This window comes from Ornithinimicrobium panacihumi (assembly GCF_052073805.1).
Classification (GTDB): Bacteria; Actinomycetota; Actinomycetes; order Actinomycetales; family Dermatophilaceae; genus Ornithinicoccus; species Ornithinicoccus panacihumi.
This window is the reverse complement of the sequence record NZ_JBQGWG010000007.1, coordinates 113158-160205: the sequence shown is the minus strand read 5'-3', so window position 1 is coordinate 160205 and position 47048 is coordinate 113158. Positions and strand designations below refer to the sequence as shown.

51 protein-coding genes, 1 riboswitch and 1 other annotated feature (1 of these 53 running past the window's edge) are annotated in these 47048 nt (G+C 73.1%); of the genes, 20 read left to right on the top strand and 31 right to left on the bottom strand.

Translation table 11 applies throughout. From position 1 onward, the window contains the following. Window positions 1-119 precede the first annotated feature (119 nt). Window positions 120-241: a sequence feature (AL1L pseudoknot), on the top strand. Window positions 242-387: 146 nt separating this feature from the next. Both ACTMMA_RS09150 and ACTMMA_RS09145 read right to left on the bottom strand, forming a co-directional pair. Next, window positions 388-1662 (bottom strand): IS256 family transposase, encoded by a 1275-nt coding sequence (locus ACTMMA_RS09150; protein ID WP_441189820.1) that lies wholly within the window; start codon window positions 1660-1662, stop codon window positions 388-390. A 591-nt stretch (window positions 1663-2253) separates the two neighbouring features. Then, window positions 2254-2376, bottom strand: coding sequence for a hypothetical protein (locus ACTMMA_RS09145; RefSeq protein WP_441189806.1), 123 nt, complete (start codon window positions 2374-2376; stop codon window positions 2254-2256). Between ACTMMA_RS09145 and ACTMMA_RS09140 the strand changes: the two genes are divergently transcribed. Continuing rightward, entirely contained in the window at window positions 2365-2949 is a 585-nt protein-coding gene (locus tag ACTMMA_RS09140; RefSeq protein WP_441189805.1) for a transposase, read from the top strand. The two genes, ACTMMA_RS09145 and ACTMMA_RS09140, sit on opposite strands and share 12 nt — an antisense overlap. Window positions 2950-3198: 249 nt before the next feature. Here ACTMMA_RS09140 and ACTMMA_RS09135 read toward each other — a convergent pair whose 3' ends face one another. From ACTMMA_RS09135 to ACTMMA_RS09105, 7 genes are all read right to left on the bottom strand, one after another. Continuing rightward, entirely contained in the window at window positions 3199-4098 is a 900-nt protein-coding gene (locus ACTMMA_RS09135; protein WP_441189804.1) for a C40 family peptidase, read from the bottom strand. Between the two features lies 1 nt (window position 4099). After that, window positions 4100-4251, bottom strand: a riboswitch (cyclic di-AMP (ydaO/yuaA leader). 302 nt (window positions 4252-4553) lie between these two features. Then, entirely contained in the window at window positions 4554-5231 is a 678-nt protein-coding gene (locus ACTMMA_RS09130) for a metal-dependent transcriptional regulator (RefSeq protein WP_441189803.1), read from the bottom strand. Window positions 5232-5271: 40 nt separating this feature from the next. Next, window positions 5272-5961: a pyridoxamine 5'-phosphate oxidase gene (pdxH, locus tag ACTMMA_RS09125; protein WP_441189802.1), complete on the bottom strand. Its 690-nt coding sequence runs from the start codon at window positions 5959-5961 to the stop codon at window positions 5272-5274. After that, window positions 5958-6356 (bottom strand): hypothetical protein, encoded by a 399-nt coding sequence (locus tag ACTMMA_RS09120; RefSeq protein WP_441189801.1) that lies wholly within the window; start codon window positions 6354-6356, stop codon window positions 5958-5960. The genes pdxH and ACTMMA_RS09120 overlap by 4 nt, the downstream gene beginning before the upstream one ends. A gap of 60 nt (window positions 6357-6416) precedes the next feature. Further along, window positions 6417-8207, bottom strand: a complete 1791-nt coding sequence (locus tag ACTMMA_RS09115) for a gamma-glutamyltransferase family protein (RefSeq protein WP_441189800.1) — start codon at window positions 8205-8207, stop codon at window positions 6417-6419. An 85-nt stretch (window positions 8208-8292) separates the two neighbouring features. Then, entirely contained in the window at window positions 8293-9582 is a 1290-nt protein-coding gene (locus ACTMMA_RS09110; protein WP_441189799.1) for an MFS transporter, read from the bottom strand. Then, the gene (locus ACTMMA_RS09105; protein WP_441189798.1) at window positions 9579-10037 is read right to left on the bottom strand and encodes a MarR family winged helix-turn-helix transcriptional regulator; all 459 of its coding nucleotides are present in this window, start codon (window positions 10035-10037) and stop codon (window positions 9579-9581) included. Before ACTMMA_RS09105 ends, ACTMMA_RS09110 begins: the two co-directional genes overlap by 4 nt. A gap of 384 nt (window positions 10038-10421) precedes the next feature. Here ACTMMA_RS09105 and ACTMMA_RS09100 point away from each other — a divergent pair, with 384 nt between their 5' ends. Continuing rightward, complete coding sequence (locus ACTMMA_RS09100; RefSeq protein ID WP_441189797.1) at window positions 10422-10718, top strand: DUF2530 domain-containing protein; 297 nt, start codon at window positions 10422-10424, stop codon at window positions 10716-10718. 102 nt (window positions 10719-10820) lie between these two features. Here the strand turns inward: ACTMMA_RS09100 and ACTMMA_RS09095 are convergent, their stop codons facing one another. Both ACTMMA_RS09095 and ACTMMA_RS09090 read right to left on the bottom strand, forming a co-directional pair. After that, complete coding sequence (locus tag ACTMMA_RS09095; protein WP_441189796.1) at window positions 10821-11567, bottom strand: DUF3027 domain-containing protein; 747 nt, start codon at window positions 11565-11567, stop codon at window positions 10821-10823. A 2-nt stretch (window positions 11568-11569) separates the two neighbouring features. After that, entirely contained in the window at window positions 11570-11971 is a 402-nt protein-coding gene (locus ACTMMA_RS09090) for a cold-shock protein (protein ID WP_441189795.1), read from the bottom strand. Between the two features lie 207 nt (window positions 11972-12178). Here ACTMMA_RS09090 and ACTMMA_RS09085 point away from each other — a divergent pair, with 207 nt between their 5' ends. Both ACTMMA_RS09085 and ribA read left to right on the top strand, forming a co-directional pair. Then, window positions 12179-12430, top strand: a complete 252-nt coding sequence (locus ACTMMA_RS09085; protein WP_441189794.1) for a hypothetical protein — start codon at window positions 12179-12181, stop codon at window positions 12428-12430. Between the two features lie 98 nt (window positions 12431-12528). Beyond that, window positions 12529-13902 carry a GTP cyclohydrolase II gene (gene ribA / locus ACTMMA_RS09080; RefSeq protein WP_441189793.1) on the top strand — a complete coding sequence of 458 codons (1374 nt, stop codon included), beginning with the start codon at window positions 12529-12531 and terminating at the stop codon, window positions 13900-13902. On the opposite strand, the gene ACTMMA_RS09075 is transcribed toward ribA, so the two are convergent. The 4 genes from ACTMMA_RS09075 to ACTMMA_RS09060 are packed head-to-tail and all read right to left on the bottom strand — an operon-like array spanning window position 13885 to window position 17269. Beyond that, the gene (locus ACTMMA_RS09075; protein ID WP_441189792.1) at window positions 13885-14823 is read right to left on the bottom strand and encodes a class I SAM-dependent methyltransferase; all 939 of its coding nucleotides are present in this window, start codon (window positions 14821-14823) and stop codon (window positions 13885-13887) included. The two genes, ribA and ACTMMA_RS09075, sit on opposite strands and share 18 nt — an antisense overlap. Then, window positions 14820-15857 (bottom strand): glycosyltransferase, encoded by a 1038-nt coding sequence (locus tag ACTMMA_RS09070; protein ID WP_441189791.1) that lies wholly within the window; start codon window positions 15855-15857, stop codon window positions 14820-14822. The genes ACTMMA_RS09075 and ACTMMA_RS09070 overlap by 4 nt, the downstream gene beginning before the upstream one ends. Before the next feature lie 11 nt (window positions 15858-15868). Then, window positions 15869-16249, bottom strand: coding sequence for a 6-pyruvoyl trahydropterin synthase family protein (locus tag ACTMMA_RS09065; RefSeq protein WP_441189790.1), 381 nt, complete (start codon window positions 16247-16249; stop codon window positions 15869-15871). Between the two features lie 36 nt (window positions 16250-16285). Beyond that, the gene (locus ACTMMA_RS09060; RefSeq protein WP_441189789.1) at window positions 16286-17269 is read right to left on the bottom strand and encodes a zinc-dependent alcohol dehydrogenase; all 984 of its coding nucleotides are present in this window, start codon (window positions 17267-17269) and stop codon (window positions 16286-16288) included. Between ACTMMA_RS09060 and ACTMMA_RS09055 the strand changes: the two genes are divergently transcribed. Next, entirely contained in the window at window positions 17268-17933 is a 666-nt protein-coding gene (locus tag ACTMMA_RS09055; protein ID WP_441189788.1) for a CDP-alcohol phosphatidyltransferase family protein, read from the top strand. The two genes, ACTMMA_RS09060 and ACTMMA_RS09055, sit on opposite strands and share 2 nt — an antisense overlap. On the opposite strand, the gene ACTMMA_RS09050 is transcribed toward ACTMMA_RS09055, so the two are convergent. Next, window positions 17884-19770, bottom strand: coding sequence for an ABC transporter ATP-binding protein (locus ACTMMA_RS09050; protein ID WP_441189787.1), 1887 nt, complete (start codon window positions 19768-19770; stop codon window positions 17884-17886). The genes ACTMMA_RS09055 and ACTMMA_RS09050 overlap by 50 nt on opposite strands. Before the next feature lie 113 nt (window positions 19771-19883). Between ACTMMA_RS09050 and ACTMMA_RS09045 the strand changes: the two genes are divergently transcribed. Genes ACTMMA_RS09045 through ACTMMA_RS09030 form a run of 4 tightly spaced genes read left to right on the top strand, consistent with a single transcriptional unit; the run spans window position 19884 to window position 22638 of the window. Continuing rightward, a complete protein-coding gene (locus ACTMMA_RS09045; protein ID WP_441189786.1) occupies window positions 19884-20408 on the top strand; it encodes a MarR family winged helix-turn-helix transcriptional regulator in 525 nt (174 codons plus the stop codon). Continuing rightward, window positions 20405-21106 (top strand): HAD family hydrolase, encoded by a 702-nt coding sequence (locus ACTMMA_RS09040; RefSeq protein WP_441189785.1) that lies wholly within the window; start codon window positions 20405-20407, stop codon window positions 21104-21106. Before ACTMMA_RS09045 ends, ACTMMA_RS09040 begins: the two co-directional genes overlap by 4 nt. Window positions 21107-21137: 31 nt before the next feature. Then, window positions 21138-21653 carry an RNA polymerase sigma factor gene (locus ACTMMA_RS09035; RefSeq protein WP_441189784.1) on the top strand — a complete coding sequence of 172 codons (516 nt, stop codon included), beginning with the start codon at window positions 21138-21140 and terminating at the stop codon, window positions 21651-21653. Further along, window positions 21646-22638 (top strand): hypothetical protein, encoded by a 993-nt coding sequence (locus ACTMMA_RS09030; protein ID WP_441189783.1) that lies wholly within the window; start codon window positions 21646-21648, stop codon window positions 22636-22638. Before ACTMMA_RS09035 ends, ACTMMA_RS09030 begins: the two co-directional genes overlap by 8 nt. A 52-nt stretch (window positions 22639-22690) precedes the next feature. Here ACTMMA_RS09030 and ACTMMA_RS09025 read toward each other — a convergent pair whose 3' ends face one another. Then, window positions 22691-23956, bottom strand: coding sequence for an ammonium transporter (locus ACTMMA_RS09025; protein WP_441189782.1), 1266 nt, complete (start codon window positions 23954-23956; stop codon window positions 22691-22693). A 150-nt stretch (window positions 23957-24106) separates the two neighbouring features. Continuing rightward, the gene (locus ACTMMA_RS09020) at window positions 24107-25120 is read right to left on the bottom strand and encodes an o-succinylbenzoate synthase (RefSeq protein ID WP_441189781.1); all 1014 of its coding nucleotides are present in this window, start codon (window positions 25118-25120) and stop codon (window positions 24107-24109) included. A gap of 100 nt (window positions 25121-25220) precedes the next feature. Here ACTMMA_RS09020 and ACTMMA_RS09015 point away from each other — a divergent pair, with 100 nt between their 5' ends. From ACTMMA_RS09015 to ACTMMA_RS08965, 11 genes are all read left to right on the top strand, one after another. Further along, window positions 25221-25739 (top strand): SigE family RNA polymerase sigma factor, encoded by a 519-nt coding sequence (locus tag ACTMMA_RS09015; protein ID WP_441189780.1) that lies wholly within the window; start codon window positions 25221-25223, stop codon window positions 25737-25739. Further along, complete coding sequence (locus ACTMMA_RS09010) at window positions 25729-27369, top strand: hypothetical protein (protein ID WP_441189779.1); 1641 nt, start codon at window positions 25729-25731, stop codon at window positions 27367-27369. Before ACTMMA_RS09015 ends, ACTMMA_RS09010 begins: the two co-directional genes overlap by 11 nt. A gap of 182 nt (window positions 27370-27551) precedes the next feature. Then, window positions 27552-27971, top strand: a complete 420-nt coding sequence (locus ACTMMA_RS09005; protein ID WP_441189778.1) for a VOC family protein — start codon at window positions 27552-27554, stop codon at window positions 27969-27971. A 46-nt stretch (window positions 27972-28017) separates the two neighbouring features. After that, window positions 28018-28971: a 1,4-dihydroxy-2-naphthoyl-CoA synthase gene (locus tag ACTMMA_RS09000; RefSeq protein ID WP_441189777.1), complete on the top strand. Its 954-nt coding sequence runs from the start codon at window positions 28018-28020 to the stop codon at window positions 28969-28971. Between the two features lie 296 nt (window positions 28972-29267). Continuing rightward, window positions 29268-29963 carry a hypothetical protein gene (locus tag ACTMMA_RS08995; RefSeq protein ID WP_441189776.1) on the top strand — a complete coding sequence of 232 codons (696 nt, stop codon included), beginning with the start codon at window positions 29268-29270 and terminating at the stop codon, window positions 29961-29963. A 15-nt stretch (window positions 29964-29978) separates the two neighbouring features. Then, a complete protein-coding gene (locus ACTMMA_RS08990) occupies window positions 29979-31082 on the top strand; it encodes an AMP-binding protein (RefSeq protein ID WP_441189775.1) in 1104 nt (367 codons plus the stop codon). A 69-nt stretch (window positions 31083-31151) separates the two neighbouring features. Beyond that, window positions 31152-31427, top strand: a complete 276-nt coding sequence (locus tag ACTMMA_RS08985; protein WP_441189774.1) for a PLDc N-terminal domain-containing protein — start codon at window positions 31152-31154, stop codon at window positions 31425-31427. Window positions 31428-31441: 14 nt separating this feature from the next. Beyond that, entirely contained in the window at window positions 31442-32314 is an 873-nt protein-coding gene (locus ACTMMA_RS08980) for a 1,4-dihydroxy-2-naphthoate polyprenyltransferase (protein WP_441189773.1), read from the top strand. 260 nt (window positions 32315-32574) lie between these two features. Further along, window positions 32575-33759 carry a peptidoglycan-binding protein gene (locus ACTMMA_RS08975; protein WP_441189772.1) on the top strand — a complete coding sequence of 395 codons (1185 nt, stop codon included), beginning with the start codon at window positions 32575-32577 and terminating at the stop codon, window positions 33757-33759. 7 nt (window positions 33760-33766) lie between these two features. Next, window positions 33767-34507: an ABC transporter ATP-binding protein gene (locus ACTMMA_RS08970; RefSeq protein ID WP_441189771.1), complete on the top strand. Its 741-nt coding sequence runs from the start codon at window positions 33767-33769 to the stop codon at window positions 34505-34507. After that, window positions 34504-35610 (top strand): FtsX-like permease family protein, encoded by a 1107-nt coding sequence (locus ACTMMA_RS08965; protein WP_441189770.1) that lies wholly within the window; start codon window positions 34504-34506, stop codon window positions 35608-35610. Before ACTMMA_RS08970 ends, ACTMMA_RS08965 begins: the two co-directional genes overlap by 4 nt. 54 nt (window positions 35611-35664) lie before the next feature. Here the strand turns inward: ACTMMA_RS08965 and ACTMMA_RS08960 are convergent, their stop codons facing one another. From ACTMMA_RS08960 to ACTMMA_RS08900, 13 genes are all read right to left on the bottom strand, one after another. Beyond that, window positions 35665-35940 carry a DUF4229 domain-containing protein gene (locus ACTMMA_RS08960; protein WP_441189769.1) on the bottom strand — a complete coding sequence of 92 codons (276 nt, stop codon included), beginning with the start codon at window positions 35938-35940 and terminating at the stop codon, window positions 35665-35667. Beyond that, window positions 35937-36905, bottom strand: a complete 969-nt coding sequence (ccsB, locus tag ACTMMA_RS08955; RefSeq protein WP_441189768.1) for a c-type cytochrome biogenesis protein CcsB — start codon at window positions 36903-36905, stop codon at window positions 35937-35939. The genes ACTMMA_RS08960 and ccsB overlap by 4 nt, the downstream gene beginning before the upstream one ends. Further along, window positions 36902-38662 carry a cytochrome c biogenesis protein ResB gene (resB, locus tag ACTMMA_RS08950; RefSeq protein ID WP_441189767.1) on the bottom strand — a complete coding sequence of 587 codons (1761 nt, stop codon included), beginning with the start codon at window positions 38660-38662 and terminating at the stop codon, window positions 36902-36904. Before resB ends, ccsB begins: the two co-directional genes overlap by 4 nt. 2 nt (window positions 38663-38664) lie before the next feature. After that, a complete protein-coding gene (locus ACTMMA_RS08945; protein WP_441189766.1) occupies window positions 38665-39399 on the bottom strand; it encodes a cytochrome c biogenesis CcdA family protein in 735 nt (244 codons plus the stop codon). Then, window positions 39396-40031, bottom strand: coding sequence for a TlpA family protein disulfide reductase (locus ACTMMA_RS08940; protein ID WP_441189765.1), 636 nt, complete (start codon window positions 40029-40031; stop codon window positions 39396-39398). Before ACTMMA_RS08940 ends, ACTMMA_RS08945 begins: the two co-directional genes overlap by 4 nt. Beyond that, window positions 40028-40756 carry a histidine phosphatase family protein gene (locus tag ACTMMA_RS08935; RefSeq protein ID WP_441189764.1) on the bottom strand — a complete coding sequence of 243 codons (729 nt, stop codon included), beginning with the start codon at window positions 40754-40756 and terminating at the stop codon, window positions 40028-40030. Before ACTMMA_RS08935 ends, ACTMMA_RS08940 begins: the two co-directional genes overlap by 4 nt. Before the next feature lie 83 nt (window positions 40757-40839). Next, complete coding sequence (locus tag ACTMMA_RS08930) at window positions 40840-41247, bottom strand: universal stress protein (protein ID WP_441189763.1); 408 nt, start codon at window positions 41245-41247, stop codon at window positions 40840-40842. Continuing rightward, on the bottom strand, window positions 41244-42605 hold the full coding sequence (gene hemL, locus ACTMMA_RS08925) for a glutamate-1-semialdehyde 2,1-aminomutase (protein ID WP_441189762.1): 1362 nt from the start codon (window positions 42603-42605) through the stop codon (window positions 41244-41246). The genes ACTMMA_RS08930 and hemL overlap by 4 nt, the downstream gene beginning before the upstream one ends. Before the next feature lie 68 nt (window positions 42606-42673). After that, complete coding sequence (locus tag ACTMMA_RS08920) at window positions 42674-43069, bottom strand: MarR family winged helix-turn-helix transcriptional regulator (RefSeq protein ID WP_441189761.1); 396 nt, start codon at window positions 43067-43069, stop codon at window positions 42674-42676. A gap of 98 nt (window positions 43070-43167) precedes the next feature. After that, complete coding sequence (hemB, locus tag ACTMMA_RS08915; protein WP_441189819.1) at window positions 43168-44142, bottom strand: porphobilinogen synthase; 975 nt, start codon at window positions 44140-44142, stop codon at window positions 43168-43170. Window positions 44143-44213: 71 nt separating this feature from the next. After that, on the bottom strand, window positions 44214-45875 hold the full coding sequence (locus ACTMMA_RS08910; RefSeq protein WP_441189818.1) for a bifunctional uroporphyrinogen-III C-methyltransferase/uroporphyrinogen-III synthase: 1662 nt from the start codon (window positions 45873-45875) through the stop codon (window positions 44214-44216). Window positions 45876-45877: 2 nt separating this feature from the next. Continuing rightward, entirely contained in the window at window positions 45878-46873 is a 996-nt protein-coding gene (hemC, locus tag ACTMMA_RS08905; RefSeq protein WP_441189760.1) for a hydroxymethylbilane synthase, read from the bottom strand. Then, window positions 46870-47048, bottom strand: the 3' end of a protein-coding gene (locus ACTMMA_RS08900) for a glutamyl-tRNA reductase (RefSeq protein ID WP_441189759.1). The gene runs 1201 nt beyond the window's last position; the window shows 179 of its 1380 coding nt (coding positions 1202-1380); the start codon falls outside the window, past its right edge — the gene reads right to left on this strand; its stop codon occupies window positions 46870-46872. Before ACTMMA_RS08900 ends, hemC begins: the two co-directional genes overlap by 4 nt.

Genomic DNA, 47048 nt, shown 5'->3' with positions numbered 1-47048 from the left:
CGCACTGCGACTGCTGCGCAGACGACTCTCCGACGCCGTCTACTCCGCCCTGCGCGCCGACCAGATCCCTGCCTCCAGGCACGTCCAGCAGGCCGCCTGATTCCTCGCCTTGACATAGGAGCATCGCGGAGCTCGACCGCCCCTCAAGTCGCTGATCGACTACGTCGAGGCGCACAAGGACCAGTTCGGGGTCGAGCCGATCTGCACCGTCCTCACCGAGGCCGGCGCCAAGATCGCCCCGAGCACCTACTACGCAGCCAAGAAGCGCCCGCCCTCCAACCGGGCCCTGACCGACACCGCCCTCGATGAGCGCATCCAGGCCACCTACAAGGCGAATTACCAGGTCTACGGGGTCTGTCCGATGAACGGTGTTTCTGGCGTTCATCTTCAGAGGTTCTCCGCGGCCGGCATGCGGTCGGCGAAGGTGACGGCGAAAGCGTTGAGCGCGGGCTTCCACCGCATGGTCCATCGTGCCTGGCCGGTGCCTTTGGGGTCCAGGCCCCTGGTGACCAGGTAGAGGCACTTCAGCGCGGCCTGCTCGGTCGGGAAGTGCCCGCGCACGGTGACCGCGCGCCGGTACCGGGCGTGCAAACTTTCGATGGCGTTGGTGGAGAACAGCACGCGTCTGATCTCCACGTCGTAGGCCAGGAACGGGGTGAACTCCTCCCATGCCGCTCTCCACATCTTGGGGATCGCGGGGTAGGGCTTGCCCCATTTCTCCTCCAGCTCCTCGAACGCCGCCCATGCCGCCTCAACCGAGGGTGCGGTGTAGATGCGGCGCAGGTCCCCAGCGAGCTGGTCCCAGTACTTCCGGCTCGCGTAGCGCAGCGTCGCGCGGATCAGGTGGATCACGCAGGCCTGCACGATCGCCTGCGGGAAGACCGCGTGCACGCTGTCGGGCAGGCCCTTGAGGCCGTCGCAGACGATGAAGAACACGTCGGCCACGCCGCGGTTCTTCAGGTCAGCCAGGACGTTCATCCAGAACTTCGCGGACTCGCCACCACCCTGCCCGGCCCACAGCCCCAGGACGTCGCGGCGACCGGCCAGGTCGACCCCGATCGCGGCGTAGAACGGCTGGTTGCCGACCTGCCCGTCGCGGACCTTCACGTAGATCGCGTCGATGAAGATCGCCGCGTACACGCCCTGCAAAGGACGCGAGGACCAGGCAGCCATCTCCTCAAGCACCTTGTCGGTGATCCGGGAGACCGTGTCCTTGGAGATCGAGGCGCCGTACACCTCCTGGAAGTGCGCGGAGATCTCGCCGGTGGTCAGGCCCTTGGCGAACAGGCTGATCGCGACCGCATCCACGTCACTCAGGCGCCGCTGTCGCTTCTTGACGATCACCGGCTCGAACGTGCCGGCCCGGTCCCGCGGCACCGCGATCGTCACCTCTCCGGCGGCGTCGGTCAGCACCGTCTTGGGCCGGGTGCCGTTGCGGATGTTCCCGCTCTCCCCGGTGGGTGGCTGGTGCTTGGCGTGCCCCAGGTGCTCGGTCAGCTCCTCCTCCAGGGCGGCCTCCAGCACCGTGGCGGTGATCGCCTTCAGCAACCCGTCCGGGCCGGTCAGGTCCTCACCACGTGCCCGGGCGGCCTTGACCAACTCCCGAACCGCAGCCTGCTCGGCCTCGCTGCGCGAGGTCGTCTTCGTCACCTTCTTCGGCATCGAGCTCACGCTCGTGATCTTCTCGGTCATCACACGACCTTCCCCGCCAGCTGCGCCGGCGCGTCGGGCCAGAAACACCGTTTGGCGGACAGTCCCGGTGGCCGGGATGGTCGCGGGTGCGGACAGCATCGAGGCGATGGACCTGGTTCGTCACGGCGGGATGGACCGGCTCTTCGAGGCGCACCGGGCACCGACCACGCTGGGCACCCACCTTCGCGCCTACTCTTTCGGGCACGTGCGTCAGCTGGACGCGGTCGCCTCCCGGACGCTGGTGAACCTGGCCGAGGAAGTGCCGGGCCTGCTGGCCGGCGCCGACCAGGTCGCCTACCTCGACGTCGATGACACGATCCGCGCCACCCATGGGTATGCCAAGCAGGGCGCGGCCTACGGGTACTCAGGGGTCAAGGGCCTCAACGTCCAGCTCGCCACCTTGTCCACCCCGACCGTCGCACCACTGGTCGTGGGCACCCGGCTGCGCAAGGGCAACGTCGCCTCCGCCCACGGCGCGTCCCGGCTGATCGGCGATGCCCTGGCCACCGCCCACCGTGCCGGCGCCACCGGGATGGTGACGGTGCGCGCGGACTCTGCCTACTACAACCACGCCGTGGTCACCGCCGCCAAGGCGGGCGGGGCCAGGTTCTCGGTCACCGCCCGGATGGACCCGGCGGTGACCGCGGCGATCTCTCGGATCCCCGAGGACGCGTGGGTGGGCATCAGGTACCCCGAGGCGATCTGGGACGAGCACGAGCAGCGGTGGATCTCGGATGCGCAGGTCGCCGAGGTCGAGTACACGGCGTTCACCTCCCGGGCCAAGGCCGAGCACGTCACCGCCCGCCTGATCGTGCGCCGCGTCAAGCGACTCAACCCCAAAGCGGCCAAAGCGGGCCAGGACGAGCTGTTCGCGGCCTACCGCCACCACGCCGTGTTCACCGACTCACCCCTGGCCATGCTCGAAGCCGAGGCCTCGCACCGGGACACGCGCTCGTCGAGCAGGTCATCGCCGACCTCAAGGCGGGCCCCCTGGCCCACGCACCCTCCGGGGACTTCGCCGCCAACGGGGCGTGGACGGTGCTGGCCGCGATCGCGTTCAACCTCACCCGCGCCGCCGCGACCCTGGCCTCGGCCAAGCACGCCCGCGCCCGTCCGGCCACGATCCGCGACCAGCTGGTCAACATCCCCGCCCGGATCGCCAACCGGGCCAGGCGCCTCCACCTGCACCTGCCCACGAACTGGCCCTGGCAGCACGCCTGGGAGGCCATGTTCGACACCGCCTACGCCCCCGGCTGACACCGCCCCCTGACCGCACGAGGAACGACCCCAAGTGGAAGAGCCGGACAGACCGGCGGCCCCGCCATGCCCCGTCCGCTCACCATCCCGAAATCACCCCGCTGAAACCCGAGCGCAGAAAACCACGAAGGCGCGTCGGCGGATCGAGGCTGAGGGGACACGCGAGAAGGCCCCGCCCTGGAGGACCAGGGGCGGGGCCTTCTCGTCACCTCCCGCCGACGTCGTCGGCGGGTGAGGGTGGAGGGTGGGTCAGCCGACGCGGCCGTAGCCGGAGACGCCGCTGAAGATCGCGCGGAGCTGGGTCGGGATGCCCGGGCGGCCCGAGTCGTACATCATGCCGTTGCCGGCGTAGATGCCCACGTGGTAGGCCGGGTAGCCGAAGAACACCAGGTCGCCGGGCTGCGGGTTGCTCACCGGGGTGGCGTAGGACTGCTGGGCAGCGGCCGTGCGCGGCAGCGAGATGCCGTGCTGGGCGAAGACGAACTGGGTGTAGCCGGAGCAGTCGAAGCCGGCCGGGGTGCTGCCGCCGTAGACGTAGTAGATGCCGGTGTAGGCCGCAGCGGTGGCCAGGACGCCACCGGTCGGCGCGGGGGCCGCGGCGGGCTCGGGCGCGGGGGCCGGGGCGGGCGCAGGAGCCGGGACGGCCTGCTGGACGGGCGCCTGGCGCTCGTTGTCGCGGCTCGCGGTGGTCTCGGTGCGGGTCTCGACCTGCTGCTGGGCCTGCTGCTGGGCCTGCTCCTGGACCTGCTCCTGGACCGGGGCCTCCTCGACGACGGCCTCCTGGGCCTCGACGACGGCCTCCTGGGCCTCGACGACGGGCTCCTCGACGACCTCCACGACCGGGGTGGTGCCTGCGAAGCCGGTGGTCCCGAAGACGGCGACCTCGATGTTCTTGGGGGCGGCGGCGGCCACGGCGGGACGCTCGGCCGCGGCGACGGCCTCGACGGCCTGGACGACCTCGACGAGGGCCTGCGGACCGGCGACGTGCGCCTGGTCGGAGGGGGCGTCGGGGGCTGCCTGGGCCGCGATGCCCGTGCCGGCGATGAGGCCGGTGGACGTGGCGGCGACCGCGGCGGTGCGGGTCAGGGCGGTGCTGGCCGTGCTCAGTCGGCTCGGCTTGCGGTGCCGAGCGATGTGGCGGTGCGTCACGTTGTGGTCCTCCATGTGCCTGCGGGGTGAGCTGTCGGGCTGGGGGTGGAAGTCCCCTGGTCCGGCGGGCCGGACCTTCGCCCCAAGGAGTCCGGGACGACTCCAGTGGTGGTTCCCCCGCTCCTGTCTGCGGTTGTTCAGCGGGACATCCGGGCACACTGACAGGATTGGGCGTGTGAGCCTGGAAGCTCATCCCAGGGGGAGATGAGCCGTGGACACGCTACAACGGCTCCCTCGCCGATGTCACGCTCCGGTAACGAATCTGTGGACAACCTCCGTGGGCGGCCACCTGCGCAGTGGCCCCGACCAGCGACAACACCGGGAAGGACGGGTCTGCCACCCGGCCAGGAGTGATGGATCTCACACGACGCCACCCGCTCGCGGACACGCCGGAAGCCGCGGGAATGAGCCCCTCCAGCCCCGCCCGCACCACTACATGTGGTGCCGCTCGAAGCTCAGGAGCAGAAGATGTGGGCCGCGACGTCGAGCGGCAGCGACACCGCCGCTCCGCCGGCGGCCTCGATGATGGTGCGCTCGTCCTCCTGCCAGACCTGCACGGTGGCACCGGGACGGACACCGGAGTCCAGCAGCAGGCCCAGGACCTCGGGGTCGACCTGCACCGGCTCACCCAGGCGGTCGACGATCGCCTCGACCCGGTCGCCCCCCTCGCCCAGCTCGCTGCTGGGACGGCCGCGCGCGGGGCGAGCTGCCTCATACCCCAGCTCCTCCAACCCCGGCACGGGGTTGCCGTAGGGCGAGGTGGTGCCGTCCGAGACGAGGCCGAGGATGCGTCGCTCGACCTCTTCGCTCATCACGTGCTCCCAGCGGCAGGCCTCCTCGTGGACCATCGCGGGATCGAGGCCGATGACGTCGACCAGCAGACGCTCGGCGAGGCGGTGCTTGCGCATCACGCGGACCGCCTCGAGCCGGCCGGTCTCGGTGAGCTCGAGCACCCGTTCCTCGGTGAGGCTGAGCAGGCCGTCGCGCTCCATCCGCGCCACCGTCTGCGAGACGGTCGGGCCGGACTGCGCCAGTCGCTCCGCGATCCGGGCACGCATGGGGACGACCCCGTCCTCCTCGAGCTCGAGGATGGTCTTGAGGTACATCTCCGTGGTGTCGATCAGCTCGCTCACGGCGCCCATCCTACGAGGGAGCACCGACGGACCGGGCCGTTCATGGCTGCAGGCGGCAGCGGCGCCACGCTGTCGGGTCGTCCAGGTCGCCCGGCCCGGTCCGCTCCCACAGGAGTCGGTCGTGCAGGCGGCTGCGGCGCCCCGCCCAGATCTCGACCGAGTCGGCGACGATCCGGTAGCCGCCCCAGTGGTCCGGCACCGGCACGGCGTCCGGCTCCCCGGTGTCGGGGAAGCGCTCCGCGCACTCCTGGTATGCGGCTTCCAGGCTCGCGCGGTCCCGCGCCGGTCGGGACTGGGCCGAGGCGTGCGCGCTGACGCGGGAGGACCAGGGGCGGGTCCGGAAGTAGGCGGTCACCTCGTCCCGGTCGAGCAGCTCGGCGCGGCCGCGGAACCGGACGGCGCGGAACATGGAGGGCCAGGTCAGGGATGCCGCGACGCCCGGGTTGGCGGCCAGCTGCCGGCCCTTGGCGGAGTCGAGGTTGGTGAGGAAGTAGGGGCCGCGGGCGTCCAGGCCCTTCATCAGCACGGTGCGCACGTCGGGCAGGCCGTCGGCGTCGACGGTCGCGACGCTGATCGCGGTCGGCTCGGGCACGTCGCCTCGCTCGGCCTGCCGCCGCACGGCCTGCTCCGCCCAGGCCAGGACCAGCGGGAGCGGGGCGTCGGGGGCCTCGGCCTCGGAGAGCCCCTCGCCCTCGTAGTCGACCCGCTCCGCCCCCAGCCCGTGGCTCACGGCGTGCGCTTCGTCCGGCGCGGCAGGTGGACGGTGCGGCGCAGCGCCTCGGGTCGGACCCGCTTGGCCGGGTCGGCGTTGAGCAGCAGCGCGTCGTAGGCGATGTTGGTGTGCGGGTGGGTGCCGACCGGCTCGTTGCGGGAGAAGACGACCCAGTAGGACTCACCGCCGTGGAAGACCTGCTGCAGCGTCCCGTCGACGACGGAGTCGGCGTGGGCCAGTGCCTGCTTGCGGGCGCCGGCGCGCAGCTTCTGGGTCTGGTCGGCGACCAGCTGGCGGGCGGCGCCGTCCTTCCTGAGCAGCTGCTCGGCGACCTGGGGGCCGTACTTCTGGGCGAGGGTGTAGACGACGGGGCCGTACTTGAGCGCAAGCTTGGCGAGGTTGGTGGCAGCCACGGGGCCTCCTGCTAGGGGTGAACGTCACCACGGTAGGTGATGCGGCGGTGATGCACAGGGTCAACGTCCGACGGCATAGCCCTGCATTCCCCGGGGGTTCGCGGCGGCGCTGAGCACACCGGTCTCCGGGTCGCGGGCGACGGCGCACATCCGGCCCAGGCTCCAGGGCCCCTGGTCGACCAGGACGTGCCCTCGGCGCCCCAGCTCGGCCAGCACCTCGGGGGCCAGCCGGGACTCGTGGACGAGGACGCCCGGCTCGGTCGCGCGGGGGTGGAAGCTGCTGGGGAAGCTCGTGGTGTGGAAGGTCGGGGCGTCGATCGCCTCCTGCAGCCCCAGCCCGCCCACGAGGTGGCGCAGGAGGAAGATGCTCTGCCACTGGTCCTGCTGATCGCCCCCGGGGGTGCCGCAGGCCAGGACGGGTATGCGGTCACGCAGCACGAGCGTCGGCGTCAGGGTGGTCCGGGGTCGCCTCCCGGGGACCAGGGAGGAGGGCAGACCCTGCTCGAGCCAGGCCATCTGGAGGCGGCTGCCCAGGCAGAAGCCCAGCTCGGGGATCGTCGGGGAGGACTGGAGCCAGCCGCCGCTCGGGGTCGCCGACACGAGCATCCCCCACCGGTCGACGACGTCGACGTGGCAGGTGTCGCCGCGGGTCTGGCCGTCACGCCGCACCGTCGGCTCCCCCGTCGTCGCGTCGCGGTCGTCCGCGCCGTCGACGTGGAGCGCCATCGCGGCGACGCGGGGCTCGCGGCCGCCCGGCGAGCCGGGGCGCAGCTCCTGGCTGGCGCGGGGGCCGATGAGCGAGGCGCGGGAGGCCGCATACCCGGGGTCGAGGAGGTCGGAGAGGGGCACGTCGGCGCTGTCCCCCAGCCAGGCCTCCCGATCGGCCATCGCCAGCTTCCACGCCTCGACAAGGGTGTGGACGCCGTCGGCCGTGTCGAGGTCGAGGTGCCCGACCTCGTCGACCATCTGGAGGACCTGGAGGAGGGCCGGGCCCTGGCCCCAGGGCCCGGTCTTGGCGATGGTGTGGCCGCGCCAGTCGAGGGTGACCGCGTCCTCCCAGGTGGCCTCGAAGGCGGCGAGGTCGTCGGCGGTGATGACGCCGGGCAGGACCTGGCCGCCGGAGTGGCGGAACGCGCGGCGGGCGAACTCGCCCACGGCCTCGGCGACGAAGCCGCGCGACCACGCCGCGCGCACCGCGTCGATCCCGTCCTCGCGGCTGCCCGTGCTGCAGCTGGCGCCCGCCTCGTCCTCGGCGGCGAGGAGACGCTCAAGGGTGTCCGCCCAGGCGGGATTGCGGACCAGGCTGCCGGGCTCGGGCGCGGCGCCGTCGACCAGCCAGAGGTCGGCGGAGGTGGTCCAGTCGGAGGTGAAGAGGTCCGCGACGGTGGCGATGGTGGCGCTGGCGCGCCCCAGGATCGGGTGCCCGTCGCGCGCATACTCCAGCGCGGGGCCGGCCACCTCGCGCGCGGTCAGGGTGCCGCGGTCGCGCAGCAGCACCATCCAGGCCTCGAAGGCGCCCGGCACGGCGCTCGCCAGCGGGCCGGAGCCAGGGACCCGGTCGAGCCCGACGGAGGCGAAGTGCGCCGGCGTCGCCGCTGCCGGCGCGGGCCCCTGCCCGCACAGCACGCGTGGCGTGGGGTCCTCGACCGAGGCGACGATGAGCGGCAGGTCACCGCCCGGCCCGTTCAGGTGCGGCTCCACGACCTGCAGGACGAGCCCGGCCGCCACGGCTCCGTCGGCGGCGTTGCCGCCGAGCTCGAGCATCCGCATACCGGCCTGGGAAGCGAGCCAATGGGTGCTGGACACCATCCCGAAGGTGCCGGTGAGCGTCGGCCGGGTGGTGAAGGTCATCTCAGAGGAGCATGCCCAGCACGGGCGTGAGGATGAGTGCGGCCAGCGCGACGAGGACGACGATGCGGCGGGTGGTGGCGTTCAATCAGTTCACCTTCTCGGGGACGGGCTCGGTGACCACGGCGCCACGCTCCAGGGCGAGCGGGCGGGTCCAGCTGGCCCGCAGCCGCAGGCGCAGGTTGTCGTGGCGCATCACGTAGATGGTCGCAAACACCGCCGTCAGCATGCACACCGTGGCGGCCAGGAAGACGGTCAGTCGGGGGCCGTAGGTCTCGGCGAACCAGCCCAGCACGGGCGAGCCGATCGGGGTCCCGCCCATGAAGACCGCCATGTAGAGAGCCATGACGCGGCCGCGGACGGCCTGGTCGGTGGTCAGCTGGACCATGGCGTTGGCGCTGACCATGACGGTGAGGGCGGCCAGCCCGGTGGGGATGAGCAGGAGGGTGTAGGTCCAGAAGCTGGGCGCCGCGCCCACCACCATGAGGCAGGCGGAGAAGCCGATCATCGCGCCCAGGAGGAGGCGCCAGCGGGGGCGCTCGCGGCGGGCGGCCAGGAGGGCACCGGCCAGCGACCCGATCGCCATGATGGAGCCGGTGACCCCGAACTCCTCGACGCCCTTGCCGTAGACCTCGGTGGCCATCAGGGCGTTGAAGAGCTGGAAGTTCATCCCGAAGGTCCCGTGGACGAAGACCAGGACCATGATCAGCAGGATGTCGGGGCGTTGCCGGACGTAGGCGACGCCGTCGCGGACCCGGCCGCGCTTGGCAGCCCGGGGCGGCGAGGTGAGCTCGGCGGTGTTCATTGACAGCAGGGCGATGATCACCGCGATGAAGGTCGTGGCGTTGATGAGCAGCGTGGGTCCGGTGCCGACGGCGGCGATGAGCAGGCCCGCGACGGCGGGGCCGATGAGGCGGCCGGAGTGGAAGGAGGCGGAGTTGAGGCCGACGGCGTTGGTCAGCTGCTCCTTGGGCACCATCTCGGAGACGAAGGCCTGGCGGGCCGGGGCGTCGACGGCGGCGGCCGAGCCGGAGAGGAAGGCCAGGGCATACATGAGCCACAGCTCCATGTGGCCCGTCAGCACGGTCACGCCCATGACCAGGGCCATCAGCGCCATGAAGGACTGGCTGGCCAGCATGACCTGGCGCTTGGGGAAGGTGTCGCTGATCGCCCCGGCGATCGGGCTGAAGAGCAGGATCGGGAGGAACTGCAGACCCGTCACGATGCCGAGGGCCTGGGCGGAGTTGTCGGTCAACTCGGTGAGCACGACCCAGTCCTGGGCGACGCGGCCCATCCAGGTGCCGGTGTTGGAGACGATCGCGCCGGTGGCGTAGATGCGGTAGTTGCGCACCGACAGCGCGGAGAACATCGCGCTCATCGGCCCACGTCCCGGGACAGCAGGTCCTCGATCAGGTCGGTCGCCTCGGCCAGGACGGCCCGCTGCTGGGCGGTCAGGGCGGCCAGGCGCGCGGTCATCCAGGCGTCGCGGTTGGCGCGCTCGACCCGGACCAGCTCCTCGCCCTCGTCGGTGAGCGAGAGGTGCACGACACGGCCGTCGTGCTCGTCGGCGGTCCGCCGCACGTAGCCGCTCTCGCACAGCTGCCCCACGGCCCGGCTCATCGTCGGCGCGCTGACCTGCTCGGTCGCGGCCAGCTCGCCGACCGTGGACGGCTCCACCGAGAGCCGAGCCAGGATGCTGAACAGGTGGGGAGCCACCGCGTTGTCCGCGTCGAAGCGCACCCGCCGGGCGACCCTCATGCACGCGATCCTCAGCTCGTGGGCGAGGTCGGCGACGGCGGGGTCCGGGGTGGGGGCGGGATCGGAGTCTGACACAACCACTTAGCCTAACTCATTATCTGGGTTAACGACTCACGCGCGCACTCCCCCTTCCCCGCTCCGTCCCCCTTCCCCACCGGGCGCAGCGAATGGTTGCTCCCAGCCCCACCAGGCGCAGCGAATGGTTGCCCACACCCCCACCAGGCGCAGCGAATGGTTGCCCCGAGCCCCACCGAGCGCGGCGAATGGTTGACCTCACCCCCGCGGACCGACCCGGGTGCCGGGCGCCTCATACCTCCACGAGCCTGGCCAAGCCCACTTCATGCGGCTTCTGAACCTGGGTGTCGGTGATAACCGGCGTCAAGTGGAGTTCCCCTCATGAAGTGGGGCTCCCCGCATGAGGTGCTCCGCCGAACGGTGCCGGTCCCTTACGGTTGTGCCGTGGAGCAGCAGCCAGCCGACGAGCGCCGCACCGAGGACGACGGCAGCATCGTCGACAACAGGATCAGCGACGCGGACGGCTCGATCACGCCGCCGGAGGTGCCGCTGCGCACGATCACTCTCGTCAAGTGGGGGCTGGTGGCCTGGGCCGTGGTGCTCGTGGTGATGCTGGCGATCCCCGCGCTGCGCACCGGCGACCGCGACTGGTGGATCTGGGTGCCGGTGGCGGCGATCCTGCTGGGCGGGCTGGGTTATGTCTACCTTCGCCGGGGGCGCGGCAACGCCTCGATGGCCTAGGTATGCGGTGACTCACCCGGTCCGTCAGGTCGCCTGAGCACCGGGCGTCTGAGCACGCAGTGATCCATCCGCGCGGTCCCTGAGCAGACCACCCAGGACGCGTCAGCGCTCGGTGAACTCGATCTCGCCGTCGTCGTCCAGCACCGGAGGGTCGATGCGCTCGGGGGCGCGCTTCTCGACGTCGACCTCGCTGTGCGCGCCGCAGCCGAAGGCCAGCGCGACGACGGAGCCGTCTGCGGGCGACCACTCGTTGGAGCAGACGCCGAAGACCGAGCGCAGGGCACCGGCCATCGGCAGGAAGTAGCCGCAGGTCGAGCAGGGCTTGGGCGCCTTCCGAGCCGTCTCGCTGGCGGGCCCGCGGTCACCGTCGAACCAGCGCGTGGCGGCGGCGTCGCGACCCTCGGCGGACAGGACCCGCTCGCGGCCGAGACCGAGCTCCCACTGCGCGACCTGGTCCACGTCCTCCTCGCCGGTCGCCTCCCAGCCGGCCTCCAGGTGCGGGTCGTCCTCGACGTAGGGGGTGCGGTCGTTGGGGCCGATGTCGCCCGGAGCGAGGCGATCGGCATACGGGACCCACTCCGGCGACAGCAGGGCTCCGGCGCCGGGCAGGAGGTGGACCTCGCTGACCGTGGCGGTGCGTGCGCGCGGAGCGCGCGAGAGGGTGACGGCCCAGCGCCAGCCGGGGTAGGCGGCGGCGGTGCAGGCGAACGAGTGGGTCATCACCCGGTCGGCCTCGACGACCGCGCTCAAGTGGTCGCCGACGGTGCCGGGCTCGGCGATCTCCTCGGCCGCGGTGCGGGCGAGGTCGATCGCGGCGTCCAGGACGGCGTCAGGCTTGGGAGCGACCAAGATCAGTTGCCCGCCTCGAACTGCTCGGCTACGGCGCGGAGGGCCTTGCCCAGGTTGCGGCCGTGCGTGCGGTCGGGGTAGTGACCCTTGCGCAGCGCGTTGGACGCCTGGTCGAGGAGGGTGATGAGGTCCTCGACCACCACGACCATCTCCTCGGCCGGCTTGCGGTCACGCAGGGTCAGCCCGCGGGAGACGGACGGGGCCGGGTCGAGCAGGCGGACGTGCAGCGCCTGATCACCGCGCTTGCCCGCCACGATGTCGAACTCGACCTTGGCTCCCCGCTGCAACGTGGTGGCACCCTGGGGCAGCGCTGAGCGCGGGACGAAGACGTCGTGACCCTCGTCGCTGGAGAGGAAGCCGAAGCCCTTCTCCTCGTCGTAGAACCTGACCTTGCCGGTAGGCACGGAGCACCTCGAGATGTATAGGGGGTGATGTACACGGATGGAGCGGTCCCGCAAGGATATCGCCCGGTGCACCTGCCTGCGAACCTGACGACCTCCTCCTTGGGACGGAGCGCCAGGACCGGTCCTGCGAGGGATGGCCTGCCCGGCGGCGCCGTGGTCGGATGGGGTCAGGAGGGGAGCGCACCGGCGCCTCCGGAGAGGAAGAGCATGTTCGGCAACCAGCAGGCCATCGACCGGCTCGAGGCTCGGGTCCGTGAGCACGACCGCATCATCGACCAGCTCTGCGCCAAGCTCGGCATCGACCGTGCGCAGGTGGACCCGGTCGGCACCCTGGACGCGCAGGAGCAGCTCCTGGTGCAGCAGGGCAGGCCGATCATGGCGATCAAGGAGTACCGCCGACGCACCGGCGCCGGCCTGCGGGAGGCCAAGGACGTCGTGGACCGCTTCAGCGGCCGCTGAGGAGCAGACCGTGCCGCCGGGCGGGGTGAGAGGTCCTGGCGGCCAGGGACCGCTCGTTCCGGCAGGAGATCGGCAGTGCCACGGGACATACTCGACGGATGGGCATCCTCGATCACCGTGACCTGGGCACCTCCGTGCGCCGTCTGGCCGACACCGTCCTGCCGACGGAGCACGGTGAGTTCCGGATGACGGCCTACCAGGATGCCGACGGGACCGACCATGTCGTGCTCAGCGTCGGCCTGCGCGACGAGGACGGCTCCCGGGACCGCGCACCCCTGGTGCGGGTCCACTCCGAGTGCCTCACCGGCGACGCGCTGGGCTCGCGCCGGTGCGACTGCGGGGAGCAGCTGCAGCAGGCGTTGCACCTCATCCACGCGGACGGCTGCGGAGCCCTCGTCTACGTCCGCGGCCATGAGGGTCGCGGGATCGGGCTCGGGGAGAAGCTGCGGGCCTACGCCTTGCAGGACACCGGGATCGACACCGTGGACGCCAATCTCCAGCTCGGCTACCCGGCCGACGCGCGGACCTACGGGCAGACCGTGGCCATGCTGAGCGATCTGGGGGTCGACCGGATCCGCCTGCTGTCCTCCAACCCGGCCAAGGAGGAGGCCCTCTCCCTGCTCGGCCTGGTGGTGGAGCGCCGGGAGCCGCTGGTCGTCCCCTCCCGCCCCGAGAACCAGAGATATCTGGAGACCAAGCGCACCAGGATGGCTCACGACGCCGCGCCGCAGGACGACTGGGGCCGGCTGCTCACGGGCGACGTGCCTTCCGACGGCGATCTGGCGGACCGGTATGGGGCGCTCGTCACCTGGGAGGGGCCGCTCGTCCTGGCCCAGCTGGGGCAGAGCATCGACGGCTTCATCGCCAGCCGGACCGGCGACGCCAACTTCGTCACCGGCGAGGAGGACCGCGAGCACCTGCACCGGCTCCGCGCCCTGGTCGACGCGGTCGTCGTCGGTGGTGCCACGGCGGCGGCGGACGACCCCCGCCTGACGGTCCGCGCCGTGGAGGGCCGCAACCCGACCCGCGTCGTCCTCGATCCCGGCGGGCAGCTGCCGGAGGACTCCTCGGTCCTGGTGGACGGGGAGGCGCCCACGCTCTGGGTGGTGGGCCCGGAGGCCGCGGCGAGCCGCAACGGCACGGCCGAACCTCTGGCCGACCATGTGGAGCTCGTCCGCTGGGACGCGCCCGGGGGCATGGCTCCGGAGGACGTGGTGGCGATGCTCGCGCGGCGGGGGCTGCACCGCGTGCTGGTCGAGGGCGGCGGCCGGCTGGTCTCGGAGTTCGTCCGGCAGGGATGCGTGGACCAGCTCTACCTGACGACCGCACCCGTGCTGATCGGCGACGGGATCCCCGGGTTGCGCCTGCCTGGCCACGACGTGCTGGCAGACGCCCTGCGTCCGCCGGTGCGGCGCTGGGTGCTGGGCGAGGACGTGGTGAGCGTTTTCGACCTCTCAGGACGCGGGCGCTGAGCCGGGGAGGATGAGCAGGTCGACGTGGTCGACGACCACCCGCAGGACGCCGGCCTCCAGCTGCGCCAGCCGGCGCGCGTGCCACGGCTCCACGACAGGCGCCAGCGAAGGGTCCTGCTCGAGGACGGCGTCGACGCGCTCGTCGAGCCAGCGGCGAAGGAGACCGGCGTCACGATCGTCCAGCTCCCACGGGGTGGGAGCAGCCACGACGTGCACCCCGGCCCTGGCCCCGGCATCGCCATCGCCATCGCCATCGCCATCGCCATCGCCATCGCCATCGCGATCCTCAGCGACACCGGCGCCACCCAGGTGCTCGACCAGCCGGTCAGCGGCGTCCGGTCCCGGCCGTCCCTCGCGCTGCTGGTGCGCGTCGAAGGCGGCCGCGACCACGTCATCCTCCGGCTCGCGGGGGGACCACCCCACCCGGCCCGTCACGGTCAGCGCCAGCAGGGCAGGGCAGCGCGCCGTCACGAGCGCGTCCGCCAGAGATGCCAGCTGGTGCGCGGTCAGGACGTCCAGGAGCGCGGAGCAGGTGACCAGCACCGGGCCGTCCCCCGACAGGCCGGCGAGGATGTCACCGAGCTCGGCCACGTCGGCGACCACCCGGTCGGCGCCGTCGTGCGCGGGGCTGGCCAGGAGGGTGGCGTCGTGGTCGACGGCCGTCCAACGCTGGGCGGGCGGGAGGCGGGGCGCGAGATAGCGGTGGTTGGCGCCGGTCCCCGCACCCAGGTCGACGACGCGGGCCCCGGCGATCTGGGCGTCGTCGGAGCGGCCCAACCGGTCCACGAGGGCGCGCAGGAGGTCGGCCGATCCCTCGTCGCGGGCGCGGGTGTCGGCCTCGGCGCGGAGCGCGAGCCAGTCGGCGCAGGCCACCTCGACAGGGGCGGGAGCGCGGGCGGCCGGCTCGCGGTCGAGGGTCATCCCTCCATCATGCGGGCCAGCGCGACCTCCAGCTGCTCCACCGTGTCGCTCCAGCGCGGCAGATGCTTCCGGCGCTGGATCGCCGCGTCGTGCCACCGCTGCCGCAGCCCCGCATCGGTGAGCCACTCCCGCAGGGCGGCCGCGAGCTCTCGCGGCGAGGAGGTGTCGACCTCTCGTCCGGGCACGGGCCCGCCCGGCCCCACGAGGGCCTCCACCGCGCCGGTGCCCGCCCCCACGATCGTCGGGATGCCCCGGGCGTGCGCCTCGACGACGACCATCCCGTAGGTCTCGCTGCGCGAGGGGTGCACCAGCAGGTCCGTGCCGGCCCAGACCTGCTCGAGCTCCTCGTCACCCAGCGCCTCGCACCACCTCACCCTGGCTCCGAGGAACCTCTCCTCGGCCTCGTGCTGCAGCGAGCGCAGGTGCCACGGGTCGGGCGCCGGCCCCACCACCGACATGCTCCAGGGCAGGTCGGAGACCTGCTCCAGCGCCTCGATCGCCAGGCCCTGGTTCTTCAACGGGGTGATGGCCCCCAGCATGAGCAGCTGCGGCTCCTGCCACGAGCCGGCCGCCAGCGGCGCCCGGTCGACGCCGGGCAGGGCGACCGCGACCTCGTCCAGGCCGTAGGCCCTGGAGAGCCGGTCGGCCGCGAACCGGCTCGTGGCCACGACCACCTCGGCCGCAGCCAGGGCGCGGGCCTCCCGGCGGTCCAGCTCCGCCGCGGCCTCCCCGGTGGCCCCGGCCCCCTCGGAGAGCACGGAGTGCACCAGGATCGCCACCGGCCGCCGCCCGGCCACCTCCTCGACCACCTCCGGCACCGAGCAGGCGACGAGCCCGTCGATGACGACACAGCCCTCCTCCTGACGCTCGAGCACCTGGGCGAGGGCCGCCCTCGAGGCGTCATCCGGCCACGGCCACGCCCCGGGCACCTCGGCCACCCTGACCCGCCGCCCCACGGTGGGCCAGGCTGCGGCGACGGCTGCGTCATACCTGTCCCCGCCGCTCGGACCCTGTCCCACGCGCTCTGGGACCACGAGGAGGAGGCTCAACCCAGCGCCTTGCGGTAGCAGGCCCACGCGTCGGGGTGCTCGCGCAGCACAACGCTGATGGCCCCCAGGCCGGAGACGTCGATCGAGCCGGCGAGCTGGTCGGCGACCCAGCGGGCCATCACCTCGGTGGTGGTGATCATCCCCGCGAACTCCTCGAGCTCGTCGAGGTTCTGGTAGGCGATCCGCCCCAGGACGTCCGTCAGCGCCTGGCCCGCCGCGCCGATGTCCAGCACGACGCCGTGCTCGTCCAGGTCGGGCCGCTCGAAGGTGGCCTCCACGACATAGGTCACGCCGTGCAGCCCCTGCGCCGGCCCGAAGAACGGGTCGGGCAGCGAGTGCGCCAGCATCACGTGGTCGCGGACGGTGAGGGTGAACATGAATTCCTTCCTTCGGTATGCGGTGGGCCCGGTCGGTCAGTACGAGACGAGATGGCAGACGCCCGGCGCCCCGCCTGCGAGCCTGGTCATGAGCTCGGGCAGCTCCTCGAACGGCGTGGGCCCGGCGATGAGGGCGTCCAGGGACGCGTTGGCCGCGGCGCGCAGGGCGACCTGCATCCGGCCGGCGTGGTCGCGACGGGCGGCGCGGTGCGGGCTGACCCGGCTGACCTGGCTGGCCCGGATCGACAACCGCCTCGCGTGGAAGTCGGCGCCGAGGTCGAGGGAGACGGGGGCGTCGCCGTACCAGGACAGCTCGACCACCTCGCCCTCGTCGCCCACGAGCTCCAGCGCGCGCTGGAGGCCCGACGAGGTGGCCGAGACGTGGAAGACGACGTCGCAGTCCCCGCTCGCGTCGGCCGGGGCGACGCCGACCGCCCCCAGTCCCTCGGCGAGCGCCCGACGTGCGTCGTCGGTCTCGACCAGCTCGAGCCGCTCCAGCGGCAGCTCGCCCAGCAGCGCGGTGACGCAGGCCCCGACCATGCCGCCGCCGATCACGGCGACGCGGTCGCCGTAGGCCGGCCGTCCGTCCCAGAGCGCGTTGACCGCGGTCTCGAGGGTGCCGAGGAGCACCGCCCGCTCGTCGGGCACGTCGTCGGGCACCGGCGTGAGCGCGGTGAGCGGCACCACATACCTGTCCTGGTGGGGGTGCAGGCAGAAGACGCGGCGTCCGACCCACGCCTGGTCCTCGGAGTCCTCGGAGCCCCCGACCTCCTCCACCACCCCGACGGAGAGATAGCCGTGCTTGACCGGCCCGGGCAGGTCGCCGACCTGGAAGGGGGCACGCATCTGCTCCGCGACGGACTCCGGCACTCCCCCGCGGTGGACGAGCAGCTCGGTCCCGCGGCTGACGGCCGAGACGGTGGCCCTCACGAGCGCCTCGCCCGGACCCGGCGGCGGGAGCTCCTCGGTGCGGATCTGCCCGGTGCCGGGGGCGACGGTCCAGTACGCTCGTGCCTCCATGCCCACCATCGTCGCTGGTCCGGGCCGATCTCGCCGTCCGGAACCACCCACGCCCGCCGACCTCGTCACGCTCGGCCGCGGTCTGCTGGTGTGCGTGTGCGCGGTGCTGGTCGTCGTCGGGCTCGTCGGGAGCGGGTCACCGCGGACATGGTGGGTGGTGGGGGTGGCGGTGCTCGCGTGGGTGCTGGACGGGGTGGACGGGTATGTGGCTCGCCGGACCGGGACGGAGACGGCCCGTGGGGCGCGTCTCGACTCCGGCGTCGACGGGGCGCTCGTCCTCGTGATGGCCATCGCCCTGGTGCAGGTCGCGCCGTGGGGGCTGTTGGGTGGGCTGCTCTACCCGGCGTTCCTGGTGGGCCAGCTGGTGCGGCCGGCCTGGCGGCGGCAGCTGCCGGGCAGCTGGCGGGGCAAGGTGCTCGGCGGGGTGCTGACCGGCACGCTGGTCATCGCGACGGCGCCCTTCTGGCCGGGCTGGGCGGTGCAGGTGGCGGTGGCGGTCGCCGTCGCCGCGGTGCTGGTCTCCTTCGCCATCGACATCCGCTGGCTGGAGCGGCAGGGCGGACCGAGCCCGTCCGGTGCCGCGACTGATCCGCCACTGGTCCGCCCCGAGGGGCTCACGCGGCGAGCGCCATCGGCTGTCCGGCCGCGCGGTCGCCCGCGGTGACGAGAGCGGCATACCGTCCGCCGTTGGCCAGCAGCTCCTCGTGGGTGCCCTGCTCGGCGATCCGCCCCTGGTCCATGACCACGATGAGGTCGGCGCGGCGGACGGTGGAGAGCCGGTGGGCGATGGTCACGACCGTGCGGTCGCGCCCGACCTGATCCAGTGCGGCCTGGACCGCGACCTCGGTGCGGGTGTCCAGGGCGCTGGTGGCCTCGTCCAGGATGAGCACCCTGGGGTCGCGCAGGAGGGTGCGGGCCAGGGCCAGCCGCTGCTGCTCACCCCCGGAGAACCGGTGGCCGCGAGCGCCGACGACCGTGTCGTAGCCGTCGGGCAGCGCCGCGATGTGGTCGTGGATCTGGGCGTCGCGGGCCGCCTGCTCGATCTGGGCGTCCGTCGCGGCGGGATTGGCGAAGCGCAGGTTCTCGCGGATGGTCGCGTGGAGGAGATAGGTCTCCTGCGACACGACCCCGACGACCGCGGCGCGCTCCACCGAGGGCAGCTCGCGCAGGTCGATCCCGTCGAGCGTCACGCGCCCGGCGGTCGGGTCGTCCAGCCGTGCCAGCAGCGAGGCCAGCGTGCTCTTGCCGGAGCCGGTGTGCCCGACCAGCGCGACGGTCGCGCCTGCGGGGATCGTGAGGTCGATGTCGGCCAGGGCGTCGCGGTCGGCGCCGGGGTGGCGGTAGGTCACGCCCTCCAGGCGCATCTCCCCACGCGCCGCGGCAGGGTCGAGGTGACGTGCCACGGCCGGGTCGGGCTCGGCGACGTCGACGGGGAGGTCGAGGTACTCGAAGATCCGGCTGAACAGCGCCATCGACGAGGTCACCTGCACGCCGATCGACATCAGGCCCATGACCGGCCGGAAGATGCCCGACTGCAGCGCCACGAAGGCGACCAGGGTGCCGATCGAGATGCCCTCGCCGGTGACGGGCAGGCCGGCGACGAGGTAGAGCGCCGCCGGGACGATCGCGAAGACGATGCCCATCGTGGCCTGGCGCCAGCGGCCGGCGATCTGGGCGGCGACCTCGAGGTCGAGCAGGCCGGTGCTGGTCGCGTGGAAGCGGTCGGCGAGCTGCTCGCTGGCGCCGAGGGTCTTGCTCAGCCGGACGCCGCTGACCGACAGCGACTCCTCGACCTGGCCGTGGAGCCCGGCGAGCGCCTTCTGCCGCTTGTCGGTCGCGTCGCGGCGCAGGCGGGCGACCGAGCGGGTCACCAGCACCGCCGGCGGAATGACCACCAGCGACAGCAGGGCCAGGGTCGGGCTCAGCGCGATCATCGCGATGAGCGTGCCGACGACCGTGGCGATGTTGCCGGCCAGCGAGGTCGCGGTCGAGGTGACCACGCCCTGGAGCCCGGAGACGTCGTGGGTCAGGCGCGACTGCACCTCGCCGGAGCGGGTGCGGGTGAAGAAGGCGAGCGGCTGGCGCTGCAGATGGGTGAACAGGTCGGTCCGCAGCCGGTGCATGATCTTCTGGCCCATCGTCGTGCTGATCCAGGTCTGCAGGACGCCGAGCACGGCGGAGACCACGGCGACGCCGACCATGGCGCCGACGAGCATGAGCAGCAGGCCCACGTCCTGGTCCGGGATCGCCACGTCGACGATCTCCTTGACCAGGAACGGCGAGGCCAGCCCCAGTGCGGAGCTGGAGACGATGAGAACGAGCATGGCCGCCAGCGACCAGCGGTGCGGGCGGAAGATCGCCAGCACGCGCCGCCCGTCGACCGGGTGCGCCGCCAACTGGGCCTTGTCCTTGGGGTCGGGGCGCGCGCCGGCGCCCCCGCCGCGGCCACCACGGCCGCCTTCGGCCATCCGGCCGGGAGTGGGGTTCGAGAAGTCGTTCATCCGCTTCTCCTTTCGTCAGGAGCCGGTCGTCGCTGCCGGCCTGGAGGTCTGTGCCTCCTGTCCAACATTGGGAGGTTACCTCTTTATTTCCTCGCCTCTGCTATTTTCCGGGTATGCCGTCTCCCACCGACCCCTCCTCCGGCACCTCCGAGGTCGATCTGCTTCTGCGCCTGGCCCGGCGGTGGCGTCGGCTCGGGGCGGGGGCCGGGGCGGGGGCCGGGGCCGGGGAGCCGGGGGATCATGGGCTCAGCCCCCACCAGGAGCGCGGGCTGCTCGCCCTCGCCCGGCTGGGACGGCACGAGGACGGGACCTGCGCCGGGGTGCGCGTCTCGGCGCTGGCCACCCACCTGGGCATCGCCCCGCGCTCGGCGACGGAGGTGGCCGACACGCTCGAGGGAGCCGGACTGCTCACCCGCTCCCCCGACCCGACCGACCGCCGGGCGGTCCTGCTGACGCTCACAGGTGAGGGGCTGCATACCGTCGCCGCCGTGCGGGACCGGCGTCGCGCCGCCGCCGAGCGAGCGATGGCCACCCTCTCCCCCGCCGACCGCACCGAGCTGCGCCGGCTGCTGCTCGCCCTTCTCGAGGAGCGGCCCGGCCAGCCCGCCCCGCAGGACGACGTGGAGACCACGCGATGAGCCCGCGACCCTCCCCCGTCGCGCTGGTCCGCTCCGCCGAACTCCTGCTCGTCGACCTCGACGGCCCCCTCACCCGCCTCTTCCCCGGGGACTCGTGGCTGGCGGTCTCCGCCCGGCTCCGGCGGCTGGCCGCCGAGCGCGGCGGCCCCGCGCTGGCGCAGGCCCTGGGCGAGGAGCCCGACCACGTGCAGTGCCTGCGGATCATCGGGGCCCACGCTCCGGAGCTGCTCCCAGAGCTGTCGGCGTTGTGCACCAGGCTCGAGCTGGAGGCGGCCCGTGCGGCCCCGCCGGCCACCCACGCCGTGGCCTTCCTCGAGCAGGCGCTGGACCGGGGTGTGCTCGTCGCCGTCGTGACCAACAACGCACCCGGCGTGGTCCCGCTCGTCCTCGAGCCGGCCAGGACGGGTCTCAGCGCCCTGCTGCTGGACGTCTACGGGCGCAGCGAGGACCGGGTCGACGACCTCAAGCCGGCGCCCGACCTGCTGCTGACCGCGCTGGCGGACGCCGGCACCGACCCCCGCGACGCCCTCTTCCTGGGCGACTCGGTCACGGACGTCGAGGCGGGGCGGGCCGCCGGGGTGCGCGTCCTGGGCGTCGCCGAGGAGGAGGCCCGGCGCACGGAGCTGCTCGCGGCGGGCGCCGTCGCGGCCGTCCCGGACCTGGGCGCGCTGCTCGACCCTGGGCCGGCGGGAACCTGACGGGGCTGCCCGGGGTGTCTACGGTGTGCACATGTCAGAGGCGGCGCCGACCCGGCTGGAGGACTTCTATCCTCCGGCCTACCAGCGGCTGGTCGGCACGCTCGTGGTCATGGGCATCCCGCGGCAGGCCGCGGCGGACGCCGCCCAGGAGGCTTTCGTCCGGCTGATCCCCCGGTGGGAGAAGGTGCGCGACTACGACCGGCCGGAGTCCTGGCTGCGGACGGTCGCCTGGCGGATCTGGCTCAACGACCGGCGCAGGGACCGGCACCTGGCCGAGGCGCCCGTCCCTGACGGGGCACCGAGCCCTCTGGACGCACGGGAGGAGACGCCACCCGACCCGGCTGAACGGCACGACCTCATGGTCGCGCTCGCGGCTCTCCCGACCGGCCACCGCGAGGTCGTCGTCCTTCACCATCTGCTCGACCTGCCCGTCGCCCGGGTCGCCGACGAGCTCGGCATCGCCGAGGGCACGGTCAAGTCCCGCCTCTCCCGCGCCCGCGCGCAGCTCGCGCAGGCCCTCACCCTCCAGGAGGTCGACGATGACTGACCTCGACCGGACCCTGACCCGCGTCCTGGGCGAGGAGCTCGCCCGCGAGAGCGACGTCATACCGCCTCCTCTGGACGACCTGGAGCGACGGGCGACCCGCCACCGGCGCCGGCGCCGGGGAGCCATGGCCCTCGGTGCGGCAGCAGCCGCAGCGGTCGCGGTCGCGGCCGTCCAGCTCTCGCCGGGCGGCAGCGGGATCCCCGGCATCGCCTCCGGACCGGAGCTTCCCCAGGGTGCCGAGCAGTTCGAGGTGCCGACCTACGACTGGGACGGGTCGGGGATGGAGGCGCTCGTCTCCGGCCGCCTCGGCTTCACGCCCGAGGGCTGCACCCTGCTCTACCAGCCGGGGCAGCCCGGCAGCGTCCAGCCGGTGGTCTTCCCCGATGCGGTCGGGGTGCGCTTCGCCAACGGGGTGCGCGCCGTGGTCCACGAGGACAGCGGCAAGGTCTTCGGCGTGGAGGGGCAGTCGTTCGAGTACGGCGGCGGCTGGGTCCCCGACCCCGGCGCATGGGGCGGGCGGTGCGGCGAGTGGTCCGGCGACGTCGCCTGGATCAACGACCAGCCCGCCGGGGAGCCGCTGACCGGCGACCCCGCCCCGCCCGACGAGCCCGTGCCGACCCGCGTGGCCACCGACGAGGAGCGCGGCCGGCATGAGGTGCCGACGTTCAGCTGGGACCCGACGCAGGGCGGCGAAGGTGCTCTCCTGGAGGGCACGGTGACGATGACCGAGGACGGCTGTGCGACGGTCGGGACGGACGGCGGGACGATCGGCCTGGTGCTTCCCAACGCCTGGGGACAGCGTCAGGACGACGGTCGACCGACGATCTACAGCGAGTCCCCCGACGGTTCCGGGGCGCTGATGGCGGAGGAGGGGATGGAGATCTCCTACGCCGCCGGCTACCACGCGCCCTCCGCCGACTGGGGGCGCCTCTGCCCCGGCTCGCCGGTGGACGAGATCGCGATGGTCTACGACACCGGGCGGTGAACGCTGCGGCCGGTCGGCACGCCTGCCGACCGGCCGCAGCACTCCCTGTCCGTCAGACCGTCGCCTCCTCGGCGATCGGGTCGTAGGAGGCGGCGTCCTCACCGAAGGCGTAAGCCGACTCGGAGTGCAGGGCCAGGTCGGCGCCGCGCTCCTCGTCCTCGGCGCTGATCCGCATGCCCATCGTCTTGTGGATGGCCAGGGCGATGATCGCCGTCATCACACCGGTGAAGACCAGCGTGAACACCGTCGCCACGACCTGGGCGACCAGCTGGCCGGCCCCGCCGCCGTAGAGCAGCCCACCGCCCGCGCCGTCGACCGGCAGTGCCAGGAAGCCGATGGCGACCGTGCCGATGATGCCGGCCACGAGGTGGACGCCCACGACGTCGAGCGCGTCGTCATACCCGAGCCTGTACTTCAGGCCGACCGCGAGCGCCGACCCGACGCCGGCCAGCAGGCCGATGATCACGGCACCGACCGGGGAGACCGACGCGCAGGCCGGCGTGATCGCGACCAGCCCGGCCACGACGCCCGAGGCCGCGCCGACCGAGGTCATGTGCTTGTCGCGGACCTGCTCGGTGACCAGCCAGGCGATCATCGCGGCGGCCGGCGCGGCGAGGGTGTTGACCCAGATGAGGCCACCCTCCTCGACGGTCCCCGCGGCGCCACCGTTGAAGCCGAACCAGCCGAACCACAGCATCGCCGTGCCGATCATCATCAGCGGCACGTTGTGCGCCCCGTGCAGACCCTTGGCGAAGCCGGTCCGGGAGCCGATCACGTAGACGAGGACCAGCGCCGCCAGACCCGCGTTGATGTGCACGACCGTGCCGCCGGCGAAGTCGATCGCCTCGCCGAAGGTCCGCCCGATCCAGCCGTCGGCCGACAGCAGGCCGCCGCCCCACACCATGAAGGCCAGCGGGCAGTAGACCAGCGTCACCCAGACGGGCACGAAGACCGCCCACGAGGTGAACCGCGTGCGGTCGGCGATCGCGCCCGAGATCAGGGCGACGGTGATGATCGCGAACGTGGCCCCATACCCGATCCCGACGAGGTCGGTGGTCCCGACGTACTGGCTCAGCCCGAAGTCCGCCAGCGGGTTGCCGACGAGCCCGCCGAGGATCCCGGGGGCCGAGGTCATCCCGTAGCCCCAGAGCACCCAGACGACGCCCACGAGCCCGACCGAGACGAAGCTCATCATGATCATGTTGATGGCGGCCTTGGCCCTGGCCATGCCGCCGTAGAAGAACGCCAGCCCCGGGGTCATGAGCAGCACGAGCGCCGCCGACACCATGACCCAGACGTCACCTGCCGTGAGTTCCATCGATACCTCCTTGAGTGTGTGCACGGACGGTCCACTCCCGCATCACGTCGTCGGGGACGGGAGCGGACCGCGTGGGCACAGTCAAGGGGAGGGATGTTTCAGGAGCGCGCGCCTGCGTGTTAACAGTGCGTTGCGTGCGTTTCGGGGAGGTTAAACCTGCGCCGCGAGGTGGGCGTGGGCGCGGCCGAGGCGCTCGCGCCACCACTGCTGGCGCTCCGCGCCGCTCCGGTATGCGGCCACCCGCCGGGGGTCGACCCCGTCCCGGGCCTCTTGGGCCCGGTCGGTCGTGAGCGTGCCTGCCCGGGGCAGGAGCGGGTCGGGCACGACGTCGGCGGCCAGCAGCGCGGCGGTGCCCAGGCCGCAGTCGTGGTCGAGCTGCGGGAGGGCTGCGGCGAGGGCCACTCCACCGGCGAGGCCGACGGAGGTGTCCAGCGCGGAGGAGACGACCGCCGGCAGACCGCAGGCCTCGACGATCGCCAGGGCGCGGGCGACGCCGCCGAGCGGGGCGACCTTGACGACGACCAGGTCGGCGGCGCCCTCGCGGGCCACGCGCAGCGGGTCCTCGGCGCGGCGGATCGACTCGTCGGCGGCGATCGGCACGTCGACCCCGGCGCGGGCCAGGGCCAGGCGCAGGGCGGCCAGCTCCTCGACGGTGGCGCAGGGCTGCTCGGCATACTCCAGACCGACGCGGAAGAGGGCGGTCAGCGCCTCGGCCGCGTCGGCCACCGACCAGGCCCCGTTGGCGTCCACGCGGATCCGCGCGTCTGGGCCCAGGACGCGCCGGACCTCGGTGACCCGTGCGACGTCGTCCGTCAGCGACTGACCGCGCTCGGCGACCTTCACCTTCGCGGTCCGGCGGGCGTCGAAGGTGGCCAGGACTCCTTCCACCTCGCCGGGGCCTACCGCCGGGACCGTGGCGTTGACCCCCACCTCGATGCGGACCGGCGCAGGCACCTCCCCCCAGCCGAGCTCCACGGAGGCGAGCAGCCAGCGCGCGGCGTCGGCGTCCCCATACTCGGGGAAGGGCGCCCACTCCGCCCACCCGCGCGGCCCCTTCAGCAGCACCGCCTCGCGCTCGGTGACCCCCCGGAAGCGCACCCTCATCGGCAGCGTCACCACGTGGGCGGCCGCGAGCATCTCCTCGAGCGAGGGCAGATCGGTCACGACACCAGGGTAGACAGCGCGCAGATCGGCCCAGATTCTCCACCGAGGTGCCAACCTGGGCGCACCCCGTCGGCGTTAGCAGGACAGATGAGGAGGTCGGATGCGCAGGGAGTGGGAGGACGAGTTCGCCGCGTGGGCGAGGTCGCGCCAGGGAGCTCTGCTGCGTGCTGCCGTGCTGCTGACCGGAGACGAGGCGAGCGCCCAGGACCTGGTCCAGGGCGCGCTGATCAAGGTGGCCGACCGCTGGGGGCGGCTGCGCGAGGAGCGGCCGGACGCCTACGCGCGCCGGATCATGTATCACGACGCCGTCTCGGTGTGGCGCCGCCACGGTCGGGTAGAGCCGCGGGCAGAGGTGCCCGACCGGCCCGTGGGGGACGCGTCCGAGGGGTGGGTGGCGGGCGCGGACGTCCGCCAGGCGCTGATGACGCTGACGCCCAAGCAGCGGGCGGTGCTGGTGCTGCGCTACTACGAGGACCTGCCCGAGGCCGAGATCGCCGACGCGCTCGGCGTGGGCGTCGGGACGGTCAAGAGCCAGGCTCACGTGGCGCTGCGGCGGTTGCGGGAGGCGATGGGGCGCGCCGGTGCGACGCCCTCCGGAGGTGGTCCTGGTGGCCTCTGACAAGCACAGGTATGAGGTGCCGCACGGTGACGAGGACGTCCGGCTGCTCCTGGCTCGGGCTGCGGGACAGGTGGACGACGTCGACCTGGTGCCCGCGGCGATCAGCGGTGCCCGGTCCCGGCGTCGGCGGCGCACCGCGGTCGGGATCGGCGGCGCCGTGGCGGCGGCGGCCATCGTCACGGCCGTGGCCGTCAACGGGCTCGGGGGCGGGCTCTCCACGGGGCCGCTCGACCCGGCCGGGACCACCACGACCGCGGCGACGACGGCCGGCACCCGTGAGGCGCTCGAGGCCAACCAACGCCTGGTCGACGCCATCGGCAACAGCGGGATGGCGATGGACTACCAGCCGCTGGGGTCGCCGCACGAGGCCATGGCCGCTCCGCTCGTGGTGGTGGGCGAGGTCCGTTCCGTCCGCCTCGCCGAGGCCGGCGGTCCCGACGACATCCCCTCCGTGCTGATGGTCGTCGACGTGACGCGCCATCTCGCCGGGGACGAGACCCCGGGGACGATCGAGGCGTCGTTCTCGGTCGGGGGCGGGTTCAGCATGCGCCAGTCCCAGCTCGACGAGGTGCGCGGACCGGTCCTGCTGGTCGTCGGCAACACCGAGCCGGGTGCGGGACCGGAAGGCATGCCCAGGGCCTATCCCCACGTCGACGGTGCCTGGTTCGACGTCCCGACCGGGATCGACGGACCCTACGTGGACTACGCCGAGCTGCAGGGCCACTGGCCGCGGGTGGGCAGCGTCGAGGAGCTGGCCGACGCCCTGGTGGACCTGCCGGCCCCGGGCACGGACCTGCCCGACCCTGCCGATCCCTCGGTGTTCTCCCAGGCCGAGGAGATCGCGGTGGCGATGGAGCAGGAGACCTGGGTCGACTCCCCCTCCTGCCAGGCACGACTGATGCGGACAGAGGGTGAGGGTGAGGACGAGGGTCGGGTCGCCTGGGCGTGGGTGCGCTGCACCGGCGAGGCGCCGGATGGCGGCGACCCCGCAGAGGCTCCTGGCCTGTCGGTCCCGGTGCGCTTCGACGCCGAGGGGGTGCACCTGCCGGGTGATGGCAGCCGCTACGAGACGGACGTGCGAGACCTCTTCCCCTCCGACCTGGCCGAGCGGGTGCTCAGTCACGACGAGACGCTGCTGCCCGACGTCGTCACGGCGGCAGAGCTCCGCACTGCCCGCGCCCTGACCGCGGCAGCCGCAGCGGCCGGAGCAGCGGAGGGTGAGATCGACCCGGCCGTGCTCCGTCTCTCCCCCTCGGGCGTCCGCCTCGCCCTCGGCCCCGAGGTGATCACGACGCGCACACCGGCAGCCCTCGCGGATCCCAATGCCTGGGCCGTCGACAACCCGGACGGGCACTTCCGGGCCCGGGAAGGAGCCTTCTCCGCCCTGGAGACGCTCGCCCGGCACCGCGAGACCTCTGGACCGGACGCCTTCCGAACCGGGGCGGGCGAGCACCCGCACTGCGCCGGCCCCCCGATGGAGCCTCCCGCGGACACCGACGGCCTGCGGCACGTGTGGATCCAGCCGGCCCCGGGCACGATCGACTCGTGCCTGCAGTGGTTCACCGTCGACCTCTACCTGGACGACCAGGGCGAGGTCCGCGTGGTCAGCCTCGACCTCTGGGAGCCCTGACCTGCGTCTGTGCCCCTGACCTGCGTCTGGGCCCCTGAGCGGCGTCCAGCTGCCCAGAGCGGCGTCCAGGAGCCCTGACCGGACGGGGATGATCGTCCCTCCACCCGACTGCGGACGCGGGCTGTCCGCGACGACGTCGGTCTCCGGTGCGGCGCTCGCCGGGGTGCGGCAGGCTGGGGCACATGGCACTGAAGTGGTACACCATCGTCGTCGACTGCCATGACCCGCAGGCGCAGGCCCGCTGGTGGGCGGAGGCCCTGAACTGGGAGGTCGTCTACGACACCCCGGACGAGGCGGTCGCGGTCCCGCGGCACGCGCTCGAGGAGCACGAGGAGGGCCCGGCTCCCGACCTGGACACCTGGATGCGGCGCGGACAGGGCCTGGTCTTCGTCCCCGTCCCCGAGGGCAAGACCGTCAAGAACCGCCTCCACATCGACCTCGCCCCGCACACCTCCCAGGACCGCGACGCCGAGATCCAGCGCCTGCTGGACCTGGGCGCGACCAAGGTCGACGTCGGCCAGGACGAGGCCGAGGTCACCTGGACCGTGCTCGCCGACCCGGAGGGCAACGAGTTCTGCGTGCTGTCCTCACGCGACCGCTGACTCCCACCCCCCTCAGAGGCGCCGGCGCACCGCATACCCTGAGGTCGTGACCGAGCAGAGCACCGCCCCGCAGCCCGCCGACGCCCCCTTCGACCCGAGCCAGTGGCAGGAGGTCGAGGGCTTCGAGGGCCTGACCGACATCACCTACCACCGCCACGTCGCGCTGGGCTGCGTGCGGATCGCCTTCGACCGCCCCGAGGTGCGCAACGCCTTTCGGCCGCACACCGTCGACGAGCTCTACCGCACGCTCGACCACGCGCGGATGACCCCCGACGTCGGCGTCGTGCTGCTCACCGGCAACGGCCCCTCCCCCAAGGACGGCGGCTGGGCCTTCTGCTCCGGCGGTGACCAGCGGATCCGCGGGCGCAGCGGCTATCAGTATGCGGAGCAGGGCACCGACGACGTCACGGCCTCCGGCGTCGACGAGGCCCGCGTCAAGGCCGAGGGCGGCCGGCTGCACATCCTCGAGGTCCAGCGGCTCATCCGCACCATGCCCAAGGTCGTCATCGCCGTCGTCAACGGCTGGGCGGCCGGCGGCGGCCACTCCCTCCACGTCGTCTGCGACATGACGATCGCCTCGCGCGAGCACGCGCGCTTCAAGCAGACCGACGCCGACGTGGGCTCCTTCGACGCCGGCTACGGCTCCGCCTACCTCGCCAAGCAGGTCGGGCAGAAGTTCGCCCGCGAGATCTTCTTCCTCGGCCGCGCCTACGACGCCGAGACCATGCAGCGGATGGGCGCGGTCAACATCGTCGCCGACCACGCCGAGCTGGAGACCGAGTCGATCCAGGTCGCCCGCGAGATCCTCGGCAAGTCGCCCACCGCCCAGCGGATGCTCAAGTTCGCCTTCAACCTCACCGACGACGGCCTCATGGGCCAGCAGGTCTTCGCCGGCGAGGCGACCCGCCTGGCCTACATGACCGACGAGGCCGTCGAGGGCAAGGAGTCCTTCCTGGAGAAGCGCGCGCCGGACTGGTCGCCCTTCCCCTGGTACTTCTGACCCTCAGGGGCACGTCTGCTCCTCCCGTGCCGGGCCGCCCCCACTTCATGCGGCTTTTCGACCTGTGTGCCGGCTATAACCGGCGTGAAGTGGGCTACCCCGCAGGAAGTCGAGTCCGGGGAGCCTGCGCCCATCGAGTCCCTGAGCCTGCGCCCTCCCTCCAGTCCGCGGGCTGCCGCCGCCCACACCCTTGGGGTATGCGGCGCCACGCCGAGCCTCATCGTCCTCTCACCAGCCCGTGCGAGACTTGGACGAGTTCCACCGACCGCACCACCGATGGGGAGGACTCCCGCACCATGCGTCGAGCGCTCGTCTGCACCCTGGCCGTCCCGGCCCTGATCCTCGCCGGCTGCTCCGGCGACGCCGAGCCGACCACGACGTCGCCGACCGTCGGCACCGCGAGCGATGACGCCGCAAGCGATGACGCCGCGAGCGATGACGCCGCCGACGACGCCGCGGACCAGACCACCGAGGGAGCTGCGGACGGGTCCGGGGGCCCCGCTGCCGACGATGACGCAGCCGACACCGCCGACGACGAGGCCGCCTCCGGCACCGACGCGTCGGGCTCCACGGCCGGTGCCGGCGACCCCGACGAGGTCGAGGGCGGCGCGGACGGCCAGGCGGCCGCCGACGTGGCCAAGGCCTTCTACGTGGCGATGATCGAGGCCGACGGCAAGGTCTGCGACCACCTCCTGTCCTTCAGTGACGCGGAGAAGCCGATGAAGGACCAGCCCTCCGACTACGAGACCTGCCAGGAGCTGCTGCCCGAGGTCCTCGCCGACGTGGCCCCCTCCGGCGACGACGAGCTCACCGCGATCATCGAGGCGATGCAGATCCGCGGCGCCGACGTGCAGGGCGACACCGCCGTCGTCGACGCCGACAACTACTCCGACCTCTTCGCCCAGACCATCGGCCAGGACCCGATCACCCTGCGCAAGATCGGCGACGAGTGGTACATCGACCTGGACCACTCCTTCCAGACCGCTGACTGACCTGGCGGTCCCCGCGTGACCCCGGCCGACGTCGTCCGGCACGAGCTGACGCCAGACCTCACGCTGGCCGAGCTCTACCCCCTGCTGTGCCGTGTCCTCGACGGCACCGACCGCGACCGCGTCGTGGTCGCGACCTCCGGCTCCTCCGGGACCCCCAAACGCGTCGAGCTCTCCGGCTCCGCCCTCCGCGCCTCCGGGGACGCGACGGCCGAGGTCCTCGGCGGCCACGGCCGGTGGGTGCTGGCCCTCCCCACGCACCACGTCGCCGGGCTCCAGGTGGTCGCGCGGTCGGTGCTCGCCGGCACCGAGCCGGTCACCCTCCCCGACGGTATGCGGTTCCGCACCGACTTCCTGTCCGCGGCGGTCCGCGCGGCGGGCTCGCACGGACACCGGGTCTACGCCTCGCTGGTCCCGACCCAGCTGCACCGCCTGGTCACCGACTTCGGCTCCGGGGGCCGCCGCGCCCTCAACGCCATCGACACCGTCCTGCTGGGCGGGGCCCCGGCCGACCCGGCGCTCCTGGAGCGTGCCCGCGAGCACACCCGGGTGGTCACGACCTACGGGATGAGCGAGACCTGCGGGGGCTGCGTCTACGACGGGACGCCGCTGCCGGGTGTCCGGGCGCGGATCGAGGACGGGCGCATCCTGCTCGGCGGTCCCGTCCTGGCCGAGCGCTATGTCGACCGGCCGGAGCTGACCGCCGAGCGGTTCCTGACCGACGGGAGCGGCCGCTGGTTCGTCACCGACGACCGGGGCACCCTCGTCGACGGCCGGCTGCAGATCCTCGGCCGGATCGACGACGTCATCATCACCGGCGGCCACAAGGTCGAGCCGCGCGACGTCGAGACCGCCCTGGCCGCCCTGCCCGAGATCGACGAGGCCGTCGTGGTCGGGCTGCCCGACCCGGAGTGGGGGCAGGTGGTGGCCGCGCTGCTGACCCCGACCTCCGCGGGCGACCTGTCCACGCGCCCCACGCTGGGCGAGCTCCGCCAGGCCCTCTCTCCCACCCTCCCCCCGCACGCGGCGCCGAAGCAGATCGTCTGGAGCGACCGCGTACCCCTCCTGCCCTCCGGCAAGCCGGACCGGGCCGCGGTCCGGGACCAGCTGACCGACGGTTGAGGACGGGACCCCCGGGCCGGGGTGGCAGAATGGTTCTCTCAGGGTCCGTCACGGCAGGAGGAGGTCACGGTGCTGCGCGTCCTGATCCCCGTCGTGGTGCTCGCCTTCACGATCTACTGCGTCGTGGACGCCGTCCAGACCGAGGACGACAAGATCCGTGGTCTGCCCAAGGCGCTGTGGCTGCTGATGATCCTGATCTTCCCGCTGGTGGGCGGCACCGCCTGGCTGATCGCCGGTCGCCCCGTGAGCATCCTGGACACCATCTTCGGACCGCGCCGGCCGGGTCTTGACTCCCGCGGCCCGGTCGGCCCCGACGACGACCCCGACTTCCTCAAAGGCCTGTAAGGAACCGCTCACCCATGGCATCCCTCGCCCAGTGGATCGAGGGCGCGCGCCCCCGCACGCTCCCGGCTGCCCTCGCTCCCGTCATGGTCGGCACCGCGTCCGCCCACGCCCTCGGCAGCTCCAACATGGGCCTGGCGCTGCTGGCCCTCGTGGTCGCCCTCGGTTTCCAGATCGGCGTCAACTACGCCAACGACTACTCCGACGGCATCCGCGGGACCGACGAGGAGCGCGTCGGACCGGTGCGGCTCGTGGGTCAGCGGCTGGCCGACCCGGCGAACGTCAAGATGGCTGCGATGGCCTCCTTCTTCGGCGCCTCCGTGGCCGGGCTGGCGCTGGTCGCCCTGTCCAACGCCTGGTGGCTGCTGGCCATGGGGGTCGTGGCGGTCTGGGCCGCGTGGCACTACACGGGCGGCAAGAATCCCTACGGATACCGCGGCCTGGGCGAGGTCATGGTCTTCATCTTCTTCGGCCTGTTCGCCGTGATGGGGACCACCTGGACGCAGGTCCACCGCATCGACCTGGCCACGGTCGCCGGCGCGATCGGCTGTGGCTTCCTGGCCTGCGCGATCCTGGTCACCAACAACCTGCGCGACCTCGAGGGCGACCGCGCCGCGGGCAAGCGCACGACGGCGGTGCGGCTCGGCTTCGCCCGCACCCGCAACCTCTACACCTTCCTGGTGGTCGGCGCCTTCGTCATGGTGCTCGTCGCCGCCCTCGCCCACTGGACCGCGCTGCTGGGTCTGCTCGCGGCGCCGCTGGCGGTCAAGCCGGTCAAGGTGGTGCGCGGGGAGAACTTCGGCCCCCAGCTGCTCCCGGCGCTGGCCCAGACCGGCATCCTCCAGCTCGGGTATGCGGCCGCCCTCACCCTGGGGCTCGCGCTCGCCTGACCCGGTGGCCAACCGCTCGACTCTGAGCCGGTGGCCGCCGCACCGCTCTGACCCGGTGGCCGCCGCACAGCTCTGAGCCGGTTGTTGTTCCTCACTCCCGGATACATCCGGCTCAGAGTGAAAAATCCGGCTCAGAGCGATGTCGCACCCATCGCCCGCGGATCACGTTCCGGTCACGTTCGCGACGCGGCCCAACCCTGGCCGCTGGCCCGACGTTAAGGTTGCCTCCGCAGGGAAGCGAGCAACGGAGGTCGCGGTCGATGGATCAGCAGGTCAGGGGCTCGGCCCTGCGTCGGGCGCTGGGGGTGCTGCTCGTCCTGGGCCTGATGGCCGCCGCGGCGGGAGCCGCGTGGTGGGCCGCTCGGGCGACGTTGACCTCCTCGGTGCCCGAGGACTCCGGCGCGCAGGGCACAGCCCAGGTGATGTGGGCCCAGGCCTCCGAGGGATCGGTCGGACGATCGCTGCCGCTGTCGACGACCCTGCGCCAGCCGGCGCTCCCGGTGGCCCAGAACGCCGTCTCCGGCGTGGTCACCAGCGTGTCCCCCGGCGAGGTCGACGAGGGCGACACGGTGTATGTCGTGGGGCGGACCCCCGTGCGGGTGGTGCAGGCCGACACGCCCTTCTGGCGGGACCTGGCCCGGGGCGTCAAGGGTGAGGACGTGGAGCCGCTGCAGCGGCTGCTCATCGAGCAGGAGCACCTGACCGGTGAGCCCGACGGCGACTTCGGGCCCGCCACCGAGCGGGCGGTCAGGGCCTGGCAGAAGGCGGAGGGCCGGGAGCAGACGGGCATCGTCCCGCTCGGTGAGCTCGTCGCCGTCAAGGACCTGCCGGCCGTCGTCCAGCTGGGCGAGGGGATCTCGGTCGGCAGAACCCTGTCCGGCGGCGAGGACGCGGTGCTGGCCCCGACGGGAGCCCGCGAGTTCGTGCTCGTGGTCACCCAGGAGCAGGCCCGGCTGATCCCGGCCGAGGCGACCGTCGAGATCTCCTTCGAGGACCACACCTGGGACGCGGTCATCGCCGCGTCGACGCTGGACGAGTACGGCTCGACCACCTTCACCCTCTCCGCCCCCGACGGCGGCGAGGTCTGCGGCGACGACTGCGGCGCGCTGCCCAACGACGCCCAGGTCACGCTGCGCTCGCGCGTCGTCGTGGTCCCGGAGGTGCACGGCACCACCGTGCCCGCCGCCGCCGTGCACACCCGGCCGGACGGCTCGGCGTATGTGGTCACCGAGGCCGGGGAGGTCGAGGTCACCGTGCGGGGGTCGGGGCAGGGCGTCGCCGTCGTCGAGGGAGATCTCTCCCCCGGCACCCGGGTCCAGGTCAGCGGTCAGGGAGGTGCGGGTCAGGCGCCGCCGCAGCCTGCGCCGCAACCCGCGCCGCAGCCCGGCAAGGGCGGCGATGGTGGCGAGGGCGGCGATGGTGCCGTCTCCACGCAGGAAGGCTGACGCCGGCGTGCTCGCGGTGCGTGATCTGAGCTTCGCCTACACCCGGGGCGGTGAGGAGCTCTTCGGCGGGCTGTCCCACGAGTTCACCCCCGGCGCGGTGACCGCGCTGACCGGTGCGTCGGGACGGGGCAAGTCGACGCTGCTCTACGTCCTGGGGCTGATGCTGACCCCGACCCGGGGCCAGGTCGTCCTGGACGGCAGCCCCGTCTCGACCGCCCCCGACGCGGTGCGGGCCAGGGTGCGGGCGCACCGCATCGGTTTCGTCTTCCAGGACTCCGCGCTCGACCCGACCCGGACGGTGCTGGACTCCGTGGTCGAGCCGGCCCTCTACGCCGGGTGGGGCCTGGGCCGGGCCCGGGCACGGGGCCGGGACCTGCTGGACCAGATGGGGGTGGGCGCCCGGGCCGACCACCGGCCCGGAGAGATCTCCGGCGGACAGGCCCAGCGCGTGGCGGTCTGCCGTGCCCTGGTGACCGACCCCCTGGTGATCCTGGCCGACGAGCCCACCGGCAACCTCGACCGCGACAACGCCGCCGGTGTCCTGGCCGCCCTCTCGGCCGCCGCCAGCGGCGCCAGCAGCGCGCGGGGCGCGACAGCCCCCGACGGCACCGACGCCGGGGACGGCACCGACGCCGGGGACGCCGGTGAGGGTGGCGAGGGTGAGGGACGCCGCATACCCCGGACCGTCGTGATCGCGACGCACGATCCCTTCGTCATCGAGCACGCGGACGAGGTGCTGGCGCTGTGAGATGGCTGCTGATGCTGCGCGAGGCCCTGGCGACGACCTGGGCCGCCAAGGTGCCCTCGGCCCTGGTGACCTTCCTGGTGGCCACGATGTGCGCGGCGACCCTGGCCACGGTGGGCCGGACGGCCGCGGCCGAGGAGCAGCTGCTGGCCCGGCTGGACTCCGCCGGCTCCCGCGTCCTGGTCGTCGCCGACGCCCGCGGCGACGACCTGATCTCGCCCACCATCGTCGACCAGGCCGCCGGGCTGTCGACCACCGAGCGCGCGGTCGGCACGCTCATCCCGGTCGACGTGGTCAACGGGGCGGTGGGGCAGGGCGCGACCCGCGTCCCGGCCTGGGGCGTGCACGGCGACCTGTCCGCGGTGGCGACGCTGACCTCGGGACGCTGGCCCGGCCCCGGCGAGGCCGTCGTGACCGAGGAGGCGATGGCTCGTCTGGGCCTGGACGCCCCGGTCGGCTGGGTCGCGCAGGCCTCCACCACGGTCGTCGACGACTGGGCGGTGGTGGGGGCGTTCGAGGCGCGCGAGCCTTTCGGGGACTACGGGTCGGGCGTGCTCTACGTCGCGCCCGAAGGGCGGGCGCTGGACTCGGTGCACGTCGTGCTCACCGACGCCGACGTCGCCCAGGCCGCCCAGGCCCAGGTGCTGCGGCTCATCGACCCGCCCGCGCCCGACGCGGTGACCGTCACCTCACCGGTCTCCCTGGCCCAGCTGCAGGAGCAGGTCACCGGCGACCTGGCCACCTTCGGCCGCACCCTGCTCCTGGGCGTGCTCGGCGGCGGGGCGCTGCTGGTGGCGATCGTGACCCTGGCGGACGTGCTCGTGCGGCGCAAGGATCTCGGCCGTCGCCGTGCCCTCGGGGCCACCCGGGCCGCGATCGTCTCCCTCGTGGTGCTCCGCACGCTGGCCCCGGCGCTGCTCGGCGCGGCGCTCGGCGTCGCGCTGGGGCTGTGGGTCACCAGCCGGGTGGGTGCCGGGGCCCTTCCCCCCTGGGAGTTCACCGGTGGCACCGCCACCCTGGCGCTCCTGGCCGCCGCGGTCGCGGCCGTGCCGCCGGCGCTCTACGCCGCGACCCGCGACCCCGTCAGGGTCCTGCGCACCCCGTGACCCGCCCGCGCCCCGGGCGGTCAGCACGCGGCGGTCAGCACGCGGCGGTCAGGATCAGCGGTAGTCCTCGTCCTCGGCGAACGGTCCGTCCTCGGCGGTGCGCTCGGCCTCGATCTTCTCCTGCCGGCGGGCCGACCGCTCCTCGATCCGGCGCTCCAGCCCGGCCGCCATGGCCTCCCGGTCACGGGCGAGCAGGAAGTAGGACGCGACCATCGACAGGGCCATCGCCCCGACCGCGGCCCACATCCAGCTGATGTCCAGCAGGAGCAGGAGCGCGAAGCAGCCGAAGAAGATCAGCAGGCGCATCAGGGTGTAGCGGACGGCGATCAATTGCTCACTCCCGAGTAACTGTGCAGACCGGTCATCAAGAGGTTGACGGCCGTGAAGTTGAGCACGACGCAGACGAAGCCGACGATCGCCACCCAGGTCGCCTGGCGGGTCGTCCAGCCGCTGGTGGCGCGGGCGTGCAGGTAGGCGGCGTAGATGACCCAGATGACGAAGGTCCAGGTCTCCTTGGGGTCCCAGCCCCAGTAGCGGCCCCAGGCCTGCTCGGCCCAGATCGCCCCGGCGACCAGGGTGAAGGTCCACAACGGGAAGGCCACGATGTGCAGGCCGTAGGTGATCCGCTCCAGCTTCCGGGCCTGCGGCAGCGCCGCCAGCCAGCCGCGCACGGCACCCTTCTTCTCCGCGGTGTCCTTGAACAGGTAGGCGATCGCCACCGAGGCACCGATGACGAACAGCGCGGTCGACAGGATCGCGATCGTCACGTGGATGATCAGCCAGATGTTGTCCAGCGCCGGCATGAGCTGGGAGGCCTCGGTGTACCAGCCCAGCTTCGCCGCGCCCAGCGTCAGCAGCACCGGCAGCACGACGAAGGGGCCCAGCCACAGCCGGTCCTTGCGCAGGCTCCACACCGAGTAGATGACCAGGGCGAAGGAGGCGGTCATGATGGCGTACTCGTACATGTTGCCCAGGGGCGCCCGGGAGACGGACATCCCGCGCAGCACCGTCCCGGCGACCACGAGCAGGGTCGCCAGCCAGGTCAGCTGCAGCCCGACGACGCCCCAGCGGCGCGACCCGCGGACGGGCTCGACGGCTCCGGGCCCCTCCGTCGCGGGAGCGGCGGGGGCGCCGCTGCCCACGAGCTGACGCTCCTCCACCCGCTCCGCCTTGGGCTGCTGGGCCGCCCCCGCCACCGCCAGGTGCACGAGGAAGGCCAGCAACGCCGGCGCCAGCGCGATGATCGAGCCCCAGATCGCGTAGTCCGAGGCCATCGCCAGGGTCTGGTTGGTCATGCGTCGTCCTTGTCTGTCTCGGCGTCGTCGTGCGACGGCGCCAGGTCTGTGCGTGCCGGCTCGGCCTCGTCCGGGACCACCCGGCCCCCTGACGCGGCCACGATCTGCTCCATGATCTCCTCGACCAGGTCCTCCAGGCCGGGGTCGGTGCCCTTGGGCAGGCCGGCGACGGCCAGTCCAGTATGCCGCGCCTGCTCGCTGGCGGGGTTCACGGAGCCGGCGGACGCCGCATACCCCGGCTCGACGCGGACGAAGACGCGGCGACGTCGCACGCCGAGCATGAGGACCAGACCGAGCAGCGCGACGCCGGAGAAGGCGAGCGCCGGGGCGCGGCCGGGGTCGTGCCGCACGAGCAGACCCGCCCAGCGGATCACCGACTCTATCTCGATGCTGCCGCGCCCGTCGGCGAGCTCCAGACTCTCGCCGGGGCGGATGAGCAGGCCCGCCTCGCCGTCCTCGCCGACGAGCTGGGTCATGTCCTCGGTGTCGATGTCGAAGACGGACTGGGCCCCGCCGTCGGGGAAGAGGTCGCCCTCGAAGGCGGTGAGCACCAGGGCCGGGTCGACGAGCCCGGGGAAGGAGGAGATCGGCCCGAGCGTGGGGTCGAAGGTCAGCGTCGGCATGAAGTAGCCCACGAAGCCCAGGTTGGGCTCCACGCCGGTGACCTTGATCGCCCCCGTCGAGGCGTAGTTGTTGTCCTGCGGCAGGAAGGTGACGGCGTCCTGGAAGGTGATGCGCCCCTCCGCGTCCGTGACGGTCACCACGGGCGCGTAGCCGTTGCCGAGCAGGTAGAGAGAGGTGTTGTCGACCTGGAGCGGCTTGTTGACCGCAAACTCGTCGGCACGGGCCGCCCGGTCCCCCTGCTGGATCGTCGCCCGGCCCTGGAAGACGCGCGGCTGCCCGAACTGGGCACCGGTCGCCTCCGCCTCGAACTGCACGTCCAGCTCGTCGAGGCGGAAGCTGAAGACGGGGATGTCGCTCTCCCGGACCAGCGGGCCCATGGTGAGCGTGTCGAAGTTGCCGGCCCCCGTGGTGAAGGTCTCCCCCTCACGCACGATGATCTCGCCGCGCCAGCCGAACAGGTGCCCGCCCGCGACGGACACGATGATCCCCAGCAGCGCGAGGTGGAAGAGCAGGTTGCCGGTCTCCTTGAGATAGCCCTTCTCCGCCGAGACGACCAGCGCGCCGTCCGGCTCCTCGCGGAGGCGGTAGCGGCGTCCCTCGAGGGCGGCGCGGGCGGCGCGGGCGACGGTGGCCGGGTCCGCGTCGATCACGGTATGCCGATGCTCGGGCAGGCGGGACAGTCGCCTCGGGGCGCGGGGCGGCTGGGCACGCATCGCCTCGAGGTGCTGGCGCGTGCGGGGCAGGATGCAGCCGATGAGGCTGATCATCAGGAGCAGGTAGATCGAGGCGAACCAGGGCGAGGCGTAGACCTCGAAGAGGCCCAGCCTGTCGAGCCAGGGCGAGATCTCGGGGTTCTCCCGGATGTAGCTGACGACCCGCGCCGGGTCGACGCCCCGCTGAGGGAAGATCGATCCGGGGATGGCCGCGACGGCCAGCAGCAGGAGCAGGAAAAGCGCGGTGCGCATGCTGGTCAGCTGGCGCCAGACCCAACGGGCCCAGCCGATCGGACCGAGACGGGGGCCGCCGATCGTGGTGCGGTTCTTGGGATAGGTGGGCTCGATCTTCTGGGCCTCGGCGGCGCTCTGGTCGTCGGCGACCTTCTGGTCGTCAGCCGTCTTCACGTCGTCAGCCATCGTCAGATCACCGTCTCGAAGTTGGCGACGAGGCGGGCCTGGAGCCAGGCGGTGATGTCGTTCCAGAGGCCGGCGACCATGAGCAGGCCGAGGAGCACGAGCAGCGTGCCGCCGATCCGCTGGATCATCAGGTAGTGGTCGCGCAGCCAGCGTGATGCCGTGGTCACCCAGCCCAGGCCGACCGCCACCAGGAGGAAGGGCAGCCCCAGGCCGAGGGAGTACGCGGTGCCCAGCACCAGGGCGCGGCCCACCTGCCCGTCACCGGGGATGATCGAGGTGCCCAGGGTCTGGATGGCCACCAGCGCCGGGCCGCTGCACGCGGTGAAGCCGAGTCCGAAGGCCGCCCCCAGCAGGGGTGCCCCCGCCAGCCCGGCCGCCGGGCGCCAACGGATCTGCCAGGAGGTGCCGGGCTGGAGGATCATCACCAGACCCAGGGCGATGACGACGGCCCCGGCCACGCGCAGGAGGGTGCCCTGGTGCTCGGTGAGGGCCAGCCCCAGGCCGGAGATCACCACGCTCATGAGGAGGAAGACCAGGGTGAAGCCGAGCACGAAGAGGGCCGCCCCGGCGAGCAGGCGCCGTCGGGAGGAGGTCTCGGTGCCGGTCATGCCGCCGACGTAGCCCAGGAAACCGGGCACGAGCGGCAGCACACAGGGGCTGGCAAAGCTGACCAGCCCGGCGAGCGCGGCGACGGCGGCGGCCAGCAGGAGCGGGCCGGTCAGGACCAGCTCGCTCACCCGGTGGCTCCAGGTGCCTCGGTCGTGGTGGCGGCGTCCTCACCGGGCTCGTCGGCCAGGACGTCGTCGATCAGGCTGCGCAGGGTGCTGGCGCTGACCGGCCCGTTGACGCGGGCCGCCAGTCGGCCCTGCCCGTCGAGGACGAGGGTCGTGGGTCGGGCGGTGGCCAGGCCCTGGAGCTGGGACAGCGCCCGACCCCCGTCGTCCGCCAGGGAGGGATAGGAGACCTTGTGCAGCTCCTGGAAGGCGAGCGCGTTGGGCACGGAGTCACGGACGTTGACGCCGATGAACTGGACCGGCTGCCCGGCCTCGCGCTTCTCCGAGGCCACCGCCTCGAGGTCCGGGACCTCCTTGACGCAGGGGCCGCACCAGGAGCCCCACACGTTGACGACCAGCACGGTGCCGGCATGGTCGGTCGAGGCCCAGGGCTGGTCCTCCAGTGTGGTGCCGGCGAGCTCCAGCGTGGTCGCGCGGTCCTCGGGTGCCAGTTGCTGGATGGTGCCGTCGCCGGCGACATAGCCCTTCTGGTCGCCCTGGCGCATCTGGTCGTTGATGCTGTTGCCCCCGTCGTCGCAGCCGGTCAGCAGCAGGAGCGCCGCCACGACCGGGGCGAGGACCGCACTGCGCCTCATCGGCCGATCACCTCGGTGGAGGTGCCGGTGACGTCGAGGGCGCCCACCAGCAGGTGGCCGGCCGGCTCGGCGTAGGTGATCCGGACCGGGAGCCGGCCGTGGAAGAGGATGCTGGTGACCGAGGCGAGGGTGCACTCGCGACGCCGCGGGTGGTGCCACAGCCGGCGCCCCTCCAGCGAGCGACGCAACATCCAGATGGGCAGCTGGTGGCTGACCACGACGGCCTCATGCCCCTCCCCCACCAGACGGGCGCTGTCGACGGCGTTGCGCATCCGCGCGGCGATCTGGGCGTAGGGCTCGCCCCACGACGGCCGGAAAGGATTGGTGTAGGCCTTCCAGTGCTCGGGCCGCCACAGCTGCCCCTCACCCTGCCCGATGGTCAGGCCCTCGAAGTGGTTGCTCGACTCGATCAGCCGGGAGTCGTGGTCGACGTCGAGGCCGTGGGCGGCCGCGATGGGGGCCGCGGTCTCCAGCGCCCGGGACAACGGCGAGGACACGACGTGGGTGACGCCGCGACCGGAGAGGTGGTCCGCGGTGGCCTGCGCCATCTGGCGTCCCCGGTCCGAGAGGTGGTATCCGTCCAACCGGCCGTAGAGGACCCCATCGGGGTTGTGCACCTCGCCATGGCGCACGACGTGCACCACGGTCACCGGGGTCCCGTCGTGGAGGGTCCGCCCCTCGGGCGACTCGGAGGCGCGCTCGGGCTCGGGGACGACGTCGGACATGGGCCGGATTGTCCCACGCCTACCTGAGCGTCTCCTGAGGTCTGCGCGCCCGACGTCTCGTGGATTCTAGGGTCGGCCGGGCTTCAGCCCGGCTTGACCACGAGAACCTCGCAGTCGGCCTCCATGAGGATCCGCTGGGCGGTGCTGCCCATGATGAGCTTGCCGACCGTCGAGCGCCGCCGGGTGCCGATGACCAGGACCTCGGCCGGCAGGCCGTGGGCGCGGTTGAGGATCATCGTGGCCTCGTCCGGCCCCACCGGCTGCTCGAACTCGGTGGGCACCCCTGCCTCCCGCGCGCGGGCCGCCATGGCCTTGAGCTCGCCGTAGCGTGCCTCCGCCCGCTGCTTGCCGGGCTGGATGTGCAGGGCGTTGAGGATGAGCAGCCGCGCACCGCGCATCGAGGCCTGCCGGACCGCGGCCTCGAAGGCGGCCGCCGCCGCGCGGTGCGGCACGTGCGCCAGGATGACGACGGGCTGGTCGTCCTGGGTCAAGGCCGCCCCTCCCGCTCCCCGGAGGCCACCTCGGCCGCCGACTCGTGGATCGCCTCGACCGCCACCTCGAGGGCCTCGTCGTCGTGGGCCGCGGAGACGAACCACGCCTCGAACGCGCTGGGCGGCAGGTGCACGCCCCGGCGCAGCATCGCGTGGAAGAAGCGCCCGAAGGCGGCGGTGTCCTGGTCCTTGGCGTCGTCGTAGTCGGCGACCTCGCCCTCGCGGAAGAACACGCTGAACATCGACCCGGCCCACTGGATGCGGTGCGCGATGCCGTGAAGGTTGAACGACTCGGTCACCGCCTCGGCCAAGGTCCCGGCAACCACGTCGAGGCGGCGGTAGACGTCGTCCGTGCAGGCCTGGAGGGTCGCCAGCCCGGCCGCGGCCGCGACGGGGTTCCCCGAGAGGGTGCCGGCCTGGTAGACCGAGCCCTCCGGGGCGAGGTGGGCCATGATGTCGGCCCGACCGCCGAAGGCCGCCGCGGGGAAGCCGCCACCCATGACCTTGCCGAAGGTGAACAGGTCGGGGGCGCCGCCGGCGGGCACCCCTTCCAGCCCGAGCCAGCCCGCCGCAGAGCAGCGGAAGCCGGTCATCACCTCGTCGCTGACGAGCAGCGCGCCGTGCGCGGCGGTGACTCGGCGCAGCCCCTCGGTGAAGCCGGGCGCCGGAGGCACCACGCCCATGTTGCCGGGGCTGGCCTCGGTGATCACCGCGGCGATCTGGTCGCCCCTCTCGGCGAAGACGGCCTCGACGGCCGCGAGGTCGTTGTAGGGCAGCACGATCGTCTCGGCCGCGGCGCTCGGCGGGACCCCGGGGCTGTCGGGCAGCCCGAAGGTCGCCACCCCCGACCCGGCAGAGGCCAGCAGCGCGTCGACGTGACCGTGGTAGCAGCCGGCGAACTTCACGATCACCGACCGGCCGGTGAAGCCCCGCGCCAGGCGGATCGCGCTCATCGTGGCCTCGGTGCCGGAGCTGACCAGGCGCACCTGCTCGACCGGGTCCACGCGGGAGACGATCTCCTCGGCCAGGAGCACCTCACGCTCGGTCGGCATCCCGAAGGAGAAGCCGGACGCGGCCGCCTCGGCCACCGCGCGCAGGACGTCGGCGTGGGCGTGCCCGAGGATCATCGGCCCCCAGGAGCACACGAGGTCGACGTAGCGGTTGCCGTCGGCGTCCCAGAGCCACGGCCCCGCGGCGCGGGTCATGAAGCGCGGGGTCCCTCCGACGGAGCGGAAGGCCCGGACAGGAGAGTTCACCCCGCCGGGGATGACGGTGCGGGCCCGCTCCAGGAGCGCGGCCGAGGCTGGGGTCGAACCGCCCTCGCCCCAGGTGGGCCCGGAAGGATCAGGTGAGGTCATGCCTCATACCCTGCCACGTCGCCGACCATGCTCCTGCCGCCGCGCTCCCGCGCCGCCGTGCACCCGGGTCACACCGCGTCGACGGCCTGCTCGTCGCTGGCGCGGGTCTCGCGGATGACGCGCTTCATCAGCTCGCCGTAGGCGAGGAGCTCTTCGCGCGTGAGGTGGTCCAGCAGCGCCGAACGCACGCTCTCGACGTGCACGGGGGCGAGCTGCTCGATGATCTCGCGGCCCTCGGGGGTGAGCGCGAGCACCACGCCCCGGCCGTCCCGGACCGAGCGCACCCGACGCACCCAGCCGCGGCGCTCGAGGCGGGTCGCGGTGTGGCTGACGCGGCTGCGGGACTGCACGATGAGCTCGGCCAGGGCGGCCATCCGGATCCGCGACCCGGGCGCCTCGGAGACCATGGAGAGCAGCTCGTACTCCCCCACGCTGACGTCGTAGGGGTCCAGCGCGGTGTCCATCGCGACCCGCACCATGTGGGAGGAGCGCAGGATCGCGCGCCAGGCGGACTGCTCCTCCGCGTCGAGCCAGCGCGGCTCGACGTGCTCGGGCTGACCGTTCAGGACCCACCTCCCAGGAGTCGTGCCGCGTGGGCGGCGTAGTAGGTGAGGACCAGCTGGGCGCCGGCGCGACGGATCGAGGTCAGGGTCTCCAGCACCATCCGGTCGCGGTCGAGCCAGCCGTGGGCCGCGGCAGCCTCGATCATGGCGTACTCGCCGCTGACCTGGTAGGCCGCGACCGGCACGTCCGCGAGCGCGGCGACGTCGGAGAGGACGTCGAGATAGGGCAGGGCCGGCTTGACCATCACCAGGTCCGCGCCCTCCTCGAGGTCCAGGGCCAGCTCGCGCAGGCTCTCGGTGCGGTTGGCCGGGTCCTGCTGGTAGGTCGCCCGGTCGCCCTGGAGGGTGGAGGCGACCGCCTCGCGGAAGGGACCGTAGGCGGCGGAGGCGTACTTGGCCGTGTAGGCCAGCACGGCCACGTCCTGGTGCCCGGCCGCGTCCAGCGCCTGCCGCACGACCCGCACCTGCCCGTCCATCATCCCGCTGGGTCCGACGACATGCGCGCCGGCCTCGGCCTGCACCACCGCCATCTCGGCGTAGCGCTCCAGCGTCGCGTCGTTGTCGACGCGGCCGTGGTCGTCGAGGACGCCGCAGTGCCCGTGGTCGGTGAACTCGTCCAGGCACAGGTCGCTCATCAGCACGGTCCGGTCGCCGAGCTCGTCCCGCAGCCGTCGCAGGGCGGCGTTGAGGACGCCGTCCGGATCGGTCCCGCAGGTGCCGACGCCGTCCTTGTCCTCGTCGCGGGGGACGCCGAAGACCATGATCCCGCCGACGCCGAGGTCGACGGCCTCGCGCGCGGCCGCGACCAGGCTGTCGGGGGTGTGCTGGAGCACGCCGGGCATGGAGGTGATCGGCTGCGGCTCCTCGATGCCGTCCCGCACGAAGACGGGCAGGATCAGGTCGGCCGGGTGCAGCCTGGTCTGGGCGACGAGGCGTCGCACCGCCGGTGTCGTGCGCAGCCGCCGGGGGCGCACGACAGGGGTCGGGTATGCGGCACCCTCCCGGGTGCCGCCGTCACCTCGGGGTCGTGAGGGCCTGGTCCCGTTCACCTGCGGGCGCGGCTGCGCCGGCCGCTCGCGCGCTTCTGGCTGGGGCGCAGCACCGGCTCGCCGGCCTTCTGCGCCTGGTCCGCCAGCATCTGGGCGTGCAGGGCGAGGGCGTCGACGAGGGCGATGGCACTGGCCTCGGAGGCCACGACGTCGACCTTGAGCCCGTGCTCCTCGGCGGTCTTGGCGGTCGCGGGGCCGATGCAGGCCACGACCGTCGTCGGGTGCGGCTTGCCGGCGATGCCGACCAGGTTGCGCACCGTCGAGGAGGAGGTGAAGCAGACCGCGTCGAAGACACCGCTCTTGATGGCTTCGCGCACCGGCGCCGGCGGCGGGGCGGCGCGCACGGTCCGGTAGGCGGTGATGTCGTCGACCTCCCAGCCCAGGTCGCGCAGGCCCGCGACCAGGGTCTCGGTGGCGATGTCGGCGCGGGGCAGGAAGACCCGGTCGATCGGGTCGAGGACGTCGTCGTAGGGCGGCCAGGCCTCGAGCAGGCCACGGGCGGACTGCTCGCCGTCCGGGACCAGGTCGGGCTCCAGGCCCCACTCGCGCAGCGCGTCGGCGGTGGCGCCCCCGACCGCGGCCAGCTTGAGGCCGGAGAAGGCGCGGGCGTCCAGGCCGAGGGCCTCGAACTTCTCCCGGACCGCCTTGACGGCGTTGACGGAGGTGAAGCCGATCCACTCGTAACGGCCGGTGACCAGGCCGCGGACGGCGCGGTCCATCTGCTGCGGGGTGCGGGGCGGCTCGACGCTGATCGTCGGGACGACCGAGGAGGTGGCACCGTAGGCGGCGATCCGGTCGGTCATCGGACCGGCCTGGTCCTTGGTGCGGGGCACCAGGATCGACCAGCCGAAGAGCGGCTTGGTTTCGTACCAGCTGAGCTCGGCGCGCAGCTCCACCTGCGGGCCGACGACGGCGACGGTGGCCTCGGGGGCGCCGCAGGTGCCGTTCTCCAGGGCGGTGATGGCCTCGGCGAGGGTGAGGACGGAGGTGTGCTGGGTGACCGTGGTGCCGTGCTCGGTCAGGGCGACCGGGCTCTCCGCGGAGCGGCCGGCTGCGCGCAGGGCGTCCAGGCCGTCCTTGAGGTCGGCGCCGCTGCCCAGGAGGACGACGGTGATGTCGTCGTGGACCGACAACGACCAGTCGGTGGCCGGGTCGCCGGCGGTGAGCATGTGGAGGGCGCCGCTGCGCTCGTGGGCGGTCAGCGGGACACCGGCGTAGGCGGGCACCGACCAGGCGGTGCTCACACCGGGCACGATCTCGAAGGCCACGGAGGACTCGCGGCAGGCCATCGCCTCGGCGGCCAGGCCGCTGAAGGCGCTGGGGTCGCCGTCCATGAGGCGCACCACGAGGTGGGCGGGGCTGGAGAAGCGGGTGGCGGTCTTGACCAGGAGCTTGGCCCTGGCCGCCTCGGTGAGCGGCTTGCCCCCCTCGGTCTGCGGGCCGGCCACGACGAACTCGACGTCCTCACGGGTCCAGGGGCGCACCTCGTCGGCGCGGTGGAGGGTGTCCAGGAGCACCACGTCCGCCGCCGCGAGGTAGTCGCGGGCACGAACGGTCAGGAGCCCAGGGTCACCGGGTCCGGCACCGACGAACGCCACGCGTGCAGCGGTGGTCCCGTCGACGAGGGGCGCGGTGGTCAGCGCGGCTTCGGTAGTCATGCTCACACTCCGGTGTGTGTGACCTCGGGCGACGCGGGCGGGGGCAGGCTGCCCTCGCCCCCGACGGTGCCGGGGTCGAGACGGGTCAACAGGTGGTCGGCCACGGTGTGGCCAAGCGCGACCGGGTCGGTCCCGGTCGCCTCGTGGTGCTGCGGGCGGTCCTGCAGCGACACGAAGACTGAGAGGGCGAGCGCGCCGGGCGTGGCGTGCTCGGGGGCCGCGGAGGCATCGGCCGCGGTGGTGTCCGCCGGGGCGGCGTAGGCCGCGACGGGGGCGGTGCACCCGGCCTCGAGACGGGCCAGCACCGCCCGCTCGGCGTCGACCGCGGCGCGCGTGGGGGCGTGCTCGAGGGCGCCGGCGAGCAAGGTGCGGAGGTCGTGGTCGGCCTCCCGGCACTCCACGGCCAGGGCTCCCTGGCCCGGCGCCGGCAGCATCACGGACAGGTCGAGCAGCTCGGTGGCCTCGTCGAGGCGGCCCAGCCGGGACAGGCCGGCCGCCGCCAGGACGATCGCGTCCAGCTCGCCGTCGCGGACCAGGTCGATGCGAGTCCCGACGTTGCCGCGGATGTCACGGATCTGGAGGTCCGGACGCCGCTGGCGCAGCTGGGCGGCACGGCGCGCGGAGCCCGTCCCCACGGTGGCTCCCTCCGGCAGCGTGTCCAGCGTCAGACCGTCGCGGGCCACGAGCACGTCCCGCGGGTCCTCCCGGACGGGGACTGCGGCCACGACCAGGCCGGGCTCGGGAGTGGTGGGCAGGTCCTTGAGGGAGTGGACCGCGAAGTCGATCTCGCCGGCGGTGAGCGCGTCACGCAGCGCGGAGGCGAAGACGCCGGTCCCGCCGATCTGGGAGAGGCTGGCGCGGTTGGTGTCCCCGACCGTCTGGACCAGGGTGAGCTCCACGTCATATCCCTGGGCGCGGAGGTGGTCGGCGACCCACTGGGACTGGCTGGTCGCGAGGGCGCTGGCGCGGGTGCCCAGCCGCAGGGTGCCCCGGCTCATCGAGACCCCCTCCCCCGCGCGGAGTCGTCGTGGTCGGGCAGCAGGTGGGGCCCGGCGGCCGGTGGCGCCGAGACGGCGGCAGCGTCGTAGGGGTCGAGGTCGAAGAGCTCGCGGAAGGCCTCGCCGAGGTCGCCGGCGCGGATCTCGGTGCTGCCCTGCTTGGCCCGCACGACCG

Coding starts and splice junctions, on each gene's coding strand:
- ACTMMA_RS09150 (WP_441189820.1), bottom strand. CDS start 1,662: ATGCCGAAGAAGGTGACGAAGACGACCTCGCGCAGCGAGGCCGAGCAG.
- ACTMMA_RS09145 (WP_441189806.1), bottom strand. CDS start 2,376: ATGCCCACCCACGCGTCCTCGGGGATCCGAGAGATCGCCGCGGTCACC.
- ACTMMA_RS09115 (WP_441189800.1), bottom strand. CDS start 8,207: ATGACCTTCACCACCCGGCCGACGCTCACCGGCACCTTCGGGATGGTG.
- ACTMMA_RS09110 (WP_441189799.1), bottom strand. CDS start 9,582: ATGAGCGCGATGTTCTCCGCGCTGTCGGTGCGCAACTACCGCATCTAC.
- ACTMMA_RS09085 (WP_441189794.1), top strand. CDS start 12,179: ATGTTCGGCAACCAGCAGGCCATCGACCGGCTCGAGGCTCGGGTCCGT.
- ribA (WP_441189793.1), top strand. CDS start 12,529: ATGGGCATCCTCGATCACCGTGACCTGGGCACCTCCGTGCGCCGTCTG.
- ACTMMA_RS09075 (WP_441189792.1), bottom strand. CDS start 14,823: ATGACCCTCGACCGCGAGCCGGCCGCCCGCGCTCCCGCCCCTGTCGAG.
- ACTMMA_RS09065 (WP_441189790.1), bottom strand. CDS start 16,249: ATGTTCACCCTCACCGTCCGCGACCACGTGATGCTGGCGCACTCGCTG.
- ACTMMA_RS09055 (WP_441189788.1), top strand. CDS start 17,268: ATGCCCACCATCGTCGCTGGTCCGGGCCGATCTCGCCGTCCGGAACCA.
- ACTMMA_RS09060 (WP_441189789.1), bottom strand. CDS start 17,269: ATGGAGGCACGAGCGTACTGGACCGTCGCCCCCGGCACCGGGCAGATC.
- ACTMMA_RS09050 (WP_441189787.1), bottom strand. CDS start 19,770: ATGAACGACTTCTCGAACCCCACTCCCGGCCGGATGGCCGAAGGCGGC.
- ACTMMA_RS09045 (WP_441189786.1), top strand. CDS start 19,884: ATGCCGTCTCCCACCGACCCCTCCTCCGGCACCTCCGAGGTCGATCTG.
- ACTMMA_RS09040 (WP_441189785.1), top strand. CDS start 20,405: ATGAGCCCGCGACCCTCCCCCGTCGCGCTGGTCCGCTCCGCCGAACTC.
- ACTMMA_RS09035 (WP_441189784.1), top strand. CDS start 21,138: ATGTCAGAGGCGGCGCCGACCCGGCTGGAGGACTTCTATCCTCCGGCC.
- ACTMMA_RS09030 (WP_441189783.1), top strand. CDS start 21,646: ATGACTGACCTCGACCGGACCCTGACCCGCGTCCTGGGCGAGGAGCTC.
- ACTMMA_RS09025 (WP_441189782.1), bottom strand. CDS start 23,956: ATGGAACTCACGGCAGGTGACGTCTGGGTCATGGTGTCGGCGGCGCTC.
- ACTMMA_RS09015 (WP_441189780.1), top strand. CDS start 25,221: ATGCGCAGGGAGTGGGAGGACGAGTTCGCCGCGTGGGCGAGGTCGCGC.
- ACTMMA_RS09005 (WP_441189778.1), top strand. CDS start 27,552: ATGGCACTGAAGTGGTACACCATCGTCGTCGACTGCCATGACCCGCAG.
- ACTMMA_RS08995 (WP_441189776.1), top strand. CDS start 29,268: ATGCGTCGAGCGCTCGTCTGCACCCTGGCCGTCCCGGCCCTGATCCTC.
- ACTMMA_RS08980 (WP_441189773.1), top strand. CDS start 31,442: ATGGCATCCCTCGCCCAGTGGATCGAGGGCGCGCGCCCCCGCACGCTC.
- ACTMMA_RS08975 (WP_441189772.1), top strand. CDS start 32,575: ATGGATCAGCAGGTCAGGGGCTCGGCCCTGCGTCGGGCGCTGGGGGTG.
- ccsB (WP_441189768.1), bottom strand. CDS start 36,905: ATGACCAACCAGACCCTGGCGATGGCCTCGGACTACGCGATCTGGGGC.
- resB (WP_441189767.1), bottom strand. CDS start 38,662: ATGGCTGACGACGTGAAGACGGCTGACGACCAGAAGGTCGCCGACGAC.
- ACTMMA_RS08940 (WP_441189765.1), bottom strand. CDS start 40,031: ATGAGGCGCAGTGCGGTCCTCGCCCCGGTCGTGGCGGCGCTCCTGCTG.
- ACTMMA_RS08935 (WP_441189764.1), bottom strand. CDS start 40,756: ATGTCCGACGTCGTCCCCGAGCCCGAGCGCGCCTCCGAGTCGCCCGAG.
- hemL (WP_441189762.1), bottom strand. CDS start 42,605: ATGACCTCACCTGATCCTTCCGGGCCCACCTGGGGCGAGGGCGGTTCG.
- ACTMMA_RS08920 (WP_441189761.1), bottom strand. CDS start 43,069: ATGGACACCGCGCTGGACCCCTACGACGTCAGCGTGGGGGAGTACGAG.
- ACTMMA_RS08910 (WP_441189818.1), bottom strand. CDS start 45,875: ATGACTACCGAAGCCGCGCTGACCACCGCGCCCCTCGTCGACGGGACC.
- hemC (WP_441189760.1), bottom strand. CDS start 46,873: ATGAGCCGGGGCACCCTGCGGCTGGGCACCCGCGCCAGCGCCCTCGCG.